This is a genomic window from Streptococcus suis (genome assembly GCF_024509555.1).
Classification (GTDB): domain Bacteria; phylum Bacillota; class Bacilli; order Lactobacillales; family Streptococcaceae; genus Streptococcus; species Streptococcus suis_AD.
The window spans coordinates 115,344-173,014 of sequence record NZ_JAMWEL010000002.1 but is presented as its reverse complement, the minus strand read 5'-3'; the positions used below and the strand labels follow the sequence as shown (position 1 = coordinate 173,014).

Annotated in this window: 54 protein-coding genes (2 of these 54 cut by a window edge); 42 read left to right on the top strand and 12 right to left on the bottom strand. The window is 42.6% G+C overall.

Going from position 1 to position 57,671, the window contains the following annotated elements:
• Window positions 1-701 carry the 5' portion of a LacI family DNA-binding transcriptional regulator gene (locus NF418_RS01885; protein ID WP_256778207.1) on the bottom strand. Its footprint begins 265 nt before the window's first position, so only the first 701 of its 966 coding nucleotides appear in the window; its start codon is at window positions 699-701; its stop codon lies off the left edge, out of view.
• Window positions 682-2,136, bottom strand: coding sequence for a sucrose-6-phosphate hydrolase (locus tag NF418_RS01880; RefSeq protein ID WP_256778206.1), 1,455 nt, complete (start codon window positions 2,134-2,136; stop codon window positions 682-684). The genes NF418_RS01885 and NF418_RS01880 overlap by 20 nt, the downstream gene beginning before the upstream one ends.
• 208 nt (window positions 2,137-2,344) lie before the next feature.
• Here NF418_RS01880 and NF418_RS01875 point away from each other — a divergent pair, with 208 nt between their 5' ends.
• Both NF418_RS01875 and scrK read left to right on the top strand, forming a co-directional pair.
• Entirely contained in the window at window positions 2,345-4,234 is a 1,890-nt protein-coding gene (locus NF418_RS01875; RefSeq protein ID WP_256778205.1) for a sucrose-specific PTS transporter subunit IIBC, read from the top strand.
• A gap of 92 nt (window positions 4,235-4,326) precedes the next feature.
• Window positions 4,327-5,208, top strand: a complete 882-nt coding sequence (gene scrK / locus NF418_RS01870) for a fructokinase ScrK (RefSeq protein ID WP_105125166.1) — start codon at window positions 4,327-4,329, stop codon at window positions 5,206-5,208.
• A gap of 323 nt (window positions 5,209-5,531) precedes the next feature.
• On the opposite strand, the gene metF is transcribed toward scrK, so the two are convergent.
• A complete protein-coding gene (gene metF, locus NF418_RS01865) occupies window positions 5,532-6,392 on the bottom strand; it encodes a methylenetetrahydrofolate reductase [NAD(P)H] (RefSeq protein ID WP_256778204.1) in 861 nt (286 codons plus the stop codon).
• Window positions 6,393-6,395: 3 nt separating this feature from the next.
• Window positions 6,396-8,645, bottom strand: a complete 2,250-nt coding sequence (gene metE / locus NF418_RS01860) for a 5-methyltetrahydropteroyltriglutamate--homocysteine S-methyltransferase (protein ID WP_256778203.1) — start codon at window positions 8,643-8,645, stop codon at window positions 6,396-6,398.
• A gap of 292 nt (window positions 8,646-8,937) precedes the next feature.
• Between metE and NF418_RS01855 the strand changes: the two genes are divergently transcribed.
• The 16 genes from NF418_RS01855 (at window position 8,938) to NF418_RS01780 (ending at window position 25,318) form a co-directional block, all read left to right on the top strand.
• On the top strand, window positions 8,938-10,509 hold the full coding sequence (locus tag NF418_RS01855; RefSeq protein ID WP_256778202.1) for an ABC transporter substrate-binding protein: 1,572 nt from the start codon (window positions 8,938-8,940) through the stop codon (window positions 10,507-10,509).
• 89 nt (window positions 10,510-10,598) lie between these two features.
• Window positions 10,599-11,561, top strand: a complete 963-nt coding sequence (locus NF418_RS01850) for an ABC transporter permease (protein WP_256778201.1) — start codon at window positions 10,599-10,601, stop codon at window positions 11,559-11,561.
• Entirely contained in the window at window positions 11,558-12,388 is an 831-nt protein-coding gene (locus NF418_RS01845; protein ID WP_373325940.1) for an ABC transporter permease, read from the top strand. Before NF418_RS01850 ends, NF418_RS01845 begins: the two co-directional genes overlap by 4 nt.
• A complete protein-coding gene (locus NF418_RS01840; protein ID WP_256778200.1) occupies window positions 12,388-13,248 on the top strand; it encodes an ABC transporter ATP-binding protein in 861 nt (286 codons plus the stop codon). Before NF418_RS01845 ends, NF418_RS01840 begins: the two co-directional genes overlap by 1 nt.
• Window positions 13,241-14,122, top strand: coding sequence for an ATP-binding cassette domain-containing protein (locus NF418_RS01835; protein WP_256778199.1), 882 nt, complete (start codon window positions 13,241-13,243; stop codon window positions 14,120-14,122). The genes NF418_RS01840 and NF418_RS01835 overlap by 8 nt, the downstream gene beginning before the upstream one ends.
• An 84-nt stretch (window positions 14,123-14,206) precedes the next feature.
• Window positions 14,207-14,896: a gamma-glutamyl-gamma-aminobutyrate hydrolase family protein gene (locus tag NF418_RS01830; protein WP_256778198.1), complete on the top strand. Its 690-nt coding sequence runs from the start codon at window positions 14,207-14,209 to the stop codon at window positions 14,894-14,896.
• 158 nt (window positions 14,897-15,054) lie between these two features.
• Window positions 15,055-15,912 carry a MetQ/NlpA family ABC transporter substrate-binding protein gene (locus NF418_RS01825; RefSeq protein ID WP_256778197.1) on the top strand — a complete coding sequence of 286 codons (858 nt, stop codon included), beginning with the start codon at window positions 15,055-15,057 and terminating at the stop codon, window positions 15,910-15,912.
• A gap of 155 nt (window positions 15,913-16,067) precedes the next feature.
• Window positions 16,068-17,435 (top strand): M20/M25/M40 family metallo-hydrolase, encoded by a 1,368-nt coding sequence (locus NF418_RS01820; protein ID WP_256778196.1) that lies wholly within the window; start codon window positions 16,068-16,070, stop codon window positions 17,433-17,435.
• A complete protein-coding gene (locus NF418_RS01815; protein WP_044774048.1) occupies window positions 17,428-18,492 on the top strand; it encodes a methionine ABC transporter ATP-binding protein in 1,065 nt (354 codons plus the stop codon). Before NF418_RS01820 ends, NF418_RS01815 begins: the two co-directional genes overlap by 8 nt.
• Window positions 18,493-19,185, top strand: coding sequence for a methionine ABC transporter permease (locus NF418_RS01810; protein ID WP_125070304.1), 693 nt, complete (start codon window positions 18,493-18,495; stop codon window positions 19,183-19,185). It abuts the gene before it with no gap.
• A gap of 280 nt (window positions 19,186-19,465) precedes the next feature.
• The gene (locus tag NF418_RS01805) at window positions 19,466-20,227 is read left to right on the top strand and encodes an elongation factor Tu (RefSeq protein WP_256778195.1); all 762 of its coding nucleotides are present in this window, start codon (window positions 19,466-19,468) and stop codon (window positions 20,225-20,227) included.
• Between the two features lie 192 nt (window positions 20,228-20,419).
• Window positions 20,420-21,337 (top strand): glycine--tRNA ligase subunit alpha, encoded by a 918-nt coding sequence (glyQ, locus tag NF418_RS01800; RefSeq protein WP_002939388.1) that lies wholly within the window; start codon window positions 20,420-20,422, stop codon window positions 21,335-21,337.
• Window positions 21,337-23,373: a glycine--tRNA ligase subunit beta gene (glyS, locus tag NF418_RS01795; protein WP_256778194.1), complete on the top strand. Its 2,037-nt coding sequence runs from the start codon at window positions 21,337-21,339 to the stop codon at window positions 23,371-23,373. Before glyQ ends, glyS begins: the two co-directional genes overlap by 1 nt.
• Before the next feature lie 9 nt (window positions 23,374-23,382).
• Window positions 23,383-23,640 carry a DUF896 family protein gene (locus NF418_RS01790; protein WP_024399391.1) on the top strand — a complete coding sequence of 86 codons (258 nt, stop codon included), beginning with the start codon at window positions 23,383-23,385 and terminating at the stop codon, window positions 23,638-23,640.
• A gap of 80 nt (window positions 23,641-23,720) precedes the next feature.
• The gene (locus NF418_RS01785; protein WP_171999763.1) at window positions 23,721-24,797 is read left to right on the top strand and encodes a site-2 protease family protein; all 1,077 of its coding nucleotides are present in this window, start codon (window positions 23,721-23,723) and stop codon (window positions 24,795-24,797) included.
• A gap of 77 nt (window positions 24,798-24,874) precedes the next feature.
• Window positions 24,875-25,318, top strand: a complete 444-nt coding sequence (locus NF418_RS01780) for a hypothetical protein (RefSeq protein ID WP_256778193.1) — start codon at window positions 24,875-24,877, stop codon at window positions 25,316-25,318.
• 358 nt (window positions 25,319-25,676) lie between these two features.
• On the opposite strand, the gene NF418_RS01775 is transcribed toward NF418_RS01780, so the two are convergent.
• The 5 genes from NF418_RS01775 to NF418_RS01755 all read right to left on the bottom strand — a co-directional run bounded on the left by NF418_RS01775 (window position 25,677) and on the right by NF418_RS01755 (window position 29,901).
• Window positions 25,677-26,048, bottom strand: coding sequence for a DUF956 family protein (locus NF418_RS01775; RefSeq protein ID WP_256778192.1), 372 nt, complete (start codon window positions 26,046-26,048; stop codon window positions 25,677-25,679).
• Between the two features lie 63 nt (window positions 26,049-26,111).
• Window positions 26,112-27,023, bottom strand: a complete 912-nt coding sequence (locus NF418_RS01770; protein WP_256778191.1) for a PTS system mannose/fructose/sorbose family transporter subunit IID — start codon at window positions 27,021-27,023, stop codon at window positions 26,112-26,114.
• Between the two features lie 18 nt (window positions 27,024-27,041).
• Window positions 27,042-27,851 carry a PTS mannose/fructose/sorbose transporter subunit IIC gene (locus NF418_RS01765; protein WP_256778190.1) on the bottom strand — a complete coding sequence of 270 codons (810 nt, stop codon included), beginning with the start codon at window positions 27,849-27,851 and terminating at the stop codon, window positions 27,042-27,044.
• Between the two features lie 29 nt (window positions 27,852-27,880).
• Window positions 27,881-28,873: a PTS sugar transporter subunit IIB gene (locus NF418_RS01760; protein ID WP_105108926.1), complete on the bottom strand. Its 993-nt coding sequence runs from the start codon at window positions 28,871-28,873 to the stop codon at window positions 27,881-27,883.
• Window positions 28,874-29,091: 218 nt separating this feature from the next.
• Window positions 29,092-29,901: a Cof-type HAD-IIB family hydrolase gene (locus NF418_RS01755; protein ID WP_256778189.1), complete on the bottom strand. Its 810-nt coding sequence runs from the start codon at window positions 29,899-29,901 to the stop codon at window positions 29,092-29,094.
• Between the two features lie 230 nt (window positions 29,902-30,131).
• Here NF418_RS01755 and NF418_RS01750 point away from each other — a divergent pair, with 230 nt between their 5' ends.
• The 4 genes from NF418_RS01750 (at window position 30,132) to alr (ending at window position 35,885) form a co-directional block, all read left to right on the top strand.
• The gene (locus NF418_RS01750; RefSeq protein ID WP_256778188.1) at window positions 30,132-31,592 is read left to right on the top strand and encodes an NCS2 family permease; all 1,461 of its coding nucleotides are present in this window, start codon (window positions 30,132-30,134) and stop codon (window positions 31,590-31,592) included.
• A 243-nt stretch (window positions 31,593-31,835) separates the two neighbouring features.
• Complete coding sequence (gene secA, locus NF418_RS01745; RefSeq protein ID WP_256778187.1) at window positions 31,836-34,361, top strand: preprotein translocase subunit SecA; 2,526 nt, start codon at window positions 31,836-31,838, stop codon at window positions 34,359-34,361.
• A gap of 68 nt (window positions 34,362-34,429) precedes the next feature.
• Window positions 34,430-34,789, top strand: coding sequence for a holo-ACP synthase (gene acpS / locus NF418_RS01740; RefSeq protein ID WP_256778186.1), 360 nt, complete (start codon window positions 34,430-34,432; stop codon window positions 34,787-34,789).
• Entirely contained in the window at window positions 34,782-35,885 is a 1,104-nt protein-coding gene (gene alr, locus NF418_RS01735; protein ID WP_256778185.1) for an alanine racemase, read from the top strand. The genes acpS and alr overlap by 8 nt, the downstream gene beginning before the upstream one ends.
• 35 nt (window positions 35,886-35,920) lie before the next feature.
• On the opposite strand, the gene NF418_RS01730 is transcribed toward alr, so the two are convergent.
• Window positions 35,921-37,276, bottom strand: coding sequence for an aspartate kinase (locus tag NF418_RS01730; RefSeq protein ID WP_256778184.1), 1,356 nt, complete (start codon window positions 37,274-37,276; stop codon window positions 35,921-35,923).
• A 167-nt stretch (window positions 37,277-37,443) separates the two neighbouring features.
• Here NF418_RS01730 and NF418_RS01725 point away from each other — a divergent pair, with 167 nt between their 5' ends.
• The 16 genes from NF418_RS01725 to NF418_RS01650 all read left to right on the top strand — a co-directional run bounded on the left by NF418_RS01725 (window position 37,444) and on the right by NF418_RS01650 (window position 50,728).
• Entirely contained in the window at window positions 37,444-38,088 is a 645-nt protein-coding gene (locus NF418_RS01725) for an HAD family hydrolase (RefSeq protein ID WP_256778183.1), read from the top strand.
• Window positions 38,089-38,242: 154 nt separating this feature from the next.
• Window positions 38,243-39,034 carry an enoyl-CoA hydratase gene (locus NF418_RS01720; RefSeq protein WP_256778182.1) on the top strand — a complete coding sequence of 264 codons (792 nt, stop codon included), beginning with the start codon at window positions 38,243-38,245 and terminating at the stop codon, window positions 39,032-39,034.
• Window positions 39,035-39,113: 79 nt separating this feature from the next.
• Entirely contained in the window at window positions 39,114-39,548 is a 435-nt protein-coding gene (gene fabT, locus NF418_RS01715) for a fatty acid biosynthesis transcriptional regulator FabT (RefSeq protein ID WP_256778181.1), read from the top strand.
• Entirely contained in the window at window positions 39,545-40,522 is a 978-nt protein-coding gene (locus tag NF418_RS01710) for a beta-ketoacyl-ACP synthase III (protein WP_256778180.1), read from the top strand. The genes fabT and NF418_RS01710 overlap by 4 nt, the downstream gene beginning before the upstream one ends.
• 57 nt (window positions 40,523-40,579) lie before the next feature.
• On the top strand, window positions 40,580-40,804 hold the full coding sequence (locus NF418_RS01705; protein WP_002938891.1) for an acyl carrier protein: 225 nt from the start codon (window positions 40,580-40,582) through the stop codon (window positions 40,802-40,804).
• Between the two features lie 312 nt (window positions 40,805-41,116).
• Window positions 41,117-42,082 (top strand): enoyl-[acyl-carrier-protein] reductase FabK, encoded by a 966-nt coding sequence (gene fabK, locus NF418_RS01700; RefSeq protein ID WP_256778179.1) that lies wholly within the window; start codon window positions 41,117-41,119, stop codon window positions 42,080-42,082.
• 1 nt (window position 42,083) lies between these two features.
• A complete protein-coding gene (gene fabD, locus NF418_RS01695; protein ID WP_256778178.1) occupies window positions 42,084-43,004 on the top strand; it encodes an ACP S-malonyltransferase in 921 nt (306 codons plus the stop codon).
• A 9-nt stretch (window positions 43,005-43,013) separates the two neighbouring features.
• Window positions 43,014-43,748, top strand: coding sequence for a 3-oxoacyl-[acyl-carrier-protein] reductase (fabG, locus tag NF418_RS01690; RefSeq protein ID WP_256778177.1), 735 nt, complete (start codon window positions 43,014-43,016; stop codon window positions 43,746-43,748).
• 13 nt (window positions 43,749-43,761) lie between these two features.
• On the top strand, window positions 43,762-44,997 hold the full coding sequence (fabF, locus tag NF418_RS01685) for a beta-ketoacyl-ACP synthase II (RefSeq protein ID WP_256778176.1): 1,236 nt from the start codon (window positions 43,762-43,764) through the stop codon (window positions 44,995-44,997).
• On the top strand, window positions 44,998-45,468 hold the full coding sequence (gene accB, locus NF418_RS01680; protein ID WP_256778175.1) for an acetyl-CoA carboxylase biotin carboxyl carrier protein: 471 nt from the start codon (window positions 44,998-45,000) through the stop codon (window positions 45,466-45,468).
• Entirely contained in the window at window positions 45,465-45,887 is a 423-nt protein-coding gene (fabZ, locus tag NF418_RS01675; protein WP_256778174.1) for a 3-hydroxyacyl-ACP dehydratase FabZ, read from the top strand. Before accB ends, fabZ begins: the two co-directional genes overlap by 4 nt.
• A 296-nt stretch (window positions 45,888-46,183) precedes the next feature.
• Window positions 46,184-47,557: an acetyl-CoA carboxylase biotin carboxylase subunit gene (locus tag NF418_RS01670; protein WP_256778173.1), complete on the top strand. Its 1,374-nt coding sequence runs from the start codon at window positions 46,184-46,186 to the stop codon at window positions 47,555-47,557.
• A gap of 14 nt (window positions 47,558-47,571) precedes the next feature.
• Window positions 47,572-48,438: an acetyl-CoA carboxylase, carboxyltransferase subunit beta gene (gene accD / locus NF418_RS01665; protein WP_256778172.1), complete on the top strand. Its 867-nt coding sequence runs from the start codon at window positions 47,572-47,574 to the stop codon at window positions 48,436-48,438.
• Complete coding sequence (locus NF418_RS01660; protein WP_256778171.1) at window positions 48,435-49,208, top strand: acetyl-CoA carboxylase carboxyl transferase subunit alpha; 774 nt, start codon at window positions 48,435-48,437, stop codon at window positions 49,206-49,208. Before accD ends, NF418_RS01660 begins: the two co-directional genes overlap by 4 nt.
• A 147-nt stretch (window positions 49,209-49,355) precedes the next feature.
• Window positions 49,356-50,018 (top strand): CPBP family intramembrane glutamic endopeptidase, encoded by a 663-nt coding sequence (locus NF418_RS01655; RefSeq protein WP_256778170.1) that lies wholly within the window; start codon window positions 49,356-49,358, stop codon window positions 50,016-50,018.
• Window positions 50,019-50,059: 41 nt separating this feature from the next.
• A complete protein-coding gene (locus NF418_RS01650; RefSeq protein ID WP_256778169.1) occupies window positions 50,060-50,728 on the top strand; it encodes a CPBP family intramembrane glutamic endopeptidase in 669 nt (222 codons plus the stop codon).
• Between the two features lie 45 nt (window positions 50,729-50,773).
• On the opposite strand, the gene NF418_RS01645 is transcribed toward NF418_RS01650, so the two are convergent.
• Window positions 50,774-50,989: a PspC domain-containing protein gene (locus NF418_RS01645; protein ID WP_256778168.1), complete on the bottom strand. Its 216-nt coding sequence runs from the start codon at window positions 50,987-50,989 to the stop codon at window positions 50,774-50,776.
• Between the two features lie 11 nt (window positions 50,990-51,000).
• The gene (gene serS / locus NF418_RS01640; RefSeq protein WP_256778167.1) at window positions 51,001-52,275 is read right to left on the bottom strand and encodes a serine--tRNA ligase; all 1,275 of its coding nucleotides are present in this window, start codon (window positions 52,273-52,275) and stop codon (window positions 51,001-51,003) included.
• A gap of 390 nt (window positions 52,276-52,665) precedes the next feature.
• On the opposite strand from serS, the gene NF418_RS01635 reads away from it, so the two are divergent.
• From NF418_RS01635 to NF418_RS10540, 4 genes are all read left to right on the top strand, one after another.
• Window positions 52,666-53,544: an Rpn family recombination-promoting nuclease/putative transposase gene (locus tag NF418_RS01635; RefSeq protein WP_256778166.1), complete on the top strand. Its 879-nt coding sequence runs from the start codon at window positions 52,666-52,668 to the stop codon at window positions 53,542-53,544.
• An 88-nt stretch (window positions 53,545-53,632) separates the two neighbouring features.
• Entirely contained in the window at window positions 53,633-53,860 is a 228-nt protein-coding gene (locus tag NF418_RS01630) for a hypothetical protein (protein WP_256778165.1), read from the top strand.
• 239 nt (window positions 53,861-54,099) lie between these two features.
• A complete protein-coding gene (locus NF418_RS01625) occupies window positions 54,100-54,279 on the top strand; it encodes a hypothetical protein (protein ID WP_256778164.1) in 180 nt (59 codons plus the stop codon).
• 521 nt (window positions 54,280-54,800) lie between these two features.
• Window positions 54,801-57,671: the 5' portion of a discoidin domain-containing protein gene (locus NF418_RS10540; RefSeq protein WP_306172645.1), read on the top strand. It continues 2,676 nt past the right edge of the window; the window shows 2,871 of its 5,547 coding nt (coding positions 1-2,871); it begins with the start codon at window positions 54,801-54,803; its stop codon lies off the right edge, out of view.

Genomic DNA, 57,671 nt, shown 5'->3' with positions numbered 1-57,671 from the left:
AAAATACCATCTGGTTGATGTTTTTCAAAAATAGTACGAATTTCCATTTCTTTTCTAACAGGAGAGAAATCACTGGAAACGTGGTAGACTATCGTATCTGGTAGGATGGAGAGAAATCCTAATTGCCGTAGCCCAGTTGGGGAATTTGAATCGTCATTACCAGAAATCATAATAGGTCGCTGGCAACCAGCCTTTTTTAATGTTTTGGCAGCAAGTACACCGCCAGCATGGTTGTCAGATGAAACGACAGGGATCGACGGTGATAAATTGCGGTCGAAGGCGATGATAGGAGCAGAGACACGGTCATAATCTTTAATACCTAAGTTGTGGCTACCAGAGATAATGCCATCTACCTGGTTGGCTGCCAACATTTCCAGATATTCTCTTTCCTTATCGGATTCGTGCTGGCTATTGCAAATAATGGTTTTATAACCTCGGTTGAAGAGCTGGCTTTCGAGATGACTGATCAATTCGGCATAAAAGATATTATTGATAGTTGGGAAAATCAAGCCAACCAACTTGGCAGACTTGCCTTGTAGGCTTCGTGCTAAATTATTAGGCTTATAACCCAGCTCTCGCATAGCTTCCTCAACTTTGCGGACCGTTTTTTCCGATAAATAGCCTTTTTTATTGATAACGCGAGAAACCGTTGTCGGGCTAACTCCAGCTAGCTGAGCGACATCAGTTAGTTTTGCGACCATAATCTAAATGATAGTAAGTTCCAGCAGGGCTTCCGGCAGTAATGGCAATTCCATTTTGATCTGCATCAGGGAAGACACGTCCAGAAAATACTTTTTCTCCTTTATTGATGAAAATTTCAAAGACAGATTTGTCGATGAAAATGTTGGCAGTAAGCGCTCCAGGCTCAATATCACAAGCGCGACCTGTACCAAAATCAAGAGCAAATGGCTGACCACAATGTTTGCGGTCTAGCGTAATCTGTCCATTTTCTGTATCAACAGTCAAGACTAGACCTTTGTTTTCTTCATTTGCGAAAAGTACAAGTTCATGTTTGGTTCCAGCTGCGAAGTCAAGTTCCAATTCATAAACATTGTTGGTTTCGCTTTGGTTTGAAAATGGCTGAGATTCTTGACGAAGGCTTGTGATGGCTTCAACAGGGTACTGGTAAAGTTTGCCGTCCTTGATAGATAATTCTTTGACCAAAGACAAGCAACCTTGATAATCATAAGCATCAGTTGGGTATTCTACATCAGGAAGGGCCAACCAGCTGACTGATAAAGTGCGACCATCAGGAGCGTTGAAGGCCTGAGTTGCGTAGCACTCGAAACCATAGTCCAGATTGATGAGTTCGCTAGGCTCTACAATAGTTGCTGTTTCGGGATCGAAACTCTGACCAATCTTGTACATATTTGGATAGATGTTACCATAGTCCAAGACTTCTTTATCCAAACCTTGAGGGCAATAAAGAAGAATTGGTTGCTCACCGACAAAGGCGATATTTGGACATTCCATCATGTAGGCAGTCATATCATTGGCAAAATCCAGGTCACCAACCAAGGTCCAGTTGAGGTAGTCATTGTTTTCAGCCTTATAGAGCTTCACAATACCTTTCTTGTCTAAGTTTTGTCCACCAACGATGGCGTAATATTGTCCCTTGTAGTTGAAGATTTGTGGATCGCGGAAGTGGTCTGTTGTATCTTCTGGTTGGTCAATCAAGATTTTATCAATCTTTTCAATCTGACCATCCTTGTCCATCAAGGCACCAATTTGGTAAGGATGGCGAACCCAGTTTTCATCGCGAACATTTCCTGTATAGAACAAGAAGAGTTTATCGCCGAATTCCATAGCAGAACCAGAGTAGGCACCGTGGCTATCCAGTGGTGTATCCGGATAAACAACTGTTCCCGTTTCTTCAAAGTGAACTAAATCAGTTGATTCTGTATGAACCCAAGACTTAAGTCCATGTGCAGCACCAAATGGGAAGTATTGATAAAAGAGGGTCCATTTTCCATTAAAATATGAAAATCCATTCGGGTCATTCAAAAGACCGTGCGGTGTTTCAATGTGGAAGTTGGTTCTCCAAGGGGAACTCTCTGTATTCTTTTTGATTTTTTCAATGTATTCTGGCGTCCAGTCAGCATAAGCTCTGTAACGTTCTTCAGTAGTAAAGGCCATACTATCTCCAATTTTTTATCTAATATTTCAATTAATATAGTAAACGTTTTCTTGAAAAAAATCAAGTTTTTACTGTGATTCTTGGAATTTTTTAAAAAAATCTGCAAAACGTTTGACATATTCGTAAAAACCATATATAATAAAAACATCGAAAGAGTGAAAACACTTTCAATAATAAAAAAATATACAAAAAGGAGATTTTTGCAAGATGAACAATACAGAAATTGCAAAAAAAGTCATTGACGCCCTTGGCGGACGTGAGAACGTACGTAGTGTTGCCCACTGTGCGACTCGCCTTCGTGTCATGGTTGTTGATGAAGGAAAAATCGACAAGGATACAGTCGAAGACATCGAAAAAGTACAAGGTGCTTTCTTTAACTCTGGTCAATACCAAATCATCTTTGGTACTGGTACAGTAAACAAAATCTACGATGAAGTCGTTGCCCTTGGTTTGCCAACAGCGACTACTGGTGAGCAAAAAGCGGAAGCTGCGAAACAAGGTAATGCTTTCCAACGTGCAATCCGTACCTTCGGTGACGTATTCGTTCCAATCATTCCTGCTATCGTAGCAACTGGTCTTTTCATGGGTCTTCGCGGTCTTCTTGGAGCTCTTGGTTATACTCTTCCAGAAGATTTGAACGTTTACTCACAAATCTTGACAGATACAGCATTCATCGTATTGCCAGCCTTGGTAGTATGGTCAACCTTCCGTGTATTCGGTGGTAACCAAACAATCGGTATCGTTCTTGGTATGATGCTCATTGCGGGTCAATTGCCAAACGCTTGGGTTGTAGCATCAGGTGGCGATGTGAAACCAACTATCTTCTTCGGTTTCATCCCAGTTGTAGGTTTGCAAGGTTCAGTATTGCCAGCCTTCATCATCGGTTTGATTGGTGCTAAATTTGAAAAAGCTGTCCGCAAGGTTGTTCCAGAAGTTCTGGACCTCTTGGTAACACCATTCGTGACCTTGTTTGTAATGTCTATTCTTGGCTTGTTTGTCATTGGTCCAGTCTTCCACGTGGTTGAAAACTACATCTTAGCTGGTACACAAGCTATTTTGAACTTGCCAATGGGTCTTGGTGGTCTCCTTATCGGTGGTGTTCACCAAGTTATCGTTGTATCAGGTGTTCACCATATCTTCAACTTCTTGGAAGCTCAATTGGTAGCAAACACTGGTGCTAACCCATTCAACGCTATCATCACTGCAGCTATGACAGCACAAGGTGCTGCTACAGTAGCGGTTGGTGTGAAAACCAAAAATCCTAAATTGAAAGCTCTTGCTTTCCCAGCAGCTCTTTCTGCCTTCCTCGGTATTACTGAGCCAGCTATCTTCGGTGTGAACTTGCGTTTCCGCAAACCATTCCTTCTTTCATTGATTGCTGGTGCCATCGGTGGTGCTGTAGCATCTCTTCTTGGTCTTGCTGGTACAGGTATGGGTGTTACTATCATCCCAGGTTTGACACTTTATGCAGGTAATGGTCAAATTCTTCCATACATCCTTATGGTAGCTGTATCATTCGCTCTTGGTTTTGCTTTGACTTACCTCTTCGGATTTGAAGATGAAGAGCCAGTTGCTGGTAAATCTTCTGCAGTTGCAAAGGAAACAGCGGCTCTAGCAAATGAAGCTACAACAGCTTTGCTTTCTGAAGAAACTCTTGTTTCTCCACTTTCAGGTGACGTAGTTGCCCTTGAAAATGTTAATGACCCAGTCTTCTCTTCTGGAGCTATGGGTAAAGGTTTGGCAGTTAAACCAACTGAGGGTGTTGTTTACGCACCAGCAGATGCAGAAGTAACAATCGCTTTTGAAACAGGTCATGCATATGGTTTGAAAACAGCTTCTGGTGCAGAAATCTTGATCCACATTGGTATTGACACAGTGTCAATGAACGGTAACGGATTTGAAAAATTGGTTGCAGCTGGTGACAAAGTTGCCGCAGGTACACCGATTGCTAAATTCGACGCAGCTAAGATTGCTGAAGCAGGTCTTGATGATACAACTATGATTATCGTGACAAACACAGCAGACTTCTCAGAAGTTTCACCACTTGCTGAGGGAACAACCGCTCACGGTACGGACTTCTTGAAAGTTGCAAAATAATTTTGAAAATTTAAAGGAAAAAGGCGGTAAGCCTTTTTCTTCTGTTATTATCTATGATATAATAGAACAAATAAAAAATAGGAGACATTCACATGACAAAACTTTACGGAAGCTTGGAGGCTGGTGGTACTAAATTTGTTTGTGCTGTTGGTGATGAGAATTTCCAAGTAATTGAAAAAACACAATTTCCAACCACAACACCTTATGAAACTATTGAGCGTACAGTAGAATTCTTCAAACGTTATGAAGACCGTTTGGCTGGTATTGCCATTGGTTCATTTGGTCCGATTGACATTGATCAAAATTCACAGACCTATGGCTATATTACTTCAACTCCAAAACCACACTGGTCAAACATTGATTTGCTTGGTTTGATTGCTAAAGAATTTAACATTCCATTCTACTTTACGACAGATGTGAACTCATCTGCCTATGGTGAAACTTTGGTTCGCAAGGGTGTGAAGAGCTTAGTTTATTATACTATTGGTACTGGTATTGGTGCTGGTGCTATCCAAAATGGAGAATTTATTGGAGGACTTGGGCATACTGAGGCTGGTCATACTTACGTAGCCTTGCATCCTTATGATGTCAAGCATGAGTTTAACGGAACTTGTCCTTTCCACAATGGCTGTTTGGAAGGCTTGGCGGCAGGTCCTTCACTTGAAGGCCGTACTGGTATCCGTGGTGAGTTGATTGAACTCAACTCAGATGTCTGGGATGTTCAAGCCTACTACATTGCTCAAGCAGCTGTTCAAGCAACTCTGCTATATCGTCCACAAGTCATTGTATTTGGTGGTGGGGTTATGGCCCAAGAACATATGCTCAACCGTGTGCGTGAGAAATTTGTTGGTTTGATGAATGATTACCTTCCAACACCAGATGTCAAAGAGTACATTGTAACTCCAGCAGTTGCAGAAAATGGTTCAGCGACCCTTGGAAACTTTGCCTTGGCAAAACAAGTATCTGAAAAATAAGCTGGTTGCTATTTTATTTCAAAAAAGATGTCCCTATATTAGAATGTCATAAAAATAGGCTCAGCAACTATAAATATAGTTACTGAAGAACCTTCAGGCAAGGAAGGGATGTGCAGCTTGCTAGAAGAACCTAGTTTTTGTGTTAGGTTGGAGATATAACTTGTAAAGCAAGTTACCTTCGCAGAGTATAGCACGTCGAAAGTGCCGATGTATCAATACTAATTCAAAAGAATAAAGCTATAGAATAGAGCTTGGATTTATATACCTAGGCTCTATTTTTATATTCAAAAAACCTTGAGCTTGGCTCAAGGGGAAGGAGTTTATTAATTATAGTGTTTAAATAGAGAGTGTGTAGCCTTGTGGACATAACGGGCAGTTTCCGCGTTGTTCATTGTGTACAGGTGGACACCAGCTACATCGTTGGTCACTAAGTCGACAATCTGATCAACTGCGTAAGCTAAGCCAGCTGCACGAAGTGACTCAGGATTGTGCTCATATTTTTCCAAGATAACTTTAAATTTACGTGGTAAGCGAATGTTCTCGCAGGTTTTCAAGAGACGAAGTGCCTGATTCCTGTTGATGATAGGCATAATACCTGCTATAATCGGCACTTCGATGTCCGCTAGAGAGCATTTCTCTTGAAAGTCATAGAAGGCTTCGTTATCGAAGAAGAGTTGTGTCACCAAAGTTGAGCAACCAGCATCAACCTTCTTTTTCAAATTTTTGATGTCTGATACAGAGTTTTGGGACTCAGGGTGACCTTCTGGATAACAAGCTCCAATGATGTCAAAATGTGGAGCCTCTTCTTTGATAAAGGAAACGAGATCCGTTGCATATTGGAAGTCCTCTTTGGGCGGAAGTCCGTCAATAATATCTCCACGCAGGGCTAAAATCTGATGGACACCGACCTCATCAAGTGAGCGAAGGACAGATTTGACCTTTTCTTTGGTTAGATAGGCAGCGGGTAGATGAGCAATAGTTGGAATATCTAACTCGTTGCGGACATGGTTAGCCAACTTGACGGTCGTTTCTTCAACATTTAAGTTGTTATTACTACAGGTAACGCTGATAAAATGAGGGGCCAAACCTTGCATCTCATTGAGGGCTTGGAGTATCTTTTCATTGCCTACTTCTGGTTTTGGAGGGAAAATTTCAAATGATAGACTTGGGGTTTGACCAATCATAAATTAGAGTTCCTTTCTGGCTGCCTTAGCTGCTTGGGTCAAGTGGATAAGGCTAGCTTTTGTTTCTGATTCGCCACGCGTTTTAAGACCGCAGTCTGGGTTAATCCAAACTTTTTCTTTCGGTACTTTTGCAAGGATGGCTTGGATAGTGTGTGCAATTTCATCAACTGCAGGTACACGTGGAGAGTGGATATCATAGACACCAGGACCTACCTGAGTTTGGAAGTTCTTAGCCTTGAGTTCATCGAGGATGACTAGATTTGAACGGCTAGCTTCAAAGGAGATAACGTCCGCATCCATGTTGTCGATGGCAGGAATGATGTCTGTAAATTCGCTATAGCACATGTGAGTATGAATTTGTGTGTCTGGTGCAACAGTTGAGTGAACCAAACGGAAGGCAGGAATTGCCCAGTCAAGATACTCGCTATACCAGTCGCTACGGCGGAGTGGCAATTTTTCACGAAGAGCAGCTTCGTCGATTTGGATAATTTTAATTCCAGCTGCTTCAAGGTCGAGAACTTCTTCCTTGATAGCAAGGGCAATTTGAAGGGTTGATTCTTTGATAGAGATATCTTCACGTGGGAATGACCAGTTGAGGATGGTTACAGGACCTGTCAACATTCCTTTGACTGGTTTGTTGGTACGGCTTTGTGCGTAGCTTGACCATTTAACCGTAATTGGGTTCAAGCGTGTCACATCGCCCCAGATGATCGGTGGTTTAACCCCACGCATACCGTAGGATTGTACCCAACCGTTTTTACTGAAGAGGTAGCCAGACAGGTTTTCACCGAAGTATTCTACCATGTCGTTACGCTCGAACTCACCGTGTACAAGCACATCGAAATCAACTTCTTCCTGCCACGCTATCCATTCGTCTGTCTGTGCTTTGACAAAGGTATCGTATTCTTCTTCTGAGATGTTTCCTTTGCGGAAGGCTAGGCGTGTGCTACGAACTTCCTTGGTTTGAGGGAAGGAGCCGATAGTAGTTGTTGGAAGAAGTGGTAGGTTCAATTTTTCGCGTTGAATGACTTCACGTTCCGCAAAGACTGGAAGGCGAGTGTAGTCTGCATCTGTCAAACCTGCCAAGCGGTCTGCAAGTGCTGCATCACGACCAACACGCTCAAGGGCAAAGAGTTCCTTGTTAGCAGTGAGAGCAACTTCGCCTTGACCGTTACGGATGGCATCCAAATCACGCAATTCGCTCAATTTTTCAACAGCAAAGGCGAAATGGTTGAGGATAGCTGGTTCAAAGTCCTCATTAGCTGTTGTAAATGGTACATGAAGTAGAGAGCAAGAAGTAGTTAAAACGACATTTTCAGCTGGGATGGCCTCAAGTACAGCCAGGCTCTTTTCATAGTTGTTGCGCCAGATGTTCTTACCGTTGACAATACCAGCGTAGAGGGTCTTATCAGCCGGGAAGCCTGTTGCAACAAGTGCAGCAGTTTCCTTACCTTCTACAAAGTCAAGACCGATGGCATCAACTGGGAGGCTGGTTAATTCTGTGTAAATATCACGAATATCGCCGAAGTAGGTTTGGATAAGGACTTGCAAGCCTTTCTTATCTGCCAAGAGTGTTTGGTAGATGTTTAGGAAAAGGGATTTTTCTTCTGCAGTCAAATCCTTGACTAAGCTAGGCTCATCTAGCTGGATTTTTTCAGCACCGAGCTCTGCCAATTTTTCAAAGACTTGTCCGTAGGCTGCAACTAAGCTGTCAGCGAAATCCGTAGCAGTTAAACCTTCTTCAAAATCAGTTAATTGTAAGAGTGTGAAGGGACCAATCAAAACTGGGCGAGTAATGATGCCCAAGTCTTTTGCTTCTTGGAATTCATCGAAAATCTTATGACCTGCTAGTTTAATCTCAGTGTCTTTTTCGATGGCAGGAACGATATAGTGGTAGTTGGTGTTGAACCATTTTTTCATTGGTCTAGCACGAACGTCCCCCTTGTCTCCTTGATAGCCACGCGCAAGGGCAAAGTATTTTTCAAGGTCTGTCAATTCAAGCTCCTGAACTGCTTTTGGTACGATGTTGAAGAGAACAGCTGCATCTAAAACATTGTCATAGTGTGAGAAGTCGTTGCTTGGGATTTCAGTAATGCCAGCTTCTTTAACAATAGTCCAGTGCTTGGCACGCAAGTCTTTAGCTGCCGTCAAAAGTTCTTCCTGTGGAATTTCATTTCTAAAGTATTTTTCAGTGATAAATTTTAATTCGCGGTTTTCGCCGATACGTGGGAAGCCGATAATCGTTGTTGTCATGGGATTTCCTCCAAAAATATTTCTATGCTCATATCCTAACAGAAAAAATACCTCTTGTATAATTGTAAAAAATTAGAAGTTGTTATAGTTTTTGGTTATAACAATATTAGTCTTTATCATATGTTTGAAATGTCTACTATAAAATGTCTTTCATTTTCACTTCAAATCGTTGGGGATTAGAGTGGATTGTTTTGCTATAGTTTTTTTCAATGACTTCATAAATTTTATATATTGAGCAAAGTTGCAAATTCTTGATAGACTAGTACTACTTTTTGAAATTGGAGGAAGTGTTATGAAGAAGAAGTGGCTAACAGGCTTATTATCTACAGTAGCGGTACTAACATTGGCAGCATGTGCTAGTAGCGGTTCATCAACTGCAACATCAGGTTCAAACTCAACTGCCGATACGGAAACTTTTACTTATGCAATCAATGGAGATCCTAGTTCGACAAACCCAATCAACACTAGTGACCGTTGGGGCTTGACTTTAACAAATTTTATATACTCTCCACTTATTCGTGTTGAGGCAGATGGTACTTATGTAAATGAATTGGCAGATTCTTATGAAGTTGCCGAAGATGGTCTAAGTATCACCGTTAAACTCCGTCAAGATGTCAAGTGGTCTGATGGGGAAAGTTTTAATGCTGATGATGTCATCTTTACTTATGAACAAAAAATTAAAAAGGAAAATGGTGGTTCAGATGGTCTTTATATAAATGATCAACCAGTTAAACTTGAAAAGTTGGATGATTACACGGTTAAATTCGTTCTTCCAGCTGTTTCTGCACCAGCCTTGGACAATATTGTTACGGAAACTTACATTATTCCACAACATATTTTCAAGGATGAGGCAGACTTCTCAGCAAGCCAATTGACAGCGACACCAGTCGGAACTGGTCCGTACAAGTTTGTAGAATACAAGCATGGTGAATATATCAAACTTGCTGTTAATGAGTACTACTACAAGGGAGAAGCTGAAATTGATAACCTTGTCTTACGTATTATTGAAAGTGCTGATACGACTAAAGTAGCCTTACAAACTGGTGAAGTGGACGCGGCATTTGTCCTTCCTTCTGATATTCAAGATTTGAGTACGGATACTATCACAACCTATGCCTATAGTGAGAATCGTGTCGGTTACCTTGGTCTCAATACTTCGACTGAAGAATTGAAGGATGTGAAAGTTCGTCAAGCCTTGCTATTTGCCTTAAATAAAGAAGAGTTTAACCAAGCTGCTTACTTGGATAAAAAATACTATGAAAATCCATATTCATTCTTGCCAGTTGCTAATCCATATGTGACCGAAGATGTTGAAAAATATGAGCAGAATCTGGAAAAAGCAAAACAACTTTTATCTGAAGCAGGTGTTAGCAATTTGACTTTAAATCTTGGTTATACAGGTTCTGATGCAGCTCAAACCTTACAGGCTACCTTAATTCAACAACAATTGTCAGCTATTGGTGTGACGGTTGAGTTGGCTGGTGGCGACTCTACAGCTCTCTTTACAGAGTTGAAAAAAGAAGGTTCAACAGCTTATGACCTCTTCTTGGGTGGCTATATCATGGGAAATGACCCAGATCAATATGCTCGCCTATTTAAAACAGGTGGAGCTTCAAACTACTTCAAATTGTCTTCTAACGAAGTTGACAGCCTCTTTGAACAAGGAGCTGTTGAATTGGACCAAACGAAACGTGAACAAATCTATGATGATTTGCAAGCGACACTGGCTGACCAAGCTGCTATCTACCCAATCGTTGATAACAAGAAAGTGTTGGCGGTGAACAATCGTGTGAAAAATGTTGAAGAAGCTGGTTTGATTCCAATTTATACATTTGAAGATCCGTCGAAGTTAACAATTGAATAGTCTTTGCATGCTGGTATGACCAGCAAAGAGGAGAGGGAGTGGCAAAAAATGGAAACTCCTCCCCTCTTTTTCGTGTTTTTGGAGGATATATGTTTCGATATATTGTAAAAAGAATCTTGCAGGCAATTCCCCTCTTGCTGCTGATTTCTTTTATTGTCTTTTCTTTGATTCAATTGGCACCGTTTGATGTCATTGATTCGATGACAACGCCAAATATGAGTCAAGAACAAATTGATTTATTAAAGGTAAAATATGGTTTGGATCAACCGTTCCTTGTTCAATACGCTGTCTGGCTGAAGGGATTACTGACAGGAGATTTAGGTTTTTCACTAATGACTCAACACTCGATTGGAGTTGATTTGGCTGAAAAAATTCCCAACACCATTTCATTGGTCTTGCCTGCATATGTGACGGCCCTAATCCTAGCGATTATTCTGAGTTTACTTGCGGCATCCCAAAGGGGTAAATGGGTGGATAAGTTCATTGATGCCTTTGCTTCTGTAGGAATTGCAGTCCCGACCTTCTGGTTTGCCATGATTTTAATTTACTTTTTTGGATATAAATGGCAGGTCTTTCCATTTATTGGGATGTATACCTTGGGAAAAGAAGGAAACCTTCTTGATTTTCTGGCACATTTTACCTTACCCTATGTGACCTTGACTATGGCATTCCTACCAGAGTTGATTCGGTTTATCCGAGCCTCAGCAATTGTAGAGGTTGAAAAAGATTATGTAACCGTTCAAGAGGCTTTCAAAGCCAGCCGATTTGAGATATTTGGGAAACATGTGGCCCGCAATGTTTTGATTCCTATTGTGACTCAAATAGGGATGGCCTTGCCGATGCTGGTAACAGGTGCTATCATTACAGAAACCATTTTTGCATGGCCGGGAGTTGGTCCTTATTTGACAGCAGCTACTAAGAGTTTGGACTATCCAGTGATTATGGCAGTCATGCTCTTGTCAGCTACCTTAGTTATTCTAGGGAATCTCTTATCAGATATTCTCTATGCTGTGGTGGATCCGCGTATTTGGAAAGGAGGAGAAGGTCAATGATTTTGAAGCAATTTAAGGAGACTGTAAAGAGTTCGCCCCTCTATTTATTCTCGATTTTGTTCATTCTTTTTCTACTATTTTTATCCTTGATTGCACCACTGATCCCGATAGATCCAAATGTGACCAACGTAAGTCAGATGAACCAGGGTCCTAGTGCAGCGCATTGGTTTGGTACAGATCAGGTGGGCCGTGATTACTTCATTCGAGTGATTTATGGTGGTCGCATTTCACTCTTGGTTGGTTTATTGGCAATGACTGCATCAGTGACAATCGGTAGTCTTGTCGGTATTACATCAGGCTATCTTGGAGGAAAATGGGATAATGCTATTATGCGGTTTGTCGATGTGCTATCATCCATACCTTGGTTGGTTTTAGTTATCGTCCTCAGCGTCTTTCTGAAACCAGGATTGACTACGATTATCATTGTAATAGGTGGATTTTCTTGGATGAGTATTGCTCGGATGTTGCGTGCTGAAACATTGAAAGCTAAAGTGGCGGATTATGTTGGGTATGCTGCCTTTATTGGTTTAAAGAAACCAGTGATTGTCTGGCGGCATATCTTTCCAGCAATCCTTCCGACTTTGATTGTGACCGCTTCAACTAGTATTTCATCAGCTATTATGACGGAATCAGCCCTCAGCTTCTTAGGAATGGGGATTCAACAACCTCTAGCATCCTGGGGAAGTCTCTTGCAAAATGCCCAGTCTACCTTGCAGAGTGCTCCTCATATGGCAATATTGCCTGGACTTTTTATCCTCTTGACCATTTATTCATTTAACAATATCGGTGATCTGATACGGGATTGCCTTGAAAGAGAGGTCTACTAATGTCAAAGCAGCTAGTCGAAATACGTAACCTCACCATTGTCAATCAAAAGAGAAATGGACAATCGATACTGGTGAAGGGGATTGACCTGTCTATTCCCAAAGGAAAAATTGTAGGTATTGTTGGAGAGTCTGGTTCAGGTAAGAGCTTGTCGATGAAGTCTCTGATGGGCATTTTACCAAAAGGTTTGGAAGCAAGCTATGATCGATTTGAGATGAATGGTCAGCAAGTCGTAAATCCAAAGCTACTTTCCTTATCGATGATTTTTCAAGATCCAATGACCTCCCTTAATCCCTTGCGGACAGTAGGTTTTCATTTGCAGGAAGTTTTAAGACGTTTTCAACCTAAGTTAACCAAGGAAGAACGGGACAGAACTATCCATGAAATGTTGGAAAAGGTGGGAATTCCTAATCCAGAATTACGTCTCAAGCAGTTTCCTTTTGAATTTTCAGGAGGTATGCGTCAAAGGATCATGATTGCCATGGCCTTGTTGACCAAGCCGGATTTGTTAATCGCAGACGAGCCAACAACAGCATTAGATGTAACCATTCAGGCTCAAATCTTGGCCTTGCTCAAAGAATTACAGGAACAGTTGGGGTTGACAGTTGTGATAGTGAGTCATGATTTCAGTGTTATTGCTGGAATCTGCGACTTGGTTTATGTCATGAGGAATGGATTGGTTGTGGAACACGGAACGGTTGATTCTATCTTTTCACAACCCTTACACGCATATACCCAGTCACTATTAAGAGCGGCTCGTTTGGAAGCCAGTCTTGGGGCGGTTTTAGCCGACTCCGAAGATAGTCAGTTGATTCAAGTTAGTCCAGGACATTGGGTTAGAAAGGAGGAGAAGAATGGATAAGGAAGTTCTAGTACAGGTTTCGGATGTGAGCAAAACTTACTCTAAGAAGAATTGGTTTGGGCAAGAGCAACGTGTCGATGCTTTGACCGGTGTAAATGTGTCTATTTATAAAGGTGAGACACTTGGTCTGGTTGGTGAATCAGGCAGTGGCAAGTCAACACTTTCGAAAATTGTCTTAGGGTTGGAAAGTGCTAGTCAAGGACGAGTTGATTTTCCGGGTTTGACGCTAGAAGAATTAAATAATCAGGCCCTGCAGGTTATTTACCAGGATCCCTATTCTTCACTCAATCCCTATTTATCAGCCTTGGAGTTAGTCAAAGAGCCGCTTTATTCACTCCCAAAGAAAGAGGCGGAAGAGAGGGCCTTGGCTATATTGAAACGGGTGGGTATAGAAGGGGATGCCGTACATAAACGCCCAAAATCTTTTAGTGGTGGTCAACGCCAGCGAATTGGCATCGCTCGTGCAGTTGTTTCACATCCAGAATTTATCGTCTGTGATGAACTAACTTCGGCACTTGATGTGTCGATACAGGCGACCATACTGGATTTGTTGAATCAGCTACAAGAGGATTTAGGACTGACCTATCTCTTTATTTCTCATGATTTAAACTTGGTACGCCAATTTGCAGATCGCATTGCGGTCATGTACAAGGGAAGCTTGGTTGAAATTGGACCAGCACAGGATATTTTCCAAAATCCCCAACATCCCTATACTCGTTACCTCTTGCAATCCAATCTGAGCCTTGATCCACAGGAGGCACGTGCTCAGTTGCAAGAGCTATCTCAAACTGGGCATATAAAGGATTTTGTAACAGATGGTGTATGGACTCAGGTGGATAAGGAGCATTTTGTACTAAAGGCAACTGATAAATAATTTTTATCAGCCCATAAAAGTTCTATATTAGACTGGCTTAGTTAGACATGTTACAATATATAAAATCACAGAAAGGAGTTTCTTATGGGAAAGGTGATTATTGGTATTTCAGGAAATGAGCAAGAATTTCCAACTAAATCTGGTCGCATATATGTAACGGTAGCGCGTGAATTGGCAGATAGTGTCCGTCAGGCTGGTGGTGTGCCAATGGTTATTCCTATGGGAACTCCTGATCTAGCTAAAGACTATATCGATATGATTGACAAGTTGATTTTGTCAGGTGGTCAGCATGTGGATCCAAGTCTCTACGGTCAAAAACGCTTGATTGATAGTGATGATTACCTCTTGGAACGTGATGCATTTGAGTTAGCTTTGATTGAAGAGGCCCTTCGGCAAGGAAAACCTATTTTTGCCGTTTGCCGTGGTATGCAGTTGCTCAATGTTGCTCTAGGTGGTAGTTTAGAGCAGGAAGTGGCTGATCATTGGCAAGAGGGTATCGCGGGAACTTCACATCGTTTACAGGTTAAACCAAAGAGTCGTGTCAGTCAGTTGTTCTCTCAAGGTAGCTCCATTAATTCTTTCCATCATCAGCGAATTAAAGATTTGGCCCCAGGTTTGGTGGCAACTGGACTAGATCCACGAGATGGAACCATTGAGGCCTACGAAAGCAAGGGGAAACAAGCCTTGTTTGGTATTCAATGGCACCCAGAATTTCTCTACAATGACTGCAAGCAGCATAGAGACTTGTTTCAGTATTTGGTGGATGTGTTTTAACGAGGGAAATGACTTCCCTCTTTTTATTATCGATGCTTATAATTGCAAGGGTATTTGTTATAAAAAATAGTTATAACGGTTTATAAAAAAAGCCAATTAGCCAGATAGTATTTTCTGTGTTAAGATAGATTCAGTTCAAAAATTAAGGAGATACATTTATGAAATTAAAAAAATTGTTTAGTTTAGCAGCAGCAGCCTTGTCAGTAGGTGTACTTGCTGCATGTGGTAGCTCGTCTTCTAGTTCTTCATCTGATTCTTCAGCAACAACTGTTCGTGTAGGTGTGATGAGCTTGAGCGATTCTGAGCAAGCCCGTTGGGATAAAGTTCAAGAAATTCTTGGTGATGAAGTGAAATTGGAGTTCACTCAATTTACAGATTACTCACAGCCGAACAAGGCAGTAGCTGAAAACGAAGTAGACATCAACGCCTTCCAGCACTATAACTTCTTGAATAACTGGAATGAAGAAAATGGTGAAGACTTGGTTGCTATTGCAGATACTTATATCGCACCAATCCGTCTTTACTCAGGTACAGCTGATGGAAAAAACAAGTACACGAAAGTGGAAGAAATTCCAGATGGTGCCGAAATTGCGGTTCCAAATGACCCAACAAACGAAAGCCGTGCCCTTTACCTTCTTCAAGCAGCTGGTTTGATCAAGGTTGGTGTATCTGGTACAGAATTGGCAACGATTGCTGATATTACTGAAAACAAGAAAAACTTGAAAATTACTGAGTTGGATGCAAGCCAAACAGCAAGCTCACTTAGCTCAGTTGATGCAGCGGTTGTAAACAACACCTTCGTATTGGAAGCTGGTTTGGATTACAAAAATGCCCTTTACAAAGAGCAAAAAGATGAAAATTCAAAACAATGGTATAACTTGATTGCAGCTCGTAGTGATTGGGAAAAATCAGAGCAAGCTGGAGCGATTAAGAAAATTGTTGCTGCTTACCACACAGATGAAGTTCGTGAAGTTATTGAAACAACATCTGACGGTATGGATGAGCCAGTTTGGTAAAATGCAAATAGGTCGAGGACTGGACAAAATTGTTCAGCCCTCTATCTGTTTTTATAGAGGTAAGAAAAATCTCTTAACCAGAGTCAGAAATACGAGAAAATTTTTGATTTTGGTTAGCAGATTTGATTGATTTTCATTGAGTATGAGGAAGAAGTATGGCAGATAGTAAAATTCAAGCCTTTGAAAATGATGCGATTATTCAGCACTATTTTGAAAAGTTGAAGGTATTGATTTCAAAGAAATCTATTTTTGCTCAACAGATTGGTCTCTTGGATGTGGCGACTTACTTGAAAGAGATGTTTGAAGAAGCTGGGGCGGAGGTTATTCTAGATGACAGTTATGCAGCACCTTTTGTCATGGCTAAGTTTGCAGCGACAGTCCCAAATGCCAAAACTTTGATTTTCTATAACCACTACGATACAGTGCCAGCAGATGCCGATCAGGTCTGGGAGAAGGGGAACCCCTTTGAATTGACCATTTCCGATGGCTATATCTATGGTCGCGGGGTAGATGATGATAAGGGGCATATCACAGCTCGTCTGTCAGCCTTGAAAAAATACCTGGCTAGACAAAACGGTCATTTGCCAGTCAATGTAATCTTTATTATGGAAGGGGCAGAGGAGTCAGCTTCTGTTGACTTGGATAAGTACCTTGCCAAATACAAGGAAGACTTGCTTGGAGCTGACTTGTTGGTTTGGGAACAAGGGCATCGCAATAGCCTGCATCAGCTAGAGATTGCTGGGGGAAACAAGGGAATTGTGACCTTTGATCTTCAGGTCAAATCAGCTGACTTGGATATTCATTCTTCCTTTGGTGGTGTCATTGATTCTGCAAGCTGGTATTTATTATCAGCGCTTCAATCCATGCGGGCTGCAGATGGACGAATTCTAGTAGAGGGCATTTACGAGCAGGTACAAGAGCCAAATGAGCGTGAATTGGCCTTGGTAGAGGAATTTGCACTGGCGACCAATCAGTCTATGAAAGACATTTATGGCTTGACCCTACCAACCTTGGTAGAAGACCGTCGTGAATTTCTGAAGCGTTTGTATTTTGAGCCGTCAATTACTATTGAAGGTTTGTCAACAGGCTATCTTGGTCAAGGTGTCAAGACCATTATTCCAGCTCAGGCTTCTGCAAAAATGGAGGTCCGTCTGGTTCCTGGTTTGGAGCCACACGATGTTTTGGACAAGATTCGCCAGCATTTGGACAAGCATGGATTTGACAAAGTTGAGGTTATCTTCACTTTGGGGGAAATGAGCTACCGAAGTGATATGTCCCATCCTGCCATTGTCAATGTGATTGAATTGGCTAAAAAATTGACGCCAGAAGGAGTTGCTGTTTTGCCGACTTCTCCTGGGACAGGCCCTATGCACACAGTTTTTCATGCTCTAGGTGTACCGATTGCGGGCTTTGGTCTGGGTAATGCTAACAGTCGCGACCATGCAGGTGATGAAAATGTCAGCATCGCTGACTACTATAGCCATGTTGAATTAGTAGAGGAGTTAATAGCAAGTTATGAGTAAGGAAATGATTAAGCTAGATAATATTGATGTAACTTTCCAGCAGAAAAAACGTACGATCGAAGCGGTAAAGGATGTGACCATCCATATCAATCAAGGGGATATTTACGGTATCGTAGGTTATTCTGGAGCTGGTAAATCTACCCTTGTCCGCGTCATCAATTTGTTGCAGGTTCCGTCTGCTGGTAAGATTACCATTGATGAGGATGTAATTTACGAGGGGAACAAGGTTACTTTGACCCCAGCTCAATTGCGGAGCAAACGCCGTGAGATTGGCATGATTTTCCAGCATTTCAATCTGATGGCGCAGATGACGGCAGAAGAAAACGTCGCCTTTGCCCTTAAGCATTCGGGTTTGAGCAAGGAAGAGAAGAAAGAAAAAGTTGCTAAGTTGTTGGACTTGGTTGGGCTCTCTGACCGTGCTGAAAACTATCCAGCTCAGTTGTCTGGTGGTCAAAAACAACGTGTTGCCATTGCCCGTGCCTTGGCCAATGACCCTAAAATCTTGATTTCTGATGAGTCAACTTCTGCCTTGGATCCGAAAACAACTAAGCAGATTTTGGCACTCTTGCAGGAATTGAATGAAAAATTGGGCCTGACCATTGTTATGATTACCCATGAGATGCAGATTGTAAAAGATATTTGTAACCGTGTGGCGGTTATGCAGGATGGTCGCTTGATCGAAGAAGGTTCAGTTTTAGAAATCTTCTCTCATCCAAAGGAAGAATTGACACAGGATTTCATCAAAACAGCAACAGGAATTGATGAGGCCCTGGTGAAAATTTACCAGCAGGATATTGTTCAGAATTTACCTGAGAACAGTATTTTGGTGCAACTCAAGTATGCTGGTTCCAACACGGATACTGCAATTGTCAATGATTTGTATAAATTCTATCAAGTATCTGCCAATATTTTGTATGGCAATATTGAAATTTTGGACCATACACCAGTCGGTGAGATGGTGGTGATCTTATCAGGAGAACCTGGTCAGTTGCACCGTGCGATTGAGGCAGTGACGGAGGCGCGTGTGGAAGTGACGATTTTGAAAGGAGCGAACTAGATGTTAGAATGGATTCAAACGAATTTTCCAGATATTTATAAATTGGGCTGGGATGGTCAGACAGGTTGGTTAACACATTTTAATTTGACCCTCTATATGACCTTTGTTTCCTTTGCTTTCGGTGGATTTATGGGCTTGGTGTCTGGTTTGTTCTTGGTCTTGACGGGTCCACGTGGGATTATTGCCAATAAGACGGTTTATTGGATTTTGGATAAGGTAGCTTCTATCTTCCGTGCCATTCCTTTTATTATCTTGTTGGCAGCTATTGCTCCTTTGACAAAAATTATTGTTGGGAAAACCATTGGTACAGAGGCGGCTTTGGTGCCTCTAGCCCTGTCAGTCTTTCCCTTCTTTGCCCGTCAGGTTGAAGTGGTCTTGTCAGAATTGGACCGTGGTGTCATTGAGGCAGCTCAGGCTTCCGGTGCTACCTTCTGGGATATAGTCCTAGTCTATCTGCGTGAGGGGCTGCCAGACTTGATTCGTGTGACAACTTTTGCTTTGGTTTCATTGGTTGGCTACACTGCCATGGCAGGAGCTATCGGAGCAGGTGGTTTGGGACAGGTTGCACTCTCCTATGGCTACTTGCGCTACAATGATGATGTGACTTTTTTAGCAACTCTTTTGATTTTGGTTATCATCTTTGCCATTCAATTCATTGGTGATTTCTTGACCAGGAAGATTAGTCATAGATAGTTGCCACGATTTTCTAGACAAATACTGTTTTTTCTGCTACAATACTAAGCATGAAAGAAGGTTGTTTCAAAAACCTGTCTAGCGAGCTTGGGAGAGTGAAAGCCAAGCCAGTCTTGAAATAATTGGCGCTTTCCCAGTCGTGATCATATCCGACTCAATTAGAATCATACAAATGAAGTAATAAATTAGGGTGGAACCGCGTTCTCAACGCCCCTATGTCTGTTGACAGGGGAAGAGAATGTGGTTCTTTTTCTGTTTTACCAGAGATGAAAGAGAAGATATGAAGAATTTTTATCTAGTGGATAGCCAAGAACAGCTGTTTAACTATCAGCAATTTGTCTCAAAATACGAGGTAAAATGGCATGACTATATCCATTTTCTAAGGAAGGAATATCAAGTTCGTGATTTGCCCCAAGCCCTTATCTGGGCAAATGAAGAAGCCGCAAGAAAATTACTTGGCCAAAGTCCCGTACCAGCCTACACTAATGATATCCGCATGGTCATGACACCAGACTTAGCAGTTTGGAAAAAGATTTACCAGCATCAACTAGATAGCTACGAGAACAGCCCAGACTTGCAGACATTGAGTGCTCACTACAAAGGTTTGTCGGAAAATCATCTGTTGCAAATTATCGGTCATGAGCTGGCGCATTGGTCAGACCTTTTTCTGGATGACTTTGCGGACTATGATGCAAACATCTGGTTTGAAGAGGGCATGGTCGAGTACATCAGCAGACAGTATTTTTTGACAGAAGAAGAGTTTGCTCAAGAGCGGTTCTGTAATCAGCTCTTGGTTGACCTCTTTCAAGAAAAACACGGCTGGCATTCCTTGGATGCTTTTGGAAAATCCACTTACGAAGGAGATTACGCGAGTATTTTTTACGAGTACTGGCGAAGTTTTCTCACCATTGACCAGTTAGTAGAGAAAGTAGGTTCGGTCCAAGCACTTTTTGAAACCTATCATAAATGGGCGCAGTCAGACCAAAGCATTTCGCTACTCAACTGGTTTGTGCAGGAAGAATTATTAGAAAAAGAAATTTAAAAAGAAACAGGAGTAACTTATGGCAAAAAAACTTACATTTCACTTGGTCAAGGTTTCTAAAATCTGACGCTTTAAGAAGCCAACGGCAATCGCTGTAGCGACTTGCCTAGACCAAGTACTAGTTTCACTCCTTAAAAAATATCGTTTTAAGGAGTGAAACGTCGCACAACTATTTATAGAAAGAGGAAATATATGTCTAAAAAATTAACATTCCAGGAAATTATCCTGACCTTACAACAATTTTGGAATGAGCAGGGGTGCTTGCTCATGCAGGCCTATGATACGGAAAAGGGTGCGGGGACTATGAGCCCTTACACCTTCTTGCGTGCCATCGGTCCTGAGCCTTGGAATGCGGCTTATGTTGAGCCTTCACGTCGTCCAGCAGATGGTCGTTACGGGGAAAATCCAAACCGTCTCTATCAGCACCACCAATTCCAAGTGGTTATGAAACCGTCGCCTTCTAATATCCAAGAACTCTACTTGGAGTCTTTGGAGCGTTTGGGAATCAATCCTTTGGAGCACGATATTCGTTTCGTTGAGGACAACTGGGAAAATCCGTCAACAGGTTCAGCTGGTCTGGGCTGGGAAGTTTGGTTGGACGGTATGGAAATTACGCAGTTTACCTATTTCCAACAGGTCGGTGGCTTGGCGACAGGTCCAGTCACAGCCGAAGTAACTTATGGTTTGGAACGTTTGGCTTCTTATATCCAAGAAGTTGATTCCGTTTACGACATCGAGTGGGCGGACGGCGTTAAATACGGGGAAATTTTCATCCAACCAGAATATGAGCATTCAAAATATTCCTTTGAAGTGTCAGACCAGGATATGCTCCTTGAAAACTTCACTAAGTTTGAAAAAGAAGCCGAGCGGGCTTTGGAAGAAGGCTTGGTCCACCCAGCCTTTGACTATGTGCTCAAATGCTCTCACACCTTTAACCTGTTGGATGCCCGTGGAGCTGTGTCTGTAACCGAGCGTGCAGGCTACATTGCCCGTATCCGTAACCTTGCCCGTGTCGTTGCCAAAACCTTTGTGGCAGAGCGGAAAAAACTCGGTTTCCCACTTTTAGATGAAGCAACACGAGCAGAATTGTTGAAGGAGGACGCAGAATAATGACAAAGAATTTACTTGTAGAACTTGGCTTGGAAGAAATTCCTGCCTACATCGTAACCCCATCCATGCACCAGTTGCGTGACCGCATGGCGACTTTTTTGACAGACAATCGCTTGGCTTTTGATAGTATTGATGTCTTTTCAACACCACGCCGCTTGGCTGTTCGTGTGCGTGGTTTGGCGGACCAGCAGACTGACTTGACCGAAGACTTCAAGGGTCCTGCTAAGAAGATTGCCTTGGATGCAGACGGAAACTTCACTAAAGCTGCAGAAGGCTTTGTCCGTGGCAAAGGCTTGACGACAGCTGACATCGAGTTCCGCGAAATCAAGGGCGAAGAGTATGTATATGTGACCAAGCATGAGGCGGGTCAGCCAGCTAAGGCCGTCTTGGCGGGCATTCCAGAGGTCTTGAAGGCTATGACCTTCCCTGTCAGCATGAACTGGGCGTCCAACAAATTTGCCTACATCCGCCCTGTCCACACCTTGACCGTTCTCTTGGACGATGAAGCATTGGATATGGATTTCTTGGACATTTCATCAGCTCGCATCAGCCGTGGTCATCGTTTCCTTGGAAATGAAACCGAGATTGCAAGTGCAGATTCTTACGAGGCAGACTTGCGTGCACAGTTTGTTATCACTGATCCCGCAGAGCGTCAAAATATGATTGTCGAGCAAATCAAGGCTATCGAGGACAAACACAATGTGACAGTTGAGATTGATGAAGACCTACTCAATGAAGTTCTCAACTTGGTCGAGTACCCAACTGCCTTCATGGGTTCTTTTGACACTAAATATTTGGAAGTGCCAGAGGAAGTTTTGGTAACTTCCATGAAAAACCACCAGCGCTACTTCGTGGTGCGTGATAAGTCTGGCAAGCTTTTGCCAAACTTCATCTCCGTCCGCAATGGGAATGACCAGTACCTTGACAATGTCATCAAAGGGAATGAAAAAGTCTTGGTTGCACGTTTGGAAGACGGCGAGTTCTTCTGGCGTGAAGACCAAAAACTCAAGATTGCCGACTTGGTAGAACGTCTCAAAGTCGTGACCTTCCATGAGAAAATCGGCTCACTTTACGAGCACATGGAACGCACCAAAGTCATCGCAGAAAAACTGTCTGACTTGGCTGGCTTGTCTGTGGATGAGAAAGCAGATGTGGCACTTGCAGCGGACATCTACAAGTTTGACCTCTTGACAGGCATGGTCGGCGAGTTTGATGAACTGCAAGGGATTATGGGGGAGAAGTATGCCCTTCTTGCAGGGGAAAAACCTGCGGTGGCAGCAGCAATCCGTGAGCACTACTTGCCAAACTCTGCAGAAGGCGAATTGCCTGAGAGCAAGGTTGGTGCGGTCTTGGCATTGGCTGATAAATTTGATACCCTCCTATCCTTCTTCTCAGTTGGCTTGATTCCTTCTGGCTCAAACGACCCTTACGCTCTTCGTCGTGCAACACAGGGTATCGTGCGAATCTTGGAAGCATTTGGTTGGGAAATTCCATTGGATCAGTTGATTGCGGAGTTGTACAGCTTGAACTTTGCCAGCTTGACTTATGACAATCAGCCAGCTGTGATGGACTTTATCCGTGCCCGCGTTGAGAAGATGATGGATAAGGCCATTCCGAAAGACATCCGTGAGGCTGTGCTTGCAAGCTCAACCTTTGTGGTCAGACTGCAACTGGCAGCCAGCTCTGCTATTTTCCAAAAATCAAAAGAGGCTGACTACAAGGAAGCCGTGGAAAACTTGTCACGGGTCTTCAACTTGGCTGAAAAGACGGAGGCGATTGCGATTGACGAGGTACTCTTTGAAAATGACCAGGAGAAAGCCCTTGCTGCTGCAGTGGCAGGATTGGAGTTGACGGAAGACATGGCGGGCAACTTGGACAAGCTCTTTGCTCTCAGTCCAGTCATCGCGGCCTTCTTCGACAATACCATGGTTATGGCAGATGACGCAGCGGTCAAAGCCAACCGTTTGGCAGTGCTGAAAACCTTGGCGGATAAGGCAAGTGCTGTGGCGGTCTTCAATCTCTTGAATAGCAAGTAGGAGGCGGACATGGAACAAGCAAAAATTGATCGCATCAATGAACTGGCCCGCAAGAAAAAGGCGGAAGGTTTGACAGAAGCTGAGTTGCAGGAACAAGCAGCTCTTCGTGAGGAGTACATCGAGGGCTACCGCCGTAGTGTGCGTGCCCACATCGAAGGTATCAAGGTTGTCGATGAAGACGGCAATGATGTGACACCTGAGAAACTCCGTCAAGTCCAACGTGAAAAAGGCTTGCACGGACGTAGCTTGGACGACCCAAATTCCTAAGAATAAGATTGCTAAAAAAAACAAGTAAAGACTAGGTTTTCTAGTCTTTTTTTGATATACTATTCAAAAGGAGGTTTGCTATGAGGAAAGTATGGAATTGGTTTGTGATTGGGCTTTCTATCCTATTAAGTTTTGTTGGAGCATGTTATTGTTTCATTGGTATGGAGGAACTGCTTCCTATTCAGTCGGATGAGGGCATCTTTTTGATTGTTGGTCTAGGTTATACCTGGTTTATGGGAACACTCTATCTGACCCTCATTCTTCATGAATTGGGACATGCCTTCTTTGGTTGGCTGACAGGTTTTGACTTGGTGGCACTTGGCTTGGGCAATCGTATATTGGTTAGGACTGACCAGGGCTGGAAATGGAAGAAAACAGTGATTGTGCAAGGAGCAGCGGCTCAGTATATCGGAGTCAAAAAAGATGAGAATGACCCTCGGGCAATTTTGATGTTTGCAGGTGGCCTGATTGTTCATCTTGTTCTAATCTTTCTTTTTGCTTTGATGGGAGTTTTGACGGGGAAGTGGGGGCTACCACTATCGCAAATTCTTCTCAATCTATCTTTATTCATTCTCAATGCCAACCCCTCTGGTTTCTTGGATGGTGCTAAGATACAAGAGTTGCGTGCTCATCCAGAATATAGTCTGCTGACCTATCGAGCTCTTCGACAAACAGCTCAAGTTATGGTGGATTCAACTGCAGCTAACTTGAGTGACTTTGTTTTGGATCTCCCAATCTTGCCAGGGCATTTGCCCCAAACGCATTACCTCAACTGGACTGAAGTCATGATTTTTAAGGGAGAGTATCGACAAGCCCAAGAGCGCTTGGAACAATTGATCGCCACATCCGATAATGATTACATCATCAAAGCAAGCAAGTTTATTTTGTTGGAAGTCTATATCTTGCAGGGGTTGGAAGATGAAGCTAGGGAGTTGGGTCAGGACAAACAGGTCAAGGCTCTGCTCAAGTACCCTATGGGAAATTACCAAGTCATAGCAGCCCTCTACCATCAGCGAATTACTAAAGACAGCAAAGCCTTGAAAAAATCTCTGGCTTTGGCGAAAAAAATGTTGCCAAACAGTCCACTCTTGGTTGATGAGCAGATTTATTATAGCAAGCTCTTGGCAGAAGTTGAGTTAGAAAGTCAATTGCCATAGTAGATTATTCTGACTAGTATTTGCGATATAATTTATGTTAAAATAGGTACGGAAAAAAATAGATAGGAAGGTTGGTCATGAAAAAACTGATGTCCACCTTGTTGGTACTTGCCTATGTTGCAATTGCTTATTTTTCGGTCTATGTACTTCCACACTATTATTTTGGTGCAATTATAGGAGCGGCAGGAGCAAGTCTTGGTACTAGTTTCAAACAGTTCAAGGAAGTGAAAGCTTTTCCTGATAAAGCCTTGTCGGCTTATTTTAAGAGGGATAAGAAAAAGGTAAGTAGTTTATTATTGGTCCTACTGGGAATATTCCTTTTTGTTAGCCTTGTGTTGGAATTTAATTGGCAATATGGCTTAGCTTTTGTAGTGGCGATCAGCTATGCTATGCTTTGGAATGTCCTTCATATCCAATTCTTACGAAAATATTATTTTAAGGCTATTCATCAACTCACTACAGTTGACAAAGAGCCCTTATTAGCTAGTATTCCTATATCTATTATACTACTTTGCATATGAAAAAGCCGTTAGAAATTAAATTCTAACGGCTTTGCCTTCAATCTGAATCGACGCATTGCATCGAGTTTTTAGAGTTATTTGGATAATTAAGTTTTTATTCATTTAATTATAGTATAGCAAACGAAATTAGAGCCAGAACATATGCAAGTATTTAAAATTTGAGATTTTTAAGCAAATTTTGGAGTGTGTTCACCGACACTTTTGTTTAAAGTTGTCCGTTTCTTAATCAAAAATAACATAATAAAACAGTCTCCAAACCTGAGAACTATGAAAAGAACACTCCTTGGTTTGCTAGATTCCAGTATTTTTTTCAAATTAAGATACTTAGAATAGAGTCTACATTATGTGTCTTTTTGTATTATTTTCTTTTAAAAAGGCTTTTTAGTTTTCTGAGAATTATTTGAATAAGGGTTGGTAGTTTGATCACACGGTCATTACCAATGTGCTGACGGGCAGCTTTTAAAATTTTCCCCGAGTCAGATGAGGCAAAGAGGAAACGGCTTTTTTCTGTATAGATTTCAAAATGCCGACTAACTTTTTTTTGGTGTACATTGGCTCCGATGGATTGAATGGAATCCCAGGGAATCTGGATATAGCGCTCGACGTTGCTGTCGGGATAAAATTCGATTGCTTTATCTCCGACTAAGAATTTTCCAACTTTACCACCAAAGCCCATGTAGGAAACACCGGTTGCTTGAACTTCTACTCGTGAATTTAAGGATTGTGCCATAGTTTTTTCTCTCTTTTCTAGGCTTTATTATACCATAAAACCCCGCGGGTGCGGGGTTATTGATTACATAATACCGAAGAAACGAGCGATGATACCGACGATGAAGAGACCGATAATCATTGTGATTGGTGTTACTTTCTTCTTAAGTAAGTGCATGCAGAGGAAAGTAAGGAGAAGTCCCATCAAACCAGGAATCAAGCTGTTCAACTGGCCTTGCAAGCTTTGTGCCTGAGTTGGGTAAAGGCTAAGTCCGCTGAGAGCATCACCCAAGATGCCTTGAAGCTCAGTACCTGTTACAGTGCCTTCAGGGAAGACGATGTAAGCACCTTCTGACAATTGTTTTGCAGGAAGATCAACGGTGAAGTTGATAGATACCCAACGTTGAACAAGAACGGCAAGGATGAACATACCAAGGATAGATGCACCTTTAGTAATGTCTTGAAGGATACCACCTGACATGTCTTTGGTAATTTCGCTACCAGCTTTGTAACCAAATTCTTGTGTGTACCATAGGAAAGCCATGCGGATTGCATTCCAACCAAAGAAGAAGATGATTGGACCCATGATGTTACCAGTGAGTGCAAGTGATGCGCCGAGGGCGCCGAGGATTGGGCGAACAGTAAACCAGAAGACTGGGTCACCGATACCAGCAAGAGGTCCCATCATACCGATTTTCACCCCTTGGATAGCTGTGTCATCGATAGCAGCACCGTTTGCGCGCTCTTCTTCAAGAGCAAGTGTTACACCTAGGATTGGTGAAGCAACGTATGGGTGAGTGTTGAAGAATTCCAAGTGGCGCTCAAGAGCAGCTGCTTGATCTTCTTTTTTTGTGTAGAGTTTTTTGATAGCTGGGATCATTGCATATGCCCAACCTAAGTTTTGCATACGCTCATAGTTCCAAGAACCTTGAAGGAAGGTTGAACGCCACCAAACTTTTTTACGATCATTTACGGAAAGTTGAATTTTTTCTGACATGGTTGAATCTCCCTTCTCTTAGTAGTCTTCAAGGATGTCGCCGATTGGGTCATTTGAACCAGCGTTACCACCATTACCTGAACCACCTTGTTTAGACAAGTTGAGGTAGATAAGAGCAATCGCTACACCAATAACACCAAGTGCGATAAGTGTTAATTCGCTGAGAGCAGCAAAGGCAAAACCGAGGGCAAAGAATGGCCATACTTCACGAGTTGCCATCATGTTGATAACCATAGCGTAACCTACGGCAACAACCATACCACCACCTACGGCCATACCACCTGATAACCAAGCTGGCATAGACTCAAGAACTGCTTGAACTGCCTCAGCTGGAATTGCTAGAAGAAGAGCTGCAGGAACTGCGATACGCAAACCTTGAAGGAGGAGTGCAAACAAGTGGTAACGTTCTACAGCAGCGAAGTTTGCATCTTTAGCAGCATTGTCAGCACCGTGAACCAAACCAACTGAGATAGTACGAACGATCATTGTAAGGAAAAGACCAGCTACGGCAAGAGGGATAGCTGTTGTTGTTGCAACGGCAATACCTTCAGTTGAGAAGTCGCCACCTTTGATCATGATGATTGCAGCAGCTACAGAAGCAAGAGCAGCGTCAGGAGCAACAGCTGCACCAATGTTTGCCCAACCAAGAGCGATCATTTGTAGGGAACCACCGAGCATAACGCCTGCAGCCAAGTTACCAGTTACAAGGCCGATAAGGGTACAAGCTACCAATGGTTGATGGAATTGAAATTCGTCAAGGATACCTTCAAGACCTGCGAAGAAGGCAACGATGACAACAAGAATTGCGGAAATAAGTGTAATATCCATGTTGAAATCCTTTCTTAAATCAGATTGTATTATTGAACGTTTGCCTTGTTGATTAACTCAAACAAGTCTTTCTTTGAATCGTTTGGAACTTTACGCACATCAAATTCAACGCCCAAGTCACGCAATTTTTCAAAGGTTGCAACGTCATCTTTGTCCATTGACAATACGTTGTTAACCATTGTTTTACCAGTTGAGTGAGCCATAGAACCGACGTTCAATTCTTTGATTTCTACGCCACCTTCGATTGCTTCAAGAGCTTCCTGTGGTGTTTCGAAGAGAATCAAGGCATGTGTGTTACCAAAGCGAGGGTCTTTAGAAACCTCAATCAATTTCTTGATTGGGACAACGTTCGCTTTCACGTTACCAGGTGCAGCTTGTTTGATAAGTTGTTTGCGCAATTCATCTTTAGCAACTGTATCTGAAGCAACGATGATACGATCTGCCTTAGAAGCAGGAGTCCAACCAGTCGCAACTTGACCATGCAAGAGACGAGTGTCGATACGAGCCAAGTTGATTTTCAGCTTGCCATCTCCGATAACAGTCCCTGGAGGGATTGCACCTTGTGGAGCAGTTGGTGCTGCTTCAGTTACTGGAGCAGCTTCTGCGGGTTGAAGTTCTTCTGGAAGAACCTTCACACCATCCTTGGCTTCTTTGATAATGTTTGCCGCAACTTCTTCCACGCCTGCTTCAGCGTTAATCATACGCTCTGTATAGGCTTGGATCAACATTGGCAAGTTGAGGCCTGTGATGATGGCAAACTTACGATTTGGGTTTTCACCAGCTACGCGGCTTGCTTGGTTAAATGGTGACCCACTCCAAAGGTCAGCTAACACCAAAACTTCATCATCGGCATCGAATGCGTCAACAGCAGCATTGAGCTTAGCGTATAAATCATCTGGTCCTTCACTTGGCATGAAAGTAACAACCTGTACTTTATCCTGTTCGCCAAAGATCATTGAACCTGACTGATGAATACCAGCAGCAAATTCGCCATGACTTGCAATAATGATTCCAATACTCATTATTGTTCCCCCTAAATTTTTTCTAGTTCTTTGAAATGCAAAGCAATGAATGGGCTTACATTTTTTGAACTTGTCTATTATAAAACGTTTTCAATGTTTTTGTCAAGCAAATTTGTATATAAAAAACAAAAATTTCCGAAATTTTCATGTATAAATTTCGGAAATATGATAAATAATATGTAAAACATATGAAAAAATGATAGGAAAGGTGTCTTAGTTTATAAGAAGAGTTTTTCCAATTCCTTTGCAACTCCATCTTCAAAGTTTGCAAATTCTGTTAAACGATTTGCGTGTGGACGTAGGGTTTCGCTACAATTTTTCATAGCATAGGCAGTGCCAGCAAGTTCTAACATTTCGACATCATTATGCTCGTCACCAAAGGCAATTAAGTCATTGGGACTTGCTTGATACAGGTCTAGTACATAGGTTAGTGCAGTTGCCTTATTTACTCCCTTTGCACAGGTTTCTAGAATATTTAGTGGCCCACCCCAAGTATTGATTTCTAATTCATCATTAAAGTAGGCTTTCATTTCTTTGGCAAGTTCATACTTATCAGCAGCATGCGTTTGCATAAGGATAGAGTGTGGATCGCTAGTAATCAATTCTGGTTTTATAAGTGTCTCAGGTGTGATCTGCTCAACTCCCATTAAAGAAGGGTCAATTTTATCAAGATTATTTTGCGTGATAAAAAATTTATTTTTGTATTCACCTGCAATAAAATCGGCCTCGAAATGATCTTCCTCCTTGAGAAATTCAAGCAAATATTTCTTGTCGATAAGGATGTTTTTCTCCCATTGCCATTTTTTTCCTGGAAGATGAATCAAGGAACCATTAAAATTGATCATGGGAGTATCTAATTCTAATTGATGGTAAAATTTTTCAGCCATTCTATAAGGGCGACCAGTTGCGATGAGAACGGTATGACCTGCCTGACTTACCTTTTTGATAGTAGAAATAGTGTAATCAGTTAGTTGGCTTTCCTTATTTAAAAGTGTCCCGTCTAAGTCAAGAGCTATTATTTTTTTCATTCTAGTCACATCTTCCTCTCTAAAACTAATAAGTTACAGTATATCAAAATGCTTGAAGAAAAGCAAAAAACAAATTATTTTTAGCAAAACACAGAAAAATAGTTAAAACATTCGTCCAACACGAACGTTATTACTAAAAATAACGCTTTCATACCCAAATTACTTGAAGTATAAAAATGATTTATATATAATAGCTGTATCGTTCGTAAATTAAAGGAGAAAATTGAAAAATGGAATCATTTTTTAAGTTAAAAGAACACGGTACGACCGTTTCGACTGAAATCATGGCGGGTCTTACGACTTTCTTCGCCATGTCCTATATCTTATTTGTTAACCCTAGTGTGTTAAGTGTTGCTGGAATGCCAACACAGGCTGTTTTCTTGGCGACAATTATCGCCAGTGCAGTTTCAACGCTTGTTATGGGGCTCTTTGCCAATGTACCTTATGCTTTGGCACCAGGGATGGGGCTAAACGCCTTCTTTACCTATACAGTTGTTATCGGTCTTGGATTTACTTGGCAGGAAGCCTTGGCCATGGTTTTCCTTTGCGGTTTGTTTAATGTTTTTATCACCGTTACAAAGGTTCGTAAGAGTATTATCAAGGCGATTCCAGTTAGTTTACAACATGCAATCGGTGGTGGTATCGGTGTATTCGTTGCCTACCTTGGTTTCAAGAACTCTAACTTGATTACCTTCTTGACATCTGGTTCTGACATTATTACAGTTAACGGGGTTGCTCCTGCGGATGCGACTGCTGAAACTTTCTCAAATGGGGTCTTTTCAGTTTTTGCTGGTGGTGGTGTTGTACCTAGTATTTCAACCTTTACTGATCCAAGTGTTCTCTTGACAGTGTTCGGTCTACTCTTGACAGCTGTTCTGGTTATTAAAAATGTTCGTGGTGCGATTTTGATTGGTATTATCGCAACAACTTTGGCAGGTATTCCAGCAGGTGTTGTAGACCTTTCAACTATTGACTTTGCAAATAATAACATCGGTACAGCCTTTGCGGAGCTTGGTACAACTTTCTTGGCTGCATTTGGTGGTTTGTCATCTCTATTTGCTGATTCAAGCCGTCTGCCTCTTGTCTTGATGACTATCTTTGCCTTCAGCTTGTCAGATACTTTTGACACACTTGGTACATTTATCGGTACAGGTCGTAAGACTGGTATCTTCTCAGCGGAAGATGAATTGGCACTTGAAAATGGTACTGGATTTAACTCGAAAATGGACAAGGCTCTCTTTGCAGATGCTATCGGTACATCGATCGGTGCCCTCTTTGGTACATCAAATACGACAACCTATGTGGAGTCAGCAGCAGGTATCTCTGCGGGAGGTCGTACTGGTCTGACAGCTGTTACAACAGCGGTTCTCTTCCTTCTTTCAATTCTTATCTTGCCATTTATCGGTATTGTTCCAGCAGCGGCAACCTCTCCGGCCTTGATTATCGTGGGTGTGATGATGGTTTCATCATTCCTGGATGTGGATTGGAGCCAATTCGAAGATGCCCTTCCAGCCTTCTTTGCAGCCTTCTTCATGGCCCTCTGCTTCTCTATCTCTTACGGTATTGCGGCAGCCTTTATCTTCTATTGCTTGGTAAAAGTTTCAACTGGTAAGGCTAAAGAAATTCACCCAATCCTTTGGGGAGCAACTGGTCTCTTTATCCTCAACTTTATCATCCTTGCGTTATTATAGAAATAGTCTATAGAGCCAAAACTGATCTTCTTCCAAGTAGGAGGTCAGTTTTTTTAATATTCCTAAAGAATTGTTATGTATACGGGGCCTTTTGTGTACTTTTCCCACTCAACCAGCAAATGGAACGATAAAAAGATGCGTTCTGGAAGATAAGAATATGATTGATTATGGTTCAAATCTTGAAAATTGACTAAATTTCTGCTACAATATATTATTGACTAAAACTGAAATAGGATGAAATATATGGTAACAAATTTACTTCGTTCTCTCATTGAAAATGAGAAGGGAGAACAAAGAAAGCTTGAGAAAATGGCCGATAAGGTTTTCTCATATGCAGATGAGATGGCAGCCTTATCTGACGAACAACTTCAAGCAAAGACAATTGAATTTAAAAATCGTTATAATAATGGAGAATCTCTAGACGATTTACTATTTGAAGCCTACGCAGTAGTGCGTGAAGCGGCAAAACGTGTCCTTGGCTTGTACCCTTATAAAGTGCAGGTTATGGGAGGTATTGTCTTACACAATGGTGACGTTCCAGAGATGCGTACGGGTGAGGGTAAGACACTGACTGCAACAATGCCCGTTTATCTAAATGCTATATCGGGTGAAGGTGTTCACGTAGTAACGGTTAACGAGTATCTATCAACCCGTGATGCGACGGAGATGGGGGAATTGTATTCATGGTTAGGTTTGTCCGTAGGTATCAACTTAGCAGCCAAATCGCCGTCAGAAAAACGAGAAGCCTATAATTGTGATATTACATACTCTACCAATTCTGAAATTGGTTTTGACTACTTGCGTGATAACATGGTTGTTCGTGCGGAAGATATGGTACAACGCCCGCTCAACTATGCCTTGGTCGATGAGGTAGACTCTATCTTGATTGACGAAGCACGTACACCGCTTATCGTATCGGGGCCACAAGGTTCGGAAACCAACCAGCTCTATTTCCTTGCTGATAAGTTAGTTAAGTCATTGAGTAGTGATGACTACATCATCGATGTGCCATCGAAAACAATCGGTCTATCTGATTCGGGTATTGATAAGGCTGAAAAATTCTTCAAGTTGGATAACCTTTACGATGTTGAAAACGTTGCTATTACCCACTTCTTGGACAATGCCCTTCGTGCCAATTATATCATGACCTATGATGTAGATTATCTTGTAAATGAAGAACAGGAAGTCATGATTATTGATCCATTCACAGGTCGTACTATGGAAGGACGTCGTTATTCAGACGGTCTTCACCAAGCCATTGAAGCCAAAGAAGGTGTGCCAGTACAGAATGAATCTAAGACAAGTGCCTCTATTACTTACCAAAACTTATTCCGTATGTACAAAAAATTATCTGGAATGACTGGTACTGGTAAAACTGAAGAGGAAGAATTCCGCGAAATTTATAATATTCGTATTATTCCAATCCCAACAAACCGCCCGATTCAACGTATTGACCATGAAGATTTGCTTTACCCAAGCTTGGAGTATAAGTTTAATGCGGTGGTTGCGGACGTCAAACGTCGTTATGAAAAAGGTCAACCGGTTCTTGTTGGTACTGTTGCGGTTGAAACTTCTGATTTGATTTCGCAAAAATTGGTTGCTGCAGGCGTGCCACACGAAGTATTGAATGCCAAAAACCACTATCGTGAAGCTCAAATTATCATGAATGCTGGTCAGCGTGGAGCTGTTACCATTGCAACCAACATGGCTGGGCGAGGAACGGATATCAAGTTAGGTCCAGGCGTATTGGATTTGGGTGGTCTGTGTGTTATTGGTACAGAACGCCATGAGAGCCGCCGTATTGATAATCAGCTTCGTGGACGTGCTGGTCGTCAAGGTGACAAAGGAGAATCACAATTTTATCTTTCGCTTGAAGATGACCTCATGAAACGTTTTGGTTCAGAACGAATCAAGGCCTTTATGGAACGCATGAACCTGACAGAGGAAGAGTCTGTGATTAAATCAAAAATGTTGACTCGTCAGGTTGAAGCAGCTCAAAAACGTGTTGAGGGAAATAACTATGATTCTCGTAAACAAGTCCTTCAATATGATGATGTCATGCGTGAGCAACGTGAGATCATTTACCGCCAACGTCATGATGTCATTACAGCAGACCGGGACTTAGCACCTGAGATTAAGTCTATGATTAAACGTACCATTGAACGTCAAGTTGAGGGAGCTTTTCTTAGTGATAAGAATCAAGCAGATGAAGCAATTTTGAAATTTGCTACTGCAACACTGGTAGAAGAAGGAACGATTTCGTTAGAAGATATCGAAGTATTGAGTCAAGAAGAGATCATAGAGGACTTATATCATCGTGCAGTCGGTGTCTATGATTCACAGGTGAAGAAACTTCGTGATGAAGAACGGGTTCGTGAGTTCCAAAAAGTATTGATTCTTCGAGTTGTGGATAATAAGTGGACAGACCATATTGATGCCTTGGATCAATTGCGTAATGCAGTTAGTCTACGTGGTTACGCTCAAAATAATCCAATCGTTGAGTATCAATCAGAAGCTTTTACCATGTTTAATGATATGATTGGAGCCATTGAGTTTGAAGTGACACGATTGATGATGAAAGCCCAAATTCATGACAATATTGAACGTGAACGTACAACTCAAGAAGCACATACAACTGCTGTGAAAAATATCATGCCTGTTCAGCAACAAGCTGCACAAGAACAAGTTTCGTTTGAAGGTGTTGATCGGAATGATCCATGCCCTTGCCAATCTGGTAAGAAATTTAAAAATTGTCACGGCCGTAAATAGGAAATCAAAAGGACTGGGCGGCAAGCCGGTCTTTTTGATGTGGAATGATTATTTTTATAGGAGTATAGATGATAATTGGACATGGCATTGACATACAAGAAATCGAGGCTATTGATCAGGCTAGGAAAAAACATGCAAACTTTCCAGAAAGAGTTCTTACTGAGCGAGAATTTAAGCGATATCAAGAATTAAAAAATCGTAGGCAGTTGGAATACTTGGCTGGACGATGGGCCGCCAAGGAGGCTTTTGTAAAAGCTTTGGGAACTGGAATTGGAAAAATCACATTTCGAGACATAGAGATCCTAAATGATCAGAATGGTGCTCCCTATATGTCCGTGTGCCCTTTTGACGGAACTACCTGGCTCAGTATCAGTCACTCAGGGAATTTTGTTCAAGCAAGTGTTATTTTGGAGGAAAGAGATGATTGAAAGTGAACATCGACCCACACAAATTAAGATTGATTTAGATGCAATAGTAGAAAATTTGGAGAATGTAATGTCGATCTTACCGCCAAGGACAAGTAGTTTTGCGGTAGTAAAAGCTAATGCCTATGGTCATGATGCGATTGCTGTAGCCCAAAAATTATCTTCTAAGGTAGCAGGTTTCTGTGTTTCGAATCTTGATGAGGCACTGGAATTACGCAAAGGAGGTATAGAGGATCCTATCTTAATATTGGGCATTGTACCACCGAGATTTTTACAGATTGCTCATCAGTTAAACATCAGTGTGACGGTTGCTAGTTTAGAATGGTTGGAGCAAGTCGGAGACTTGAAGGAGAACCTATCTGGTCTGACAGTTCATATGAAAATCGATACGGGTATGGGACGGATTGGTTTTTGTAGTGAAGAGGACATTTTGCGAGCTTTGGAAGTGTTAGACGATTTAGAGTTCGAACTAGAAGGTGTTTTTACCCACTTTGCAACAGCAGATGAAAGTGATGTGCGTCAATTCCAAAAGCAATTGGCATCCTTTCAATCTTGCTTAGATATATTGCCGGAACAACCTCGTTGGATTCACGCTAGCAATTCTGCGGCAAGCATTTGGCATGCAGATACAGTGTTCAACATGGTTCGTCTGGGTAATATTCTTTATGGCATGAATCCCAGTGGATCTACCTTAAACTTGCCGTTTACAGTAAAACCTGCCTTATCCTTAGTTTCAGAAATTGTCCATGTTAAGCAGATTCAAGCTGGGACATCAATTGGTTATGGAGCAACTTACGTTAGTTCTGAAGCGGAATGGATTGGAACGGTCCCGATTGGCTATGCGGACGGAATGGTTAGGAGTTTGCAAGGATTTTATGTTTTAGTAGCCGGTCAGCCTTGTGAAATTGTAGGACGTATTTCCATGGATCAAATTACGATTCGCTTGCCACGGTATTATGCCCTTGGTGAAAAAGTTACCTTAATCGGAAAAGATAAAGAAAATAGCATCAGTGTTCAAGATTGGGCAGACCATATTGGTACAATTAACTATGAAGTCGTCTGTCTTCTTACAGATCGTTTACCTAGAATTATTGAGTAAAAAAAAATCCATGCAGAGAAATGCATGGATTTTTGCTATTCTTCTTTGAAGAAAGCATCGTAGAGGGCTTTGAGGGCCTTTTCTTTTTCTTCAGTTTTGACAACAAACATAACAGAAACTTCACTAGCACCTTGTGAAATCATGGCCAGGTTGACATTTTGTTGAGAAAGTGCAGCCGTTGCAGTAGCAGTTACACCGACATGGCTCTTCATATTTTCACCAACAATCATGATGGTAGAGAGCCCGTGTTCAATTTCAGCCTTATCAACTTCTAGTTTGGTCTTGAGTTGACGAAGGATTTCTTCCTCCTTGATAGGCGTTAACTCACGCTCGCGGAGAACGATAGATAGGTCATCAATACCAGTCGGCATATGTTCAAACCGTATATTGAGATCTTCAAGAATTTGTAGAACCTTGCGACCAAAACCGACTTCACGGTTCATCAGGTACTTAGACATATTGATACTTACAAAGTCATCATCTGCCGCAATACCAACAACAGGAACAGTTTCTTCAGTATGTCTGTGGACAATGCGAGTGCCAGGATGACCAGGGTTATTTGTATTTTTAATAACTAGAGGAATACGTCCACGATAAGCAGGAAGAAGCGCCTCATCGTGAAGTACAGAGAAGCCAGCATAGGCCAGTTCACGCATCTCACGATAGGTCAATTCTTTGATAGAATGAGGGTTCTTGATAATGCCAGGATGAGCTGCAAAGATACCATCGACATCCGTAAAGTTTTCGTATAAATCGGCTTTAACACCAGCTGCTACGATTGAGCCGGTGATGTCTGAACCACCACGAGAGAAGGTACAAATTTGATTGTCGACAGTTACACCAAAGAATCCAGGAATAACCAAAATTTCATCTGAATCACGAAGTTCTTCAATTTTATCGTAGCTGGATGGAAGAATACGTGCATTTCCAGGCTCAGAGCTAACGATAATACCAGCCTTTTTAGGATGAATATAACGAGCAGGCAAACCTTTAAAAGTGAAGTATTCGGCAATCAACTTAGCGTTGTTATCTTCACCAGCAGCTAAAAACGTATCGTAAAGAAAATCATTATTTTCGATTGGTAAGCTAGCTAATGACTTGATACTTTCAGCGATTTTTTTCATGCTTTTAGCTGTAAATCCAAGCTCATCAACCATAGCCTGATAGCGATTAATAATCCATTCTTGACTAGCAGAAACATCTTTTCCATTGATGTATTCTTTGTAGTATTTGATTAACGCATCAGTAACCTTTGTATCTTCTGCATTTCGTTTTCCTGGTGCTGATACCACAACAAAGCGTCGTTCGGGATCCGACTGTACGATATTGAATACTTTTTCAACTTGCCCAGCAGATGCAAGAGAACTTCCGCCAAATTTAATGACTTTCATTTCAAACTCCTTGGATATTTTTTTCTATTATATCAGAATGAAGTAGAATTGTCAGTAAGTTCAGAAAGATCTTAATGGAATTGCACCGAAAAGCGAACAGGATGTAATTGAACGTTTTCAGAAAAACATTGAAAATGTGTTACAATAGAGATGAAAAGGGGAAATACATGGTAAAAGCAGTTATTTTTGATATGGATGGTGTCTTGTTTGATACGGAAAAATTTTATTTTCAACGTCGTATTGAGTTTTTGGCTACAAAGGGCATAACAATCGATCATTTGGAACCATCATTCTTTGTAGGTGGTAGAGCCAGTCAAATGTGGCAACGTGTTTTGGGTGATGATTACGAAAAATGGGATATCCCCACACTTGAAGCAGAATATAACCTTTATAAGGACGAACGACAAACTCCCTATGCGGAGACTATTTTTTCAGATGTGAGAAAAACATTAGAGTGTTTGAAGGCCAAGGGGCTTCCTATGGTATTGGCATCCAACACCGATAGGGTAGAGATTGAGCGCGCAATATCCGAAGCAGGGATTGCCAAGTACTTTGAACATGTCTTTTCAGGCATGGATTGTCAAGCACCCAAGCCTCATCCAGCGGTTTATGAGAAGGCGGTTCAGGCTTTAGGAATTGATAAAGAGGATATTCTAGTCTTTGAAGATAGTTTCAAGGGGATTGCTGCAGCCAAAGCAGCAGGTCTGACTGTATGGGCTATCCGTGACCAGCATTACGGGATGGATCAATCTCGAGCAGATAAATTGATTGATAGCTTAAGTCAAGCGATGGATGATTTAGGCATTGTGTAAAAAGGTTGGCTTGGCCAGCTTTTTTTCGGATGTCACACTATATTTATGGGAAATTGGTGATAATTTGAAAATCTGTGATAGAATGGAAACAAGGAAGTTGATATTTGATAATCAAATATTCTGATTATCAAACTATTTTTAATGAGGATAAGAGATGACCTATCAAACAATTTTCTATCAGGTAACAGGAAGTCTTGCCGTTCTAACCTTTAATCGTCCAGATGTGGCTAATGGTTTTAATATTCCCATGTGCGAGGAAATCTTGGCGGCCATTGAAGAGACGGCTAAAAATAACCAAGTTCATTTCTTGCAGATTGAAGCAGCAGGTCCGATTTTCTCTGTTGGTGGAGATTTGGTGGAGATGAAGCGAGCGGTGGATGAGGATGATATCCCTTCCCTGGTACGCATAGCAGAGCTGGTCAATGATATCTCCTTCGCACTCAAGCAACTGCTTAAAGTTGTTATTATGGTCACCGATGGTGCAGTAGCAGGTGCGGCGGCCAATATGGCAGTAGCAGCAGATTTTGTCATTGCCTCCACAAAGACCAAATTTATCCAAGCTTTCGTGGGTGTTGGTTTAGCTCCAGACGCTGGAGGGATTTTCCTACTCAGTCGTGCCATTGGAGCCAATCGTGCCAGTCACTTGGCTATGACAGGAGAGGGCTTGTCGGCGGAAAAAGCCTTGGAATACGGGATTGTCTACAAACTGGTGGAACCAGAAAAGTTGGAAAAAACAGTCCAACAGGTCTTTAAAAAACTCATGCGAGGCTCAATCAACTCTTATGTTGCCATCAAACAATTGGTCTGGGAAAGTCAGTTCAAGGACTGGGAATCTTATCGTGCTTTAGAGTTGGAATTACAAGAAAGTCTAGCCTTCAAAGAAGACTTCAAAGAAGGCGTTCGAGCTCATGCAGAGCGGAGAAGACCTACTTTCACAGGAAAATAATCAGCATTTTCTGAAAAAACATTTGACAATCAAACTTTTCTGGAGTATACTTTGACTATCAAAGTAAAGGAGGCCTGTTTTGGACGATTCAAAAATCAATGAATACCTGACCGCTATTTTTAATAATGTGTTGGTGATTGAAGAAACAAGTCTTCGTGGCAGTCGCTTCAATGACATTTCCATCAAGGAAATGCATACTATTGATGTCATCGGTGGCATAGTTGGAGCGACTCCGAGCGATGTGGCTCGTACTTTGATGGTGACACTTGGAACAGTGACAACCAGTCTCAATAACTTGGAGCGGAAGGGCTATATCGAACGTGTGCGCTCGATCAAAGACAGACGGGTCGTTCACCTCTATCTGACCAAGAAAGGTCGCCTGGTCTATCGCTTGCACCAACGTTTCCACAATGAGATGGTCAAGCAGATTACAGACGGGATGGACGAGGCAGAATACCAAGTGATGAAAAAAGGGCTCTACAAACTCTATAATTTCTTGGAGGATTTGAAATGAGAACCTTCGCTAAAATCAGTCAGGTTGCCCACTGTGTTCCTGAACAGATCGTGAGCAATGATGATTTAGCACAAATCATGGATACCAGCGACGACTGGATTGCTTCGCGGACGGGTATTCGTCAACGACGAATTACAATAGATGAGAATACCAGCGATTTAGCCAGTCAGGTTGCCCAAGACCTGCTAGACAAGTCAGGTGTGACTGCTGATGAGATCGATTTTATCATTGTCGCAACCATTACACCGGATTCGGCTATGCCGTCAACGGCAGCTCTTGTCCAGGCGGCAATCGGTGCCAAGAAGGCATTTGCCTATGACCTAGTCGCAGCTTGTTCGGGCTTCGTGTTTGCACTATCCACCGCAGACAAACTGATTTCCTCTGGGATTTACCAAAAGGGAATCGTGATTGGAGCGGAGGTCTTGTCCAAGACAGTAGATTGGTCGGATCGAAGCACTTCTGTTTTGTTTGGGGACGGGGCTGGCGGTGTCTTGCTTGAAGCCAGTTCCGAACAATATTTTCTAGCAGAAATCAATCGAACGGACGGCAGTCGTGGTCTTAGTTTAACTTCTGGTCAAATAGGTTTGCACTCTCCTTTTTCAAAAGAGGAAGGCAACCAGCCCTATTTGCAGATGGACGGCAGAGCGATTTTCGAGTTTGCTGTTCGCGATGTGACCAAGACAATTGCAGAATTGCTAGAAGGCCAAGGTTTGACAGGTGATGAGGTGGATTGCTTCCTGCTTCATCAGGCCAATAGTCGGATTTTGGACAAGATGGCACGAAAGCTGGGGCTTGGTATGGAGAAATTTCCAGCCAATATGATGCACTATGGCAATACCAGTGCAGCCAGCATTCCCATTCTCCTATCAGAATGTGTGGAGGCAGGTAGTCTGCGCTTGGATGGTAGCCAAACGGTTGTGTTGGCAGGCTTTGGTGGCGGCCTGACTTGGGGAACGCTACTACTGAAACTTTAGTTAATTCCTTGCCCTAGGCAAGATTAAAAATATTTTTATATAAAAAGGAGCACTATCATGGCAGTATTTGAAAAAGTACAAGAAATTATCGTTGAAGAATTAGGTAAGGACGCTGAAGAAGTAACCCTTACAACAACATTTGAAGATTTGGATGCAGATTCATTGGATCTTTTCCAAGTTATCTCTGAAATCGAAGATGCATTCGATATTCAAATCGATACTGAAGAAGGTTTGACAACTGTAGGCGATTTGGTTGCCTACGTTGAAGAAAAAACAAAATAATTATAGTCATTCAGTTTATCTTTTATTACGTCGTTAACTCGCTTTGCCGTACTCCAGTACTGTCTACAGCTCGTTGCCTAGTACTAAAAGCAAACTGAAAGACTATAGCATCCCTCTCCTTATTTCAAAGATAATATAAGGAAGAGGATAGCTAAGAAAAGTGCTAGTAAGCATTTTTCTTTGGATAAATAGTTTGATATTCAAAACATTGAAACTTCAAAGTATTTATTAAGTGAGGGCTTTGCCCTCGCTTGTTTAGCTAATTATTTGATGTTCAAATAATTAGCTAAGCAAAGAAAGAGTGAGGGAAGTATGAAAACAAAGATTACAGAATTATTGAACATTGATTATCCGATTTTCCAAGGTGGGATGGCTTGGGTTGCTGACGGGGACTTGGCTGGTGCGGTTTCAAATGCTGGTGGTCTGGGTATTATCGGTGGAGGAAATGCTCCTAAAGAAGTGGTTAAGGCAAATATTGACAAGGTGAAGTCTATCACAGACAAGCCTTTCGGTGTCAATATCATGCTTCTATCACCATTTGCGGACGATATCGTTGACTTGGTCATCGAAGAAGGTGTCAAGATGGTGACGACAGGTGCGGGCAACCCTGGAAAATACATGGAACGCTTGCACGCAGCGGGTATTACGGTTATTCCAGTGGTTCCAAGTGTCGCTTTGGCTAAACGCATGGAAAAACTGGGTGTGGATGCCGTCATCGCTGAAGGGATGGAAGCAGGTGGTCACATCGGTAAATTAACAACTATGACCTTGGTTCGTCAGGTTGTTGAAGCGGTATCTATTCCTGTAATTGCTGCTGGAGGTATTGCAGACGGTGCAGGTGCTGCGGCAGCCTTTATGTTGGGAGCAGAAGCTATTCAAGTTGGAACACGTTTTGTTGTTGCCAAGGAGTCAAATGCCCACCCAGCCTACAAGGAGAAGGTTCTCAAGGCCAAGGATATTGACACGACTGTTTCTGCCTCCGTTGTTGGACATTCAGTGCGTGCCATTAAGAACAAACTTTCCACAGCCTATGCTGCTGCGGAAAAAGACTTCCTTGCTGGGAAAATTTCTGCAGAATCCATTGAAGAACTGGGTGCAGGTGCCCTTCGCAATGCCGTTGTAGATGGTGATGTGGTCAATGGTTCGGTCATGGCAGGTCAGATTGCTGGCTTGGTGACCAAGGAAGAAACTTGTGAAGAAATTCTGAAAGATTTATATTTTGGAACTGCTAAGGTGATTCAGGAACAAGCGAGTCGCTGGGCTTCCGTTGGAGAATAAGATGACAAAAACAGCCTTTCTATTTGCAGGTCAAGGGGCTCAGACACTTGGTATGACTCGTGACCTTTATGATACTTATCCTATTGTCAAGGAAACTTATGACCAGGCTAGTCAAATTCTGGGCTATGATGTGCGGGACTTGATTGACCATCAGGAAGACAAGCTCAACCAGACCCGCTATACCCAGCCTGCGATTTTGACAACTTCCCTTGCGATTTATCGTTTATTGGCAGAAAAGGGGATTAAACCCGACATGGTAGCTGGTTTGTCCTTGGGAGAATACGCAGCCTTGGTTGCTTCAGGTGCTTTGGCCTTTGAAGATGCCATTTCCCTGATTGCTAAACGGGGTGAGTACATGGAAACGGCTGCGCCGGCAGGAACTGGTAAGATGATCGCTGTCCTCAATGCAGATGTCAACTTGATAGAAGAAATCTGTTCGACTGTTACCTCTGGGATTGTTTCCCCAGCCAACTACAACACACCAGCCCAAATCGTCATCGGAGGCGAGGTGGCTGCAGTGGATGAGGCGGTTGAAATGCTGAGGGAAGCAGGTGTCAAACGCATGATTCCGCTCAATGTATCTGGCCCTTTCCACACGGCTCTCTTGCGTCCAGCTTCGCAGAAATTGGCTCAGGCTCTGGAAGAGGTGGAGTTTGCGGACTTCCAAGTAGACTTGGTCGGTAATACGGAAGCTAAGGTTATGAAAAAAGAGGACATCAAGTCCCTCTTGATACGTCAAGTGATGGAACCAGTTCGTTTTTATGAGTCAATCGCAACCATGCAGGAAGCTGGTGTGACCAAGTTTATCGAAATCGGTCCAGGTAAGATCTTGGCAGGCTTTATTAAAAAAATAGATAAGACAGCCGAGGTTGTGACAGTAGAAGATGTGGCAAGTCTAGAAGGCTTGTTGACTAGCCAATAAGGAGAAAACATGGAACTTACCAATAAAAATGTGTTTGTTACGGGTTCAAGTCGTGGAATCGGCTTGGCCATTGCCCATAAGTTTGCCAGTCTTGGTGCCAATGTGGTGCTAAATGGTCGTGGTCAACTGGGGCAGGACTTGTTGGATAGCTTTTCAAGCTACGGTGTCAAAGTAGTGGCGATTTCAGGAGATATTTCCAGCTCGGTAGATGCCAAACGGATGGTGGCTGAGGCGGTTGAGGCTCTCGGAAGTGTTGATATCTTGGTCAACAATGCAGGGATTACAAAAGATGGTATGGCCTTGCGAATGACGGAAGAGGATTTCGAGAGCGTTTTGAGTATCAATCTAACAGGGACCTTTAACATGACCCAGGCTGTCTTGAAGCCTATGACCCAGGCACGTGAAGGGGCTATTATCAACCTTTCTAGTGTGGTCGGTTTGACAGGGAATGCTGGTCAGGCCAACTATGCCGCTTCTAAGGCAGGTGTGATCGGCTTTACAAAATCCATTGCTCGTGAAGTCGCTGGTCGCAATGTTCGTGTCAACGCGATCGCACCAGGCTTTATCCAGTCCGATATGACAGATGTTCTGTCTGACAAAATCAAGGATGCCATGCTTGGGCAAATTCCTATGAAACGCTTTGGACTGACGGAAGAAGTGGCAGATGTCGCTGTCTTCTTGGCGAAGCAAGAATACCTAACTGGACAAGTCATTGCCATTGATGGCGGTTTGACCATGCAATAAGAGAGGTTTGAAAATGACAAAACTAAATCGTGTAGTGGTGACAGGCTACGGTCTGACATCTCCAATTGGAAATACGCCAGAAGAATTCTGGGATAGCTTGGTCAATGGCAAGATTGGTATCGGAAAGATTACCAAGTTTGACACTAGCCAGTACACTGTCCATAATGCAGCGGAAATTAAGGATTTTCCTTTTGACAAATACTTCGTTAAAAAAGATACCAACCGCTATGACAACTATTCCCTCTATGCTCTCTATGTAGCTCGAGAGGCAGTAGCTAATGCTAATCTTGATATAGAAGCTATCGATAGTGACCGTTTTGGCGTTATCTTATCAACAGGTATCGGTGGGATTTTGGAAATCGAAGAGCAGGTTGCTCGCATGAACGAAAAAGGACCAAAACGGATTCGTCCTATGGCTCTTCCAAAAGCTCTTCCAAATATGGCGGCCGGAAATATTGCCATGCAGGTCGGTGCCAATGGTGTCTGCAAGTGTGTCATCACAGCCTGTGCTTCGTCAAATGATGCCTTAGGAGAAGCCTTCCGTGAAATCAAGTTTGGCTTCCAGGATGTTATGCTGGCAGGTGGTTCAGAAGCGGCTATTACGCCTTTTGCAATCGGTGGTTTCCAAGCTTTGACAGCTATGTCGACTACTGAGGACCCAGAACGTGCGTCTATTCCCTTTGACAAGGATCGCAATGGTTTTGTCATGGGAGAAGGGGCTGCGGTCTTGGTCTTGGAAAGTTTGGAGCATGCAGAGGCGCGTGGGGCAACCATCTTGGCTGAAATCGTTGGCTATGGAAATACCTGTGATGCCCACCACATGACCTCTCCGCACCCAGAAGGTTTGGGTGCTATCAAGGCTATGAAGTTGGCCATTTCAGAGGCAGGTTTGGAGCCAGCTGATATTGACTACATCAATGCCCATGGGACTTCGACACCGGCTAATGAAAAAGGGGAAAGTCAAGCTATCGTATCCGTCTTCGGCAAGAACACGCCAGTTTCTTCCACCAAGTCCTTCACGGGTCACTTGTTGGGTGCGGCGGGTGCCGTTGAAGCAGCGGCTGTTATTGAGGCCATGCGTCATTCTTACGCACCGAAGACAGCTGGTACGACAGAGTTGTCTGACTACATTGAGGCGGATGTCATTTATGGACAGGGGCGTGATATGGAAATCCGTCATGCCATTTCAAATACATTTGGCTTTGGTGGGCATAATTCAGTCATCGCTTTCAAACGTTGGGAGGCTTAAGTGAATATTACAGAAATAAAGGACTTGATGAGTCAGTTTGACCAGTCAAGTTTGCGAGAATTTTCATATAGTAATGCTGGGGAAACCTTGCATTTCAGCAAAAACCAGCAGGCGACAGCGGCTCCGAGTCCAGCGGTAGAAGCTCCGCTTGCTCCAGTAGTTGCAGCAAGTCCAGCTCCTGTACAGGTAGTTGAAACCAGTGAGGCAACTCCAGCAGAAGTTAGCTCTGTGGCAGAGGGTGCGGTAGTGGAAAGTCCGCTTGTTGGTGTGGCCTATTTGTCACCAGCCCCTGACAAGCCAGCCTTTGTAGCAGTCGGCGATACGGTCAAAAAAGGCCAGACTCTCATGATTATCGAAGCCATGAAGGTCATGAACGAAGTACCAGCTGACCGTGACGGTGTGGTCACAGAGATTTTGGTGGCCAACCAAGATGTTGTAGAATTTGGACAAGGATTGGTACGCATCAAATGATTGATATTTTGAAAATTAAAGAGGCTCTTCCTCATCGCTACCCTATGCTCCTGGTCGATCGTGTCCTTGAAGTATCAGAAGATGAGATTGTCGCCCTTAAAAATGTGACCATTAACGAGCCTTTCTTCAACGGGCATTTCCCAGACTATCCTGTTATGCCAGGCGTTCTCATCATGGAGGCCTTGGCACAAACCGCAGGTGTCTTGGAGTTGTCCAAGGAAGAAAACAAGGGCAAGCTGGTCTTTTATGCCGGCATGGACAAGGTTAAATTTAAGAAGCAAGTTGTACCTGGTGACCAGTTAATCATGACCGCGACATTTGTCAAACGCCGTGGAACCATTGCGGTCGTTGAGGCAAAGGCAGAAGTGGACGGAAAACTGGCTGCGTCGGGGGTGTTGACTTTTACTATTGGAAAATAAATCAGTTCTCCATTTTATCTTTTATTGCGTCGACGAACGAGGAAACTTCGTTTCCTTATTTCCAACTTCAAATAATTTTATCATTATTTGAACTCGTTTTGCCGTACCCAAGTACTGTCTACAACAATTGATACGAATTTTATTCGTCTCATTTCCAACCTCCAAAGGTTTCCCAAACCTTTGGATTAAGCACTAAAAGTAAAATGAAGAACTGCTATTGATAACCATTATTTAATATTCTCACCTTGAGATTGTTATAACAATTATTCTATGTTAAAAAGGAGATAGGATTCATCATGTTTGAGAAGATTTTGATTGCCAATCGTGGTGAGATTGCGGTGCGGATCATTCGTGCGGCCAGGGAGCTGGGGATTTCGACGGTGGCTGTCTATTCAGAGGCTGACAAGGAAGCCCTCCACACCATGTTGGCAGATGAGGCTGTCTGTATCGGACCTGCTCGTTCGACAGACTCCTATCTCAATATGCAGGCAGTCATCTCGGCGGCTGTTGTGACAGGTGTCCAGGCCATTCATCCTGGCTTTGGATTTTTGAGTGAAAACTCCAAATTCGCCACCCTCTGTGAAGAGGTTGGTATCAAGTTCATCGGACCTTCTGGGACGGTTATGGATACCATGGGGGATAAAATCAATGCACGAGCAGAGATGATTAAGGCTCAGGTGCCTGTTATTCCTGGGTCAGACGGTGAAGTCTTAACCAGCCAAGAAGCCCTTGAAATCGCTGAAAAGATTGGCTACCCTGTCATGCTCAAGGCATCGGCAGGTGGTGGCGGTAAGGGAATTCGTAAGGTTGAAAAAGCCGAAGACCTAGTGCCTGCCTTTGAATCAGCTTCCAGCGAAGCCAAGGCAGCCTTTGGTAACGGAGCCATGTATATGGAGCGTGTCGTCTATCCAGCCCGCCACATCGAAGTACAGATTTTAGCGGATCAACACGGCCATGTTATTCATCTGGGAGAACGGGATTGTTCCCTTCAACGCAACAACCAGAAGGTCTTGGAAGAAGCTCCGTCGATTGCTATCGGCCAGACCATGCGGGAACGTATTGGTCAGGCTGCAGTCCGTGCAGCTCAATCAGTCGGCTATGAAAATGCAGGAACCATTGAGTTCCTTTTGGACGAAGCCAAGGGCGAATTTTACTTCATGGAAATGAACACACGGGTGCAGGTAGAACATCCTGTTACCGAATTTGTCACAGGTGTAGATATTGTCAAGGAGCAAATCAAGATTGCGGCTGGGCAGGCACTCAGTGTCCGCCAAGAAGATGTGAAGATTACAGGTCATGCCATTGAATGCCGTATCAATGCTGAGAATCCAGCCTTCAATTTTGCCCCAAGTCCAGGTAAGATTTCCAATCTCTACCTGCCAAGCGGTGGTGTTGGTTTGCGTGTGGATTCGGCAGTTTATCCAGGCTACACCATTCCGCCTTATTATGATTCTATGATTGCCAAGGTCATCGTGCATGGGGAAAATCGTTTTGAAGCCCTGATGAAGATGCAACGAGCCCTCTACGAATTGGAAATTGACGGAGTGGTGACCAATACGGACTTCCAGCTGGACTTGATTTCCGACAAGCGAGTGGTAGCTGGTGATTACGACACCGCCTATCTCATGGAAGAATTTTTACCCCGCTATCAGGAAGAATTAAAAAAGTAAACTAGGAGAATGCTATGGCTTTGTTTCGCAAAAAGGACAAATATATCCGCATCAATCCCAATCGTTCGCGGATAGAGTCGGCACCTCAAGCAAAGCCAGAGGTGCCAGATGAGCTCTTTTCCAAATGTCCTGCTTGTAAGGTCATCCTTTACAAGAATGATTTGGGATTAGAGAAAACCTGTCAACACTGTTCCTATAATTTTCGGATTACAGCCCAGGAACGCCTGGCTTTGACAGTGGATGACGGTTCGTTTGAGGAATTGTTTACAGGAATTGAAACCAAAAATCCCTTGGACTTTCCAAATTATCTCGAAAAACTGGCAGCCACCCGTCAAAAAACAGGCTTGGATGAAGCTGTTTTGACAGGCAAGGCTATAATCGGCGGACAGCCAGTTGCCCTTGGCATCATGGATTCGCACTTTATCATGGCCTCTATGGGAATGGTAGTTGGTGAGAAAATTACCCGCCTCTTTGAGTTGGCTACTGAAGAGAAACTGCCAGTTGTCCTCTTTACCGCATCTGGCGGTGCTCGCATGCAGGAAGGTATTATGAGTCTGATGCAAATGGCCAAGATTTCGGCAGCCGTGAAACGCCATTCCAATGCTGGCCTCTTTTACCTGACGGTCTTGACAGACCCCACAACAGGAGGTGTAACGGCTAGTTTTGCCATGGAAGGTGATATTATTCTGGCTGAGCCGCAGACTCTGGTTGGCTTTGCAGGCCGACGGGTTATTGAATCAACTGTACGTGAAAATCTACCAGACAATTTCCAGAAGGCTGAATTTTTACAGGAACACGGCTTTGTCGATGCCATTGTCAAACGCCAGGACTTGCCAGCGACCATCAGTCGCTTGTTGAGAATGCATGGAGGTGTCAGATGACCAGTGATGTAGCACGTATGATCCGTTTGGCACGAGACCAGGCTCGCCTGACGACCTTGGACTATGCCACACAGCTCTTTGATGACTTTATCGAACTGCACGGCGATCGGAATTTCCGTGATGACGGTGCTGTAGTGGGTGGCATCGGCTTTCTAGCAGGTCAACCTGTGACAGTTATCGGTATCCAAAAAGGGAAGAACCTTCAGGACAACCTCAAACGCAACTTCGGTCAGCCCCACCCAGAAGGCTACCGCAAGGCCCTTCGCCTTATGATGCAGGCGGAGAAGTTCGGCCGTCCCGTTGTCACCTTCATCAATACTGCTGGAGCCTATCCAGGTGTCGGTGCCGAGGAGCGTGGGCAGGGTGAGGCCATTGCCCGCAACCTCATGGAGATGAGTGACCTCAAGGTGCCTATTATCGCTATTATTATCGGTGAGGGCGGTTCTGGTGGAGCCCTCGCCCTAGCAGTCGCAGACCAGGTCTGGATGCTGGAAAACTCCATGTACGCCGTCCTCAGCCCCGAAGGTTTCGCCTCTATCCTCTGGAAAGACGGCAGTCGAGCCATGGAAGCGGCAGAACTCATGAAGATTACCTCCTATGAGTTGGAGAAGCTTCAAGTGGTCGATCGGGTTGTTTTGGAAAATGGCAGAGCGACCAAGGAAGTTTTGGCTGACATCAAGGAAAACCTGGTCAGCCAGTTGGCTCAACTACAAGCCTTGCCGCTTGATCAACTACTCGAAAACCGCTATCAACGATTCAGAAAATACTAGGAAGACCTAGTATTTTTTTCTAGGTTCTTATTGACAAAAGAATTGTATTGTTGTAAAATTGTTTTATTAGAATAATACATGAATGTTCTATACAATCCATGATAGGTTGGATGTATTCGATGGTCTGGAGTAGAAAAGGAGATTGATATGGAAACATTCAGTAAAGGTTTGAAATGGCTTGGTCAAAAATTTTGGATTTTGCTGAGAGTGTTTGGTTTCATGGTGCTAGCTGTTCTTCCAGATGCGATATTAGACCTATCTACTTTACAATGGGCTCAGTGGGGAGCAGCCTTGTTGTCCGTTGGCATCCTTGTCCTTATGTACTGGAGAGCTGAGAAGAATGATATCAAGATTTGGGATAGCAATGTTTTAACTTGGAAAGGTCTTGGTTTAGTTGTCTTAACATTTGCGGTAGCTCAGCTGTTTAAACACCTTGGTTATTACATTATGGAACTTCAGGGGATTGAAGAAACCAGCAATGAGCTTGAATTGACAAAGTTATTAGAAAACATTCCATTTTGGTTAGCCTTTGTAAGAATAGCCTGTCAGGCAGCCATTACCGAGGAGATCATTGTCAGAGGCTATCTATTCAAAAAGCTATTTGAAAAGCACAAGATTCTGGGAATTGTAGTATCTGGTTTGATTTTTGCTTTCCTGCATGGACCAACAGATTTGGGTTCATGGATTATTTATGCTAGTCCAGGTTTTATCTTGGCTTACTTGTACTATAAGACAGATTATCTGATTTACCCAATAGCAGTTCATTTTATCAATAATGCCTGGTCGGTGCTGGCGTTCTATTATTTATAGTTACTGAACAGGATAGAAAGAAGAACGGAGGAAAAAGAGAAATGCTAGAAACATTCAGTCAACGATTGGAATGGATTTGTAGGAAAATCTGGATTTTATTGCAGGCCTTTCTATTATTGCTTCTTGAAATCATTCCAACTTTCGTATTGCAAAAATCCACCTCGCAAGTTGCTCAATGGACTGCAGGTCTGTCTTCTATTGGAATTATGGTCATTATGTGTTGGTTGGCAGAAAGGAAAGGGCTTGCCATTTGGGATAGAAAATTCCTGACCTGGAAGGGACTTGGACTGGTCGCCCTGACCTTACTATTTACCAGCTTTTCTACTGTCTTAGGACATACTATCATGGACCTTCAAGGGATTGAAGATACGGCTAATCAGATTGGCATTGATAAGCTGTTACGAATGATTCCGTTTTGGTTAGCCTTTGTCAGAATAGCCTTTCAGGCAGCTATTTCAGAGGAGATCATTGTCAGAGGCTATCTGTTCAAAAAGTTTTTTGAAAAGCACAAGATTTTGGGAATTGTAGTATCTGGCTTGGTATTTGCTTTCCTGCATGGACCGACAGATTTAGGTTCATGGATCATTTATGCCAGCCCAGGATTTTTAATGGCTTACCTCTACTACAAGACAGATTACCTCATCTATCCCATGGCAGTGCATTTTATCAACAATGCCTGGGCGGTAGTGGCATTTTACTATTTTCAATAAGCATAAAGAAAAGACGATTCCGTTTGGAGTCGTCTTTTGCGTGCTTTAGTTAAGTTCAGACTTGTCTGGTAAAAGTATGGCTAGAATGATGTAGGCAGTTAGAAAGGGAAGGTTGGTGACAATAGCTAGTAGAATGACCACCAAACGAACATTTTCTAATTTCCAACCGTAGTTTTCATATAGGTCAAAGTAGTCATAAAGACCTGCGATAACGCCAGCCAGTTCACCACGACTTTTGTCCTTATACCATTTCTTTTTCATATTCTTTACCTCTAAGGCTTAATCACTTCTACCCCACCCATGTATGGACGGAGAACTTCTGGAATGGTGACAGAACCGTCTTCATTTTGATAGTTTTCAAGGATTGCCGCAACAGTACGACCAACCGCTAGACCAGATCCGTTAAGGGTGTGGAGCAATTTGACCTTGCCGTCAGCAGCATCGCGGTAGCGGATTTGGGCACGGCGAGCTTGGAAATCTTCTGTGTTGGAACAGCTTGAAATTTCACGGTAGGTATTTTGGGCTGGAATCCAGACTTCCAAGTCGTAGGTCTTAGCAGCTGAGAAGCCCATATCGCCTGTACAGAGGGCTAAAACGCGGTATGGCAAGCCTAATTTTTGAAGGATATTTTCTGCATTTGCGGTCATTTTTTCCAATTCATCATAAGATTGCTCCGGTGTGGCAAATTTGACCATTTCAACCTTGTGGAATTGGTGGAGGCGGATAAGACCACGGGTGTCACGACCAGCAGAACCAGCTTCAGATCGGAAAGATGGGCTCATGGCTGTGAAGTAGATAGGCAGGTCTTTTTCTTCCAAAATCTCGTTGCGATAGTAGTTGGTCAATGGCACTTCCGCAGTTGGAATGAGGACGAAGTTGGTATCAGCCAACTCGAAAGTATCTTCCTTGAATTTCGGATATTGTCCAGTACCAAACATAGAGTCATGGTTGACCATGTAAGGTGTGATGATTTCCTGGTAGCCTTCTGCGATATGCTCGTCCAACATGAAGTTGTAGAGGGCACGTTCTAAGCGGGCACCCAAGTTCTTGTAGAAGAGGAAGCGGGCGCCGGTTACTTTTGCCCCACGTTCCCAGTCCAGAATATCGAGGTCTTCACCCAAATCCCAGTGAGCTTTTGGCTCGAAAGTGAATTCACGTGGAGTACCCCAACGGCGAACTTCTACGTTTTCTTCTTCGTCTGCACCAACAGGGACAGAATCGTGCGGCGTATTTGGAAGAACAGTGAGAATAGCGTTCAATTCTTCATCGATTTCCAAAAGCTGAGCGTCTAAGTTTTTCACGTCCGCAGACAATTTTTGCATGGCAGCAATCTTGTCGTCAGCATTTTCCTTGTTGCGTTTTGCTTGGGCAATCTCCGCAGAAACGGTGTTGCGCTCTGCTTTTAACTCTTCAACAGTAACCAAGATTTCACGGCGTTTTGCATCCAATTCCTTGATGTTTGCCAAGGTTTCGGCAGCCACACCACGAGTAGCAAGTTTATCAGCCACTCCGTCAAAATCTGTACGAATACGTTTGATATCTAGCATAGTTGTCTCCTTTAGAATAAAAAAACACAGAATGAGAGATGCTGGAGCGATAGTTACCGCGGTTCCATCCAGCTTCACATTCTGTGCACTTTAAGTATGTCATTTTTAGCCAACGGTAGAATTTCACAACTTTTTCCTATCTGCTCACAGCGACCGCAGACTTTCTGGAAGGAGCCAGATGCTACTTATCCGTTTCTTAGATTATACACTTGAATGGTCAGGGTTGTCAAGCTTAGATTTCTTATGAGATAAACACTTATGATATGTTAGCTTTTTTCATTTATGATATACTATATATAGAAAATTTTTTCATTTGTTTTCGAATAAAAAAGTAGAACCAATGAATACGAGGTTACTTATAAAGAAATCAGATGAAAAGGATGTGGTATTTTGAGACATACCCTATTGAAACCAACACAAGACACGGTTGCCAAGAAAATTTTTCAAAACACGGAAGTGACTAAGGCCTTTATTTCAGATATTTTGGACTTGCCTGTTCAAGAAGTTGAACTTCTGGATGGTCATCAGATTCGCCTGCCCAATGATGACTTACCCAAGGGTTTCTACACTGTAACGGATATTTTGGTTAAATTGGACGATGGGACCCAAGTCGTCATTGAAATCCAGATTGCCAAGCAAAAGACCTTTGTCAATCGCCTCTGGGCTTATATTTGTACGCAGGTGCATGACAACGTCGAAAAGGTTCGTCAGGAACATGGCGATACCCATTCCACACATGAGTCTATTTACCCTGTTTACGGTATCGCTCTCTTGGAGAAAAATTATTTCGAAGACGACAAGCCTTTCCACGTGTTTAGCCTGCGTGAAGAGGAGACCAATGAAGAGCTGACTGTCAAACCCAAAACCAGCTCCAAGCACCATAGTCTCTTGAAGATGGCTTTTCTGGAGTTGGATAAGTACCAACCCGAAACCATTTCCGACTACGATGTCAAAAAATGGTTTGAATTTTTCGGTAACCGCGACTTTACCATTCAACCTGACAAGATTATATCTCAGGCAGAACACGCCTTAGACTTTACAAGCTGGACAAAGGAGGAAAAAGATATGTGGGATAAGCAAATTGATAGCCTTGAGGTCAGTTACGCTACCTTGATGACTGCCAAGGAAGATGGATTTGAAGAAGGACTTATTTACTCTGCGCGTAATTTATTGTTGGCTGGAGTTGATGTTACAGTCATATCGAACAGCTTAAACCTCCCTCTTGAGCGAGTTCTCCAACTTCAAAGTGAGTTGAATGCCAATACCTGATGCTGGTTTACTATGTCAACCTGACAAGATTATATCTCAGGCAGAACACGCCTTAGACTTTACAAGCTGGACAAAGGAGGAACAAGACATGTGGGATAAGCAAATTGATAGCCTTGAAATTAGCTACGCTACCTTGGTGACTGCCAAGGAAGACGGATTTGAAGAAGGACTTGAGCGTGGTCGTGAAGAAGGGCTTATTTACTCTGCACGTAATTTATTGTTGGCTGGAGTTGATGTTGCAGTAATATCGAACAGCCTAAATCTCTCTCTTGAGCGAGTTCTCCAACTCCAAAGTGAGTTGCAAGCTAATAACTGATTCGACTTTACCATTCAACCTGACAAGATTATATCTCAGGCAGAACACGCCTTAGATTTTACAAGCTGGACCAAGGAGGAACAAGACATGTGGGATAAGCAATTGGATAGTGTTGAGTTCAGTTACGCTACCTTGATAACGTCATTTATTTTAGCTTTTATTACGTTGTTAACTCGCCTTGTCTAACTTCAGTTATGCCTGCGGCTCGTTGCCTAGTACTAAAAGTAAAATAAAAGACTATGACTGCCAAGGAAGACGGATTTGAAGAAGGGCTTGAGAAGGGACGCGAAGAAGGACTTATTTACTCTGCGCGTAATTTATTGTTGGCTGGATTTGATGTTGCAGTCATATCGAATAGCTTAAATCTCCCTATTGAGCGAGTTCTCCAACTTCAAAGTGAGTCGAAAGCTAATACATAATCTCTATTATTTCAACCAGCTTTCTCTCACATTCTATAAGGTAAAATACAAGTCTGTCTATAAGGTAAAAAACGAGTCTGCATTGGAGATCGTCTAAAGCAACCATTTCTATAAATAGAGGCTCTATAATTTATGAAACCAGCTTATCGAAAGGTTTCTAATACTTCAGACAAGGTCGTTAGAAGATTTCTAACGGCTTCTTTTGTTTGCAACTAGTGGAGTAGGGCTTACTTTATATTCACATTATAGGTCTTTGAGATGATAGTTTTTAAGGAAATGCCAGAGGTGACAGATTTATATTAGCTATCTCAGCTGGTTAGGAATGGTTGGAAGAAAAAAATATAAAACCAACAAGAAAACGCTTGCAATCTTGGACACTTTTATGTTAATATACTATTGAATAACAAGATATATTATGTGGTTAAGATAGCAAAAATAACCACCAGAAACTGAAAAAGGGAGGATGTAACACTTTCGTCGTATAACTTTTTATCTTTGTAAACAAAAAAATGGAGGAAAATATGAACAGACAAGATAAAAATTATCAAAAATTGTATCAATATTCGATACGCAAACGTAACTGGGGAGTAGGCTCAGTTGTAGTCGGTATCTTCCTAGCCGGTATGTTACAGGCACCAACTGTCTTGGCAAATACAGGAGCAACTGCTTCTGAACCAACTATTGAAAACCAAGCAGATACTGGAGGAGGAGCCGCAGGCGGTAGTGAAGTAGCGCAACCAACTGCTACGACTTCAGCTCCAGGAGCAGAAACCACAACCCCAGCACCAACGCCAGCACCGGCAGAGAGTACAACTCCAACAGCAACGCCAGCACCAGCAGAGCAGGCTAATCCAGCACCAGCAGTTGAAAATGCAGAGCCGAGAACTGCAGCATCAACAGTTAGTGTAAATGTTCCAATTGACATAACATATAACGGTGCCTCATCAGTAGATGGTACGAATGTGGCTGCTAATGCTTATGATGATAACCATACTACTTACTGGACTTCAGATCCTAATGTAGATAATACTCCAGAAGCACCACAATATTTTGTTACGAAATTAAAAGAGCCTGCTTTAGTAAATCAGATTGATTACACACCTCGTCAAGCTTCGGGTGACCAGGTAACAGGTAACATTTCGAAGATGAAATTATACTCTAGTCAAGATGGAGTTTCTTGGGAACCAATTACCCCTACTTCAGTTTTATTAAATCGTGGAACCGTTAATTCTGATAATAGTGTCACTTTTTCTAATCGTTCACAAACTAAAATGATTGCAATAACACCTGTTACTGCACAATATTTCAAATTAGAGGCACTTTTAACAGAACATTGGGATACTGCTCAAAGAAATAAAAGGGTAACTGCAGCAGAATTTCTTCCTAGAGGTACAGCAGAAAAATCTTCTCTAGACATAGCATCTGTATCTTCAGCTACCGCAACGAGTCATGACCCAAATGATGGAGGAAATAGACCAGCTGAAGCTGCTATTGACAATCAAAACGAAACTTATTGGGTTAGTGCTGCGAATAAGAATAATAATACTGAAAAACAATATCTTGAATTGACTTTAGATAGTTTAGCATCAATAAGTCATGTTGAATATTTACCAAGACAATCTGGAGGTACCTCAACCGGAAATATTGTTAGAGGATTTATTGAATATAAAGAATCTGATAGTGAAGACGAAGCGTGGAAACGTATCAATGTTTATGGTAGTAACGAGGAGAATATTTTTACTCTAGGAGTTGGGGTATCACGAAAATTCATTCAATTCGATCCAATTATTGCGAAGAAAATTCGCTTAGGAGCAGTTGAAACACACCACCACGAACAACAAAATAGAGGTAAGATTGTTGCTGCTGCAGAATTTACCCCGTATGCTCGGAAAGTTCTTAAAGATACGGTAGTTACACCAATCGAGAAACAAGAAATCAGAACTCCAAACCCTGAAATGTGGGTGGATGAAGCAGAAATTGTTGAAGACGAAGGAGCAAATGGTAGCACTACAGTTCATAAGTATTATCTAACTGAAAATGGTGAAAAGGTAGGAGACCCACTTCGAGAAGAAAATGGTGAAACTATTGAGAGTCGTCCACGACGTGTAACCTACGGAACTAAAGTCAGACCGACAGAAGAACCACAACCAGATGGTGGGAATACTCAACCACCGTCAACTGGTGATGATAGTTCAGATACCTCGAATCAAGCTGAAGTCGGAAACTACGCACTTGTACCAGTATCTGCCGAGAAATTTACAGTTTTAGGTGATAGGAATCATTATCAAACAGCAGATGGCTATCAACGTGGGTTGGATAATATACTAAATGCTGATTTGGGAGAGCCAAACGGTCACGATGGAGACTATTTAACTGAATTGAAGTGGACTGGTGGTCCGACTTTACCTGTCACAGTTGGTTTCCAATTGAACACACCTCAAGAGTTGAATTCAGTTATTATTCATAAACGTGTTGGAGACAACGGAACTCTGACTCATTATAAGGTTAAAGTTTATCGTGACTCACAAGAAGTCATTGAGACTGAGGAACTTACAACTCCACAAACGGAGAACGATGCTACTTTCGATTTAAGTAGTTTTGGTGTAATTAATAAAGTTGAATTAATATTCACAAAAACTATAAGTAGGAATGATCAGGTTAATCTGACACATTTAACATTGAAAGGGGTTTCGTTCTTAGAAAAATCTCCAATTAATGGTGTAAAATTACCTCAAACTGATTTCACAGCGACTGTTGAAGACCCATCGAAATATCACAGTGGTCGTGATATAGCTAAGTTACTGGATGATAACAACTCTTCGTTTGCAGAGTATCGATGGACAAATCCATTGCGCCTTCCAGAGCGGATAACAATTCAAGCTAGAGATAATAGTCCTAAAAAACTAGCAGGATTTACATTACATAAGAGAGCAGGTCAAGGAGGCTCAGTAGTTAAATATAATCTTGAGACCTTTAAAGATGGCCAGCCGGTAGATGTGTTGACAGATTTGGAAGTTCCATTCTTGGCCACTTATGATCATAGAAGTTTGAGTGGAAATCCAGTGGATAGAGTAGTATTAACTGTCACTGAAGCAAAAAATAGACATAATCAAACTACTCAGACAGAATTGACATTACGTGGTTTGACCTTCTATGAAAAAGTAGAACTTCCGCCGGAAGAAGAACAACCACCGACAACAGGCGGCAGCCAAACTAACCCAACCGAAGGTGAAGGCGGTAGCCAAACTAACCCAACCGAAGGCGAGGGTGGTAGCCAAACTAACCCGACCGAAGGCGAAGGCGGCAGTCAAACTAATCCAACTGAAGGTGAGGGTGGTAGCCAAACTAACCCGACTGAAGGTGAGGGCGGTAGCCAAACTAACCCAACCGAA

Bases quoted from the DNA above. Each gene is read 5' to 3' on its own strand.
- NF418_RS01880 (WP_256778206.1), bottom strand. From the start codon at position 2,136: ATGGCCTTTACTACTGAAGAACGTTACAGAGCTTATGCTGACTGGACG.
- NF418_RS01875 (WP_256778205.1), top strand. From the start codon at position 2,345: ATGAACAATACAGAAATTGCAAAAAAAGTCATTGACGCCCTTGGCGGA.
- scrK (WP_105125166.1), top strand. From the start codon at position 4,327: ATGACAAAACTTTACGGAAGCTTGGAGGCTGGTGGTACTAAATTTGTT.
- metF (WP_256778204.1), bottom strand. From the start codon at position 6,392: ATGATTGGTCAAACCCCAAGTCTATCATTTGAAATTTTCCCTCCAAAA.
- metE (WP_256778203.1), bottom strand. From the start codon at position 8,645: ATGACAACAACGATTATCGGCTTCCCACGTATCGGCGAAAACCGCGAA.
- NF418_RS01855 (WP_256778202.1), top strand. From the start codon at position 8,938: ATGAAGAAGAAGTGGCTAACAGGCTTATTATCTACAGTAGCGGTACTA.
- NF418_RS01850 (WP_256778201.1), top strand. From the start codon at position 10,599: ATGTTTCGATATATTGTAAAAAGAATCTTGCAGGCAATTCCCCTCTTG.
- NF418_RS01845 (WP_373325940.1), top strand. From the start codon at position 11,558: ATGATTTTGAAGCAATTTAAGGAGACTGTAAAGAGTTCGCCCCTCTAT.
- NF418_RS01840 (WP_256778200.1), top strand. From the start codon at position 12,388: ATGTCAAAGCAGCTAGTCGAAATACGTAACCTCACCATTGTCAATCAA.
- NF418_RS01835 (WP_256778199.1), top strand. From the start codon at position 13,241: ATGGATAAGGAAGTTCTAGTACAGGTTTCGGATGTGAGCAAAACTTAC.
- NF418_RS01830 (WP_256778198.1), top strand. From the start codon at position 14,207: ATGGGAAAGGTGATTATTGGTATTTCAGGAAATGAGCAAGAATTTCCA.
- NF418_RS01825 (WP_256778197.1), top strand. From the start codon at position 15,055: ATGAAATTAAAAAAATTGTTTAGTTTAGCAGCAGCAGCCTTGTCAGTA.
- NF418_RS01820 (WP_256778196.1), top strand. From the start codon at position 16,068: ATGGCAGATAGTAAAATTCAAGCCTTTGAAAATGATGCGATTATTCAG.
- NF418_RS01815 (WP_044774048.1), top strand. From the start codon at position 17,428: ATGAGTAAGGAAATGATTAAGCTAGATAATATTGATGTAACTTTCCAG.
- NF418_RS01810 (WP_125070304.1), top strand. From the start codon at position 18,493: ATGTTAGAATGGATTCAAACGAATTTTCCAGATATTTATAAATTGGGC.
- NF418_RS01805 (WP_256778195.1), top strand. From the start codon at position 19,466: ATGAAGAATTTTTATCTAGTGGATAGCCAAGAACAGCTGTTTAACTAT.
- glyQ (WP_002939388.1), top strand. From the start codon at position 20,420: ATGTCTAAAAAATTAACATTCCAGGAAATTATCCTGACCTTACAACAA.
- glyS (WP_256778194.1), top strand. From the start codon at position 21,337: ATGACAAAGAATTTACTTGTAGAACTTGGCTTGGAAGAAATTCCTGCC.
- NF418_RS01790 (WP_024399391.1), top strand. From the start codon at position 23,383: ATGGAACAAGCAAAAATTGATCGCATCAATGAACTGGCCCGCAAGAAA.
- NF418_RS01785 (WP_171999763.1), top strand. From the start codon at position 23,721: ATGAGGAAAGTATGGAATTGGTTTGTGATTGGGCTTTCTATCCTATTA.
- NF418_RS01780 (WP_256778193.1), top strand. From the start codon at position 24,875: ATGAAAAAACTGATGTCCACCTTGTTGGTACTTGCCTATGTTGCAATT.
- NF418_RS01775 (WP_256778192.1), bottom strand. From the start codon at position 26,048: ATGGCACAATCCTTAAATTCACGAGTAGAAGTTCAAGCAACCGGTGTT.
- NF418_RS01770 (WP_256778191.1), bottom strand. From the start codon at position 27,023: ATGTCAGAAAAAATTCAACTTTCCGTAAATGATCGTAAAAAAGTTTGG.
- NF418_RS01765 (WP_256778190.1), bottom strand. From the start codon at position 27,851: ATGGATATTACACTTATTTCCGCAATTCTTGTTGTCATCGTTGCCTTC.
- NF418_RS01760 (WP_105108926.1), bottom strand. From the start codon at position 28,873: ATGAGTATTGGAATCATTATTGCAAGTCATGGCGAATTTGCTGCTGGT.
- NF418_RS01755 (WP_256778189.1), bottom strand. From the start codon at position 29,901: ATGAAAAAAATAATAGCTCTTGACTTAGACGGGACACTTTTAAATAAG.
- NF418_RS01750 (WP_256778188.1), top strand. From the start codon at position 30,132: ATGGAATCATTTTTTAAGTTAAAAGAACACGGTACGACCGTTTCGACT.
- secA (WP_256778187.1), top strand. From the start codon at position 31,836: ATGGTAACAAATTTACTTCGTTCTCTCATTGAAAATGAGAAGGGAGAA.
- acpS (WP_256778186.1), top strand. From the start codon at position 34,430: ATGATAATTGGACATGGCATTGACATACAAGAAATCGAGGCTATTGAT.
- alr (WP_256778185.1), top strand. From the start codon at position 34,782: ATGATTGAAAGTGAACATCGACCCACACAAATTAAGATTGATTTAGAT.
- NF418_RS01730 (WP_256778184.1), bottom strand. From the start codon at position 37,276: ATGAAAGTCATTAAATTTGGCGGAAGTTCTCTTGCATCTGCTGGGCAA.
- NF418_RS01725 (WP_256778183.1), top strand. From the start codon at position 37,444: ATGGTAAAAGCAGTTATTTTTGATATGGATGGTGTCTTGTTTGATACG.
- NF418_RS01720 (WP_256778182.1), top strand. From the start codon at position 38,243: ATGACCTATCAAACAATTTTCTATCAGGTAACAGGAAGTCTTGCCGTT.
- NF418_RS01710 (WP_256778180.1), top strand. From the start codon at position 39,545: ATGAGAACCTTCGCTAAAATCAGTCAGGTTGCCCACTGTGTTCCTGAA.
- NF418_RS01705 (WP_002938891.1), top strand. From the start codon at position 40,580: ATGGCAGTATTTGAAAAAGTACAAGAAATTATCGTTGAAGAATTAGGT.
- fabK (WP_256778179.1), top strand. From the start codon at position 41,117: ATGAAAACAAAGATTACAGAATTATTGAACATTGATTATCCGATTTTC.
- fabD (WP_256778178.1), top strand. From the start codon at position 42,084: ATGACAAAAACAGCCTTTCTATTTGCAGGTCAAGGGGCTCAGACACTT.
- fabG (WP_256778177.1), top strand. From the start codon at position 43,014: ATGGAACTTACCAATAAAAATGTGTTTGTTACGGGTTCAAGTCGTGGA.
- fabF (WP_256778176.1), top strand. From the start codon at position 43,762: ATGACAAAACTAAATCGTGTAGTGGTGACAGGCTACGGTCTGACATCT.
- fabZ (WP_256778174.1), top strand. From the start codon at position 45,465: ATGATTGATATTTTGAAAATTAAAGAGGCTCTTCCTCATCGCTACCCT.
- NF418_RS01670 (WP_256778173.1), top strand. From the start codon at position 46,184: ATGTTTGAGAAGATTTTGATTGCCAATCGTGGTGAGATTGCGGTGCGG.
- accD (WP_256778172.1), top strand. From the start codon at position 47,572: ATGGCTTTGTTTCGCAAAAAGGACAAATATATCCGCATCAATCCCAAT.
- NF418_RS01660 (WP_256778171.1), top strand. From the start codon at position 48,435: ATGACCAGTGATGTAGCACGTATGATCCGTTTGGCACGAGACCAGGCT.
- NF418_RS01655 (WP_256778170.1), top strand. From the start codon at position 49,356: ATGGAAACATTCAGTAAAGGTTTGAAATGGCTTGGTCAAAAATTTTGG.
- NF418_RS01650 (WP_256778169.1), top strand. From the start codon at position 50,060: ATGCTAGAAACATTCAGTCAACGATTGGAATGGATTTGTAGGAAAATC.
- NF418_RS01645 (WP_256778168.1), bottom strand. From the start codon at position 50,989: ATGAAAAAGAAATGGTATAAGGACAAAAGTCGTGGTGAACTGGCTGGC.
- serS (WP_256778167.1), bottom strand. From the start codon at position 52,275: ATGCTAGATATCAAACGTATTCGTACAGATTTTGACGGAGTGGCTGAT.
- NF418_RS01630 (WP_256778165.1), top strand. From the start codon at position 53,633: ATGTGGGATAAGCAAATTGATAGCCTTGAAATTAGCTACGCTACCTTG.
- NF418_RS01625 (WP_256778164.1), top strand. From the start codon at position 54,100: ATGACTGCCAAGGAAGACGGATTTGAAGAAGGGCTTGAGAAGGGACGC.